The organism is Pseudomonas sp. NFACC08-1 (genome assembly GCF_900106735.1).
GTDB lineage: Bacteria > Pseudomonadota > Gammaproteobacteria > Pseudomonadales > Pseudomonadaceae > Aquipseudomonas > Aquipseudomonas fluorescens_Q.
In genome coordinates this window covers 1-41,090 of record NZ_FNNL01000010.1, presented here as the reverse complement: position 1 = coordinate 41,090, position 41,090 = coordinate 1, and the positions used below count along the sequence as shown (strand labels likewise).

The window sequence follows — 41,090 nt, the reverse complement described above, 5'->3', positions numbered from 1 at the left end:
GGCCCTAAAACCTCAATCCCGGTTATGCCAGATTCAATGATGTCGCCTGCCTTGGGCCTGCTGCGCAGTCCAACGGGAGCAAGCTCCCTCGCCACAAAAAGCCGCCCTGGCGCCTCATTTATCTGCATGAAGCAACCCGGATACAAACACTTGGTAGCAGGCTGGGAAAAATCAGTTGCAGCGCCACAGCCATGTCCCCAGCCCAGACAAAACCTACGACAACATCGACTGCATGATGCGCTGCAGCTCATCCAGGTCGAACGGCTTGTCCAGGACCGGCGCCTTGCGGGTAATGGGGCTGTCAGTGTCGCGCACTTCCTGCGCGTAGCCACTGATGAAAATGACCTTCAGCTCAGGACGCAACTTTACCGCAGGCTCGGCGATCTGCACGCCGGAAATACCACCCGGCAGGCGGAAATCGGTAATCATCATGTCCAGATGAGGCTTGCTCGCCAGGATCTCGAACGCCTGGGCACCGTTTTCGGCCTGTAGCACCCGGTATCCCTCGCCCGACAGGTAGGCCGACAACACCATCAGGATCGACGGGTCATCCTCGACGATCAATACAACATCTTGCGCATCTTCACTCATGAGAAGCCTTTGTTCGATCAATAGCTGCTGATACGACCTTGGGGTCTCGCAGAGGTTGCGTCTGTTCGGCGGTTTTGTCCAAGACAGTTTTCTGCAAAGGCAGGCAAACACGAAACAAGGCCCCTTCATGGAGGCGACTGTTGACCGTGATTGTCCCGCCATGGGCCGTGACAATCTGCTCGGAAATGAACAGCCCCAGCCCAAGGCCGGCAGCAGCCGCCTTGGACGATACGCGTTCGAACTGCTGAAAAATACGTTTCTGGTTTTCCTCGCTGATACCGATGCCATGGTCCTGGACCTCGATACAGGCGTGGTCGGGCGTCTTGTAGACGCGCACCTCGATCGGGCCCTTGCCGCCGTAGCGCAACGCATTGGTCAACAAGTTCGAGATCACCTGCTCGATACGAAACTCATCCCAAAGCCCCTCCACCGACGGTTCAGCCAGGCAGGTCAACGAGCATTCGGCAACGGCGATCTGCGGCTGAAAATTGCGCAGCAGGTTTTCCACCAATGCTGTCAAGTTGAAGCGGGTCGGACGAATCGACAGCTTGCCAGTGCGAATCCGCGAGACATCCAGCATGTCCTCGATCAGCCGGATCAGGCTCTTGATCTGCCGCTCATCGCGTTCAACCATCGCCCGCACCTTGTCCAGGCTGAAGGCCGCGGCGTTGTCCCGGGCCAGGTGCATCTTGCGCAGTTGTGTCTCGAGGATGAGGCCATTGAGGGGCGTGCGCACCTCGTGGGCGACGATGGACATGAAGTCGTCACGCATGCGCACCGCTTGCTCCAGCTCGCCCCGGGTAGCCTCCAGTTGCTGCAACAGAACCTCCTGCTCGCGGCGACTTTGCTCAAGGGCTACGACCTGCTCCTTCATGGCCTTTCGCTGACGGTACAACTCGACGAACACATTGACCTTGCTTTTGACCGCCTGGGTGTCCAACGGCTTGTGCAGGAAGTCCACCGCTCCGTTTTCATAACCGGTAAAGGCATAGTTGCGTTCACGACCAGCGGCACTGACGAAAATGATAGGGATGCTGCGGGTCTTCTCCGTGCCGCGCATCAGCTCGGCCAGTTGGAAACCGTTCATGTCCGGCATCTGCACATCGATGATGGCCAGGGCAAAGTCGTGTTGCAGCAGCAGGGACAGTGCTTCGTCCGCCGACAGGGCCTTGAAGACCTCGCGGTCGCCCCCCTTGATCAACGCTTCCAGGGCCAACAGATTCTCAGGCAGATCATCGACGATCAGCAGTTTGGCTTGAATATCTCTTGGCATGTGGTTCATTCCAGCCCGGCCAGCAATTGGCCGATGCCTTGCAAAGTAAGGATATGGTCGGGTTCGTGCAGGGCCAGCGCCGCTTCGGGCATGGTCGAGACCTGGGCTTCATTGGGGTCCTGGACCACCGTGATCCCGCCCAGCGCCCTGACCTTCGCCAAGCCACAGGCGCCATCGTTGTTGGCGCCGGTCAGCACCACGGCCAGCAATTTCTGGCCGTAGACATCGGCGGCCGATTCAAACAACACATCGATGGACGGCCGCGAATGATGCAGCGGCTCCTCCAGGCTCAACGACAGGCTACGGTCAGCCTCGACCGACAAGTGATAGCCGGGCGTGGCGACATACAAGGTTCCCGGCACGATGTCTTGCTTGTCCCGGGCTTCCTCCACCGGCACCGCCAGACGATGTCCGAAGACACGGGCCAGTTGGCTTTCGCGCTCGTCCGGCAAATGCAATACCACCAAAATGGGCACGCCAAAGCCTTTGCGCAGGTGTCCGAAGACCTTGAGCAGCGCGTCGACGCCACCGGCCGATGCACCGACGACAACGGCCTCGATGGGCGGGTTGGATCTGTCCTTCGTCTGGTTCATAACTTGCGATAGATCCGTTCCTGTTTGACCAACGGCTCGAATCGATGGCCGTAAGCCGAGAAATCCAACGTCTCCTTACTGCCCAATACCAGGAAACCACGGTGACAAAGGGACTCATGAAACAATCCGAACGCCCGATCCTGTAGTTTTTTATTGAAATATATCAATACATTGCGACATGAAATCAACTGAGTTTCTGAAAAGACACTGTCGGTCGCCAGGCTGTGATCGGCAAAGGTCACGTTCTCGCACAGGGTCTTGTCGAACATCGCATAATCGTAGGCCGCGGTATAGTAATCGGCAAACGAGCGCCGGCCTCCGGCCGCCTGGTAGTTCTGGGTGTAGGTACGCACGTTCTCCAGGGAGAAAATCCCCTGCTTGGCTTTTTCCAACGAGCGCGGGTTGATATCGGTGGCATAGATGAGCGTGCGGTCCAGCAGGCCTTCTTCGCGCAGCAGGATCGCCATGGAGTAGACCTCCTCCCCCGTGCTGCAACCAGCGATCCAGATCTTGAGCGAAGGATACGTCCTGAGCAGCGGCACGATTTCCTCGCGAATGGCCAGGAAATGCGTGGGGTCGCGAAACATCTCGCTGACCGGGATCGTCAGCAGTTGCAGCAGTTGCATGAACGCCCCCGGGTCATGCAGCACGCGCTCCTGCAAGGCCGAAATGGTCTTGCACTCGAACTGGCTCAGCGCATGGTGGACCCGGCGCTTGATGGACGCACCGGAATAGTCGCGAAAATCGTAGCTGTACTTGAGGTAGATCGCTTCGATCAACAAACGAAGTTCAATGTCAGTGTCACGTTCCACTAAATTCTTTCCATATTCGGCAACCACACGCGAATCAGCGAGAACAGACGATCCAGATCGATCGGTTTGGCCAGGTAGTCGTTGGAACCCGCCGCCAGGCAGCGCTCCTGATCATCCTTCATGGCCTTGGCCGTCACGGCAATAATGGGCAGCTTGCGCCAGCGCGGGTCCTTGCGGATCAGCGCGGTGGCTTCGAAACCGTCCATCTCCGGCATCATTACATCCATCAGCACCAGGTCGATGTCGTCGAATTCGTTCAGGCGATCGATCGCCTCCAGGCCGTTACGGCCAATGACAACAATCGCCCCCTTCGCCTCCAAGGCGCTGGTCAGGGCAAAGATGTTGCGCACATCGTCGTCCACCAGCAGCACCTTGCGACCTTCAAACACCTTGTCGCGGCTGCGGGCGGTCTTGAGCATCCGCTGCCGTTCATGGGACAACCGGGATTCGACTTTGTGCAGAAAGAGTGTCACCTCGTCCAGCAAGCGCTCTGGCGAACGGGCACCCTTGATGATGATCGAGCGCGAATACTTGCGCAGTTCGGCCTCTTCGTCGCGGGTCAGGTTCCGCCCGGTGTAGACGATCACCGGCGGGAAGGAACAGATGTCTTCGCTGGACATGCGCTTGAGCAGGTCATTGCCGAGCATGTCCGGCAACTTGAGGTCGATGATCATGCAGTCGTAGACGTTGGTCCGCAGCAGGTCCAGGGCTTGCTGGGCCAGGCCAACAGCGGTGATCTCGATATCATCGTCGCCGATCAGGCGGGTAATACTCTCGCGTTGCAGGTCATCGTCCTCCACCAGCAGCACCCGCTTGACCTTCTGGGTCAGCTTGGCTTCCAGGCGGGCGAAGACATCCTTGAGTTCTTCGCGGGTGGTCGGCTTGACGGCATAACCGATGGCGCCCATGTGCATGGCGGCTTCGACGCGGTCTTCGACGGAAATCACGTGCACCGGAATGTGCCGGGTTTCGGCCCGCTCCTTGAGCCGCTGCAACACCGTCAGCCCGGAATGATCCGGCAGGCGCATGTCCAAAAGGATCGCGTCGGGAGCCAGTTGCAAGGCCAGGTCGAAGCCTTCATCGGCACCGTGGGCCACGAGGCACTGGTAACCGAGCTCATGGGCCAGGTCGAACAGGATGCGGGCGAACTTGGGCTCGTCCTCGATCACCAGAATGCATCGGGTATCGAACGGCGCCTTGTCGCGGTCGTCGGCAAATCGGGCAATCGGCGTATCCACTTCAGCGATCAGCGGTGCCGGTGCGGTTTTTGGTGCAGCCGGCGCTGGCGCGGTGGCCGTCGGGGTGAATGTCAACGGTTCTATCGGCGACTCCCCGGGCTCGACATAACGTTCAGGCATTACCAGCGTAAACACGCTGCCCTGCCCCGGCTCGCTGGAAACGCTGATCGAGCCGCCCAACAACGTGGCCAGGTCCCGGGAAATCGACAACCCCAGGCCGGTGCCACCGTAACGACGATTAGTCGTGCCATCGGCCTGGCGGAACGCTTCGAAAATGCTTTGCTGCTGATCGGCGGCGATGCCGATCCCGGAGTCGCGCACGATGAACGCGATGCCCGAGCCCGGCTGCCCGGCCACCGACAGGCTGACGGTGCCTTGCTCGGTAAATTTCACGGCATTGGACAGCAGGTTCTTGATCACCTGTTCCAGGCGCTGGCGGTCGGTGTAGAGCATCGCTGGCGCATCGGGCAATACCTGGACCTCGAACTCCAGGCCCTTGTCGACTGCCAACGGCTCGAACATGTCCCGCAGGCCCTCCACCAGACGCTGCACGCTGGTGTTCTCCGGGCGCACTTCCAGCTTTCCAGCCTCGACCTTGGAGATGTCGAGAATATCGTTGATCAGGTTCAACAGGTCGTTGCCGGCGGAGTAGATCGACTCGGCAAACTTGACCTGTTCCTCGCTGAGGTTCTGCTGCGGGTTTTCCGACAGCAGTTTGGACAGGATCAACGAACTGTTGAGCGGCGTGCGCAGCTCGTGGGACATGTTGGCCAGGAACTCGGATTTGTACTTGCTCGAACGCTGCAACTCTTCGGCGCGCTCCTGCAACTGGATCTGGGCCAGGTTCAGCTCGCTGTTCTTCTGGTCCATGGCGTCGCGCTGTTCGGCCAATTGCTCGTTGGTCTGCTCCAGTTCCTGCTGCTGGGCTTCCAGGTGGGCCTGGGACTCCTTGAGAATGCGCGACTGCTCTTCCAGTTCCTCGTTGGCAGTCTTGAGCTCTTCCTGCTGCACTTGCAGTTCTTCGTTCAACTGCTGGGTTTCGGCCAGCACTTCCTGCAAGCGCTGGCGATAACGAGCGGCCTCGATGGAGGTGCCGATATTGCCGGAAATCAGCTCCAGCATCTCAATGTCGCGCTCGGTCAATGGCCGCAGGAAGCCCAATTCGATGACACCGTTGATCCGGTCATCGTCACTGGTGGGCGCCACCAACACGCTGTTGGGCAGCCCTTGCCCCAATCCGGAGCTGACTTTCAGGTAATCGTCCGGTACGTCATCCAACCGAATGAGACGCCCCTGTCGGACGGCTTGGCCAGCAATACCTTCACCGTCGACGATCACCTGCTGCTGCGCGTCATCCTCCCGGGACAAGCCATAGCTGGCGACGCGCTTGAGCAGGCCATTTTCTTCCCGTACATAGAGCGCAGCGACCGCCACCCCCAGGTACTTCGCACAGAACTGCAAGATATTGCGGCCCAACAGGTCCAGGGACAACTGTCCCAGGACCTGCTCGGCCAGCTGCGTCTGGCCATTGCGCAACCAAGCCTGCTTCTCCAGGTGCAGGGCGCTGCGTTGCTGGACTTTCAGGCTGGCGCTGTAGCTCTCGGACAAGCTCAACAGATCCCGGCGACCGACGTAGGCCAGCAATCCACTGACTGCGGCGACGAACAGCAGATACAGGGCGATACTCCAGACCGTGGTGGCGCGCACCTCCGCATTGCGCGCCGCACGCAGTTGCTGCTCGGTCTCGACAATTTCTTCGAAGGACTGGCGAATCTCGTCGGTCAGGCGCTTGCCGCGCCCGGCCTTCACCGCCCCCCGGTAATCGCCACTGGTACGTTGCAGGTCGATCATGCTCTGGGCGTAATTGGCCCACTCGGTCTGGAGCGCTTGTATCTTGTGCAGGCGGTCGGTCTGGACAGGGTTGTCGGCTGTCAATTCCAGCAGAGTGTCCAGCGCAACGGTGATCCGGGGCTTGGCGATTTCATAGGGGTCGAGGAAATGCTCGTCACCGCTCAAGAGATAGCCACGCATGCCAGTTTCCAGGTCCACGCTCAGCTTGAACGCCTCGTTGGCGTTATTGATCACCCGGTCGGTGTGGCCGACCCATTGGATCACTGAGAGCAGGTACGTGATAAGGATGATGAAAAACACCGCGCTGAGGGCGCCCATGCCCAGCGGCAGGCTGATATTGCGGCTCAGGAGCTTGCGAAAACTTTGCTCGTCGACCGAAGACGAAGGAGTCATGGAAAGGGCCTTGGTGGACAGTTGAAAACCGTGGAGTTTGCCCGAAAAACGGCGCTTGGATCCACATTATCTGACGAGTCAAAGGCGCAAGTCCCGCGACGATCTACCTTGTAGCAAGGAAGCGACTATCCTTGTCAGCTCTTGTACTATAGATCCTTTCTTGTACAACCTTGGGAACTTGTGCCGCCTCGGAGCTTACTCATAAAAGAGGCTTATGAAAGAGACCGATTTCTTCGAGCCCCTTCCCGACCCCAACCTTCGAGAATGTCAACTATGTCCACCCCCCCTCCTGCCACCCCGCCCACCATCCTGGTCGTCGAAGACGACGACATTGTGCGGATGCTGATCGTCGACGTGCTGGAGGAATTGGAATACCAGGTGCTGGAGGCGGATGGTTGTGAGCAGGCGCTGGCATTTTTAAAAAACGACGCGCAACCCATCGCACTGATGATGACCGACGTCGGCCTGCCGGTCATGGACGGGCGCGAATTGGCGAAACAGGCCCGAGCCGTGCGGCCACAACTGCCTGTGCTGTTTGCCAGCGGTTATGCCGAAAGCATCGATGTGCCAGAAGGCATGTCGGTGATCGGCAAGCCTTTCTCCATCGATCAGTTGCGAGACAAGGTCAAACGCATTCTTTCTTGAGCCGGATCGTATTCTTGGTCACTATCGGCGCCCCGCGCGCCGACAGCGCCTGATCCGCTTCGAGGAACCCCCTGCTCATGCATCACCCCACCGCCACCAAGGTCCTGGTTATCGGCTATGTCTGGCCCGAGCCGCGCTCATCGGCTGCCAGCGGGCATGTCATGCAGATCCTCGACACCTTCCTCGGGCAAGGCTGGGACATCACCTTCAGCAGCCCGGCGGGCCCCGGCGAACAGCGCGCCGACCTGGTCGCGCTGGGTATCCGCGAAGTACCGATCGAACTCAATAGCAGCAGCTTCGACGCCTTCATCAGTGAGCTGGCGCCGGACATCGTGCTGTTCGACCAATTCATGATGGAAGAACAGTTCGGCTGGCGGGTCGAGAAGCACTGCCCCGGTGCCCTGCGGGTGCTGGAGACGTCAGACTTGCAGAGCCTGCGCCACGCTCGGCACCAGCGCTTGAAAGGCCGCCTGAAGCAGGATGAGGCTGGCGAGGATTTCAGCGACCTCTTCGCCCCAGCCCTGGACGAGGAGTTCCAGCGGATGGCCGACACCGACCTGGCCAAACGGGAAATCGCCGCATTGTACCGCTGCGACCTCAACCTGATGGTGTCCGAGGTTGAAATCGAACTGTTGGTGGAGCACTTCGGGTTGCCCCGCAACCTGCTGCACTGGTGCCCGTTGATGCTGGACCTGCCCGGCGAGCCGTCGGCGCCGTTCGAGGACCGGGCGCATTTCCTGAGCATCGGCAACTTTCGCCACGCACCGAACTGGGACGCCGTGCTCTGGATGAAAAACGCCATCTGGCCACTGATCCGCCAACAATTACCCGGCGCGCAGCTGCACCTGTACGGCGCCTACACCCCGCCCAAGGCCGCCGCGCTGCATAACCCGGCCCAGGGCTTTCACATCATGAACTGGGCGGAGGACGCCTTGCAGGTGATGTCGGCGGCACGCATCTGCCTGGCGCCGCTGCGTTTCGGCGCCGGCATCAAGGGCAAGCTGATCGATGCCATGCTCTGCGGCACCCCCAACGTCACCACGCCCGTGGGGGCCGAAGCCATGCACGGCGATATGCCCTGGCCCGGCGCAATTGCCCAGAGCGCCGAAGGCATCGCCAATGCGGCGGTGCAGTTGTATCGCGATCAGGCGCGCTGGACCCAGGCCCAGGATGCTGGCCTCGCCCTGCTGGAAAATCGCTACCGGCAACAGGTGCACGGCCCGGCACTGATCGACAGCATCAACGCTTGCCGGGCGGACCTGGCACAACGACGTCGGGACAATTTCACCGGCAGCATGCTGCGTCACCACCAGCACAAAAGCACCCAATACATGTCCCAGTGGATCGAAGAAAAAAACCGCAACGGTTAGACGTCAGAGTGGCAGCCGCCTGGCGAAGGGGGCATTATCCAATGGCGATAACAATAAAAGCGCCAGGCCCATGACCCGTACAGCCAGAATCACCGACCCCTCCTACGAGTTGATGGACGACCATAATGGGTTGTCCATCATCTACCGTCAGCACGGTTTTCCCTGCCCGCTGGTGCGCTGGCATTTCCACAAGGAATACGAGCTGCACTTGATCGTCGCCAGTTCCGGCAAAGTGTTCATTGGCGATTACATCGGCAACTTCTATCCCCAGTCGCTGTTCCTCACCGGCCCCAACCTGCCCCATAACTGGATCAGCCAGGTGGCCGAAGACGAAGTGGTGCACAAGCGCGACATGCTGGTGAACTTCACTGACGAGTTGTTCGAAAGTGGCCACCAGGTGTTCGCTGAACTCAAGACTGTCGCACCGCTGCTCGAACGTGCCCAGTACGGCATCGAGTTCCGCTGCAAGCGCACCATCCGCCAGGCCATGACCCTGATGCAGCGCATCGCCGATTCCCAAGGCATGAGCCGCCTGGGGCATTTTTTCATCCTGATGGAGCTGCTGGCCGCCACGGATGACTACCAACTGCTGTCCGGCGCGACCTCTGCGCAAACGGCGGACGAACACAGCATCGACCGCACCAACCGCGCGGTGGACTACATCTTTGCCCATTACGCCCGGGAACTGTCCCTGGAAGAAGTGGCCGAGCACCTGGGCATGAAACCCACCTATTTCAGCCGGGTGTTCAAACAGGCCACCGGTCGCTGCTTCATCGAATTCGTCAATCGCCTGCGCATCAGCAAATCCTGCGAGTTGCTGGCCGACGGTGATAAACCGGTGACGGACGTGTGCTTTGAATCGGGTTTCAACAACATTTCCAATTTCAACCGGCGTTTCCAGCAGCTCAAGGGCATGACCCCATCCCACTACCGGCGGCTGGCGGTGCAGCGGTTGACCGAGCAGAACCAGGGCTGACATTTTTCTCACCCAATCCCCTGTGGCGAGGGCGCTTGCTCCCGCTGGGCTGCGAAGCAGCCCTCTATATCAGCCTTTCGCACCGAGTTGTCAGGAGAATTGTTGAGGGCCGCTGCGCGCCCCAGCGGGAGCAAGCTCCCTCGCCACAGGTTCTTTGTCCGGCCTGAAGTGGCAAGCATCAATCCCTCCAGTGCAAAAAAGTATCAGTGAAAGTGCGACGGATGATTTGTCACGCCGTCCATTGAGGGCTGTAATCAGCGCACATTCTTCCCTTCATCCGGAAGACACAAAAACAATAACTGTCCTTCTGCCGCCTTCGGGCGCGGAAAAGGAGTGCGCGATGAAACCTTCGGTAAAAGCTCTGCTTGTCTCCACCTGCATGACCCTCAGCAGCGTCAGTTTCGGCGCACAGACCCTCACCATTGCCACCGTCAACAACAGCGACATGATCCGCATGCAAAAGCTCTCGAAAACCTTCGAGGCCGAGCACCCGGACATCAAGCTCAACTGGGTGGTGCTCGAAGAAAACGTGCTTCGCCAGCGCCTGACCACCGACATCGCCACCCAGGGCGGACAGTTCGACGTGCTGACCATTGGCATGTACGAAGCTGCACTCTGGGGCGCCAAGGGCTGGCTGGAGCCGATGAAGGACCTGCCGGCCTCCTATGACCTGGACGACGTTTTCCCTTCCGTGCGCGATGGCTTGTCGGTCAAAGGCTCGCTGTACGCCCTGCCGTTCTATGCCGAAAGCTCGATCACCTATTACCGCACGGACCTGTTCAAGAACGCCGGGCTGACCATGCCCGAACACCCGACCTGGAGCCAGATCGGTGAGTTCGCGGAGAAACTCACCGACAAATCCAAGGAACAATATGGCCTGTGCCTGCGGGGCAAGGCCGGTTGGGGCGAGAACATGGCGCTGATCACCACCCTGGCCAACGGTTATGGCGCACGCTGGTTCGATGAGAAGTGGCAGCCACAATTCAATGGGCCCGAGTGGAAGGAAGCACTGAATTTCTACGTCGACAACATGAAGAAATCCGGCCCGCCGGGTGCGTCCAGTAACGGCTTCAACGAAAACCTGGCGCTGTTCAACAGCGGCAAATGCGCGATCTGGGTCGATGCCAGCGTCGCCGGTTCGTTCGTCACCGACAAGACCCAGAGCAAGGTGGCCGATCACGTTGGATTCACCTTCGCCCCCCACGAAAAAACCGACAAGGGCACCTCGTGGATGTACTCCTGGTCGCTGGCCATCCCGACCAGCTCCAAAGCCAAGGACGCGGCCACGGTCTTTACCACTTGGGCGACGTCCAAGGAATACAGCCAATTGGTCGCCAAGACCGACGGCATTGCCAACGTACCTCCAGGCACCCGCACCTCGACCTACAGCGACGAGTACATGAAGGCCGCGCCGTTTGCCAAGGTGACCCTCGAATCGTTGAAAGTCGCCGACCCGAAAGCGCCAACCCTCAAGCCTGTGCCTTACATCGGCATCCAGTTGGTGACCATTCCCGAGTTCCAGGCCATTGGCACCCAAGTGGGCAAGTTCTTTTCCGGTGCGCTGACCGGCCAGCAGACCGTGGATCAGGCGTTGACCGCCGCGCAGTCCACCACCGAACGCGAGATGAAACGCGCCGGGTATCCAAAATAAGGTCTGCATTTCTCCAATTGTGGCGAGGGAGCTTGCTCCCGCTGCGGGCGAAGCCCGCCCTGGCAATCCACGGATTGCCAGTCGAAATAGGCCCGCTGCGCGGTCCAGCGGGAGCAAGCTCCCTCGCCACAGGGAATGCGTCGCAGAAGAGTAAACGTTCATGAATAGCTCAACGACAACTGCCAAAGCCCCCATCGAGATTGCCCCGCCGCCGGCACGCAAGATCCGCCTGGCGAACCCCGGTTGGTTCCTGGTCAGCCCTTCGGTGGCCTTGTTGCTGCTGTGGATGATCGTGCCGCTGGGCATGACCGTCTACTTCTCGATGATCCGCTACAACCTGCTCTACCCCGGCGAAAACGAATTCGTCGGGCTGGAGAACTTCACCTACTTCCTGACCGACTCGGGTTTCATGCCCGGTGCCACCAACACCTTGTTGCTGGTGGGCAGCGTGCTGCTGATCAGTATCGTGCTGGGGGTGTTGATCAGCGCGCTGCTGGAGGCCAGTGAGTTTTTTGGTCGCGGCATCGTCCGTGTGCTGCTGATCTCGCCGTTCTTCATCATGCCCACCGTCGGCGCGCTGATCTGGAAGAACCTGATCTTCCACCCGGTCTCGGGCATCCTCGCCTCGGTGTGGAAACTGTTCGGCGCCCAGCCAGTGGACTGGCTAGCCCATTACCCGCTGCTGTCGATCATCATCATCGTGAGCTGGCAATGGCTGCCCTTCGCGATCCTGATCCTGATGACCGCCATGCAGTCGCTGGACCAGGAACAGAAAGAAGCCGCGCGCCTGGACGGTGCCGGCCCGATCGCGATTTTCTGGCACCTGACCCTGCCGCACCTGGCTCGCCCGATTGCCGTGGTACTGATGATCGAGACGATTTTCCTGCTGTCGGTGTTCGCCGAGATCTTTACCACCACCAACGGTGGCCCCGGCTACGCCTCCACCAACCTGGCCTACCTGATCTACAACCAGGCGCTGGTGCAGTTCGACGTCGGCATGGCTTCGGCCGGTGGCCTGATTGCCGTGGTCATTGCCAACATCGCCGCCATCATCCTGGTCCGGATGATCGGCAAAAACCTCACCGACAAGCACTGAGGCCGTCGCCATGACTCTTCAACAATCCCGTCGCCTGCAAAGCCTGCTGCTGGGCACGCTGGCCTGGGCCATCGCGATCCTGATCTTCTTCCCGATCTTCTGGATGGTGCTGACCAGCTTCAAGACCGAAATCGACGCGTTCGCCACGCCACCGCAGTTCATCTTCACGCCGACGCTGGAGAATTACCTGCACATCAATGAGCGCAGCAACTACTTCAGCTTCGCCTGGAACTCGGTGGTGATTTCCTTCAGCGCCACCGCCCTGTGTCTGCTGATTGCAGTGCCGGCGGCCTACTCCATGGCGTTCTATGAAACCCAGCGCACCAAAGGGACGTTGCTGTGGATGCTCTCCACCAAGATGCTGCCGCCAGTGGGCGTGCTGATGCCGATTTACCTGCTGGCCAAGCAATTTGGCCTGCTGGACACGCGTCTCGCGTTGATCGTTATCTACACGTTGATCAACCTGCCCATCGTGGTCTGGATGATTTACACCTACTTCAAGGACATTCCCCGCGACATCCTCGAGGCCGCCCGCCTGGATGGTGCCACCCTATGGCAGGAGATGGTCCGTGTGCTGCTGCCGATTGCCAAGGGCGGCCTGGCCTCCACCGTGCTGCTGTCGCTGATCCTGTGCTGGAACGAAGCCTTCTGGTCATTGAACCTGACCTCGTCCAAAGCCGCGCCCTTGACGGCACTGATCGCGTCCTACTCCAGCCCCGAAGGCTTGTTTTGGGCCAAGTTGTCCGCCGTTTCGACCCTGGCCTGCGCGCCGATCCTGATTTTCGGCTGGATCAGCCAGAAACAGCTGGTGCGCGGTTTGTCCTTCGGCGCGGTGAAATAACGCGCCCTACACAATAATCAGAAGTGGAGGCCCATCATCATGGCCAACCTGAAAATCAAGAATCTGCAAAAGGGTTTCGAAGGTTTCTCCATCATCAAGGGCATCGACCTTGAGGTGAACGACCGCGAGTTCGTGGTCTTCGTCGGCCCGTCGGGCTGTGGCAAATCCACGCTGCTGCGGCTGATCGCCGGCCTTGAAGAGGTCAGCGACGGCACCATCGAACTGGATGGCCGGGACATCACCGAAGTCAGCCCGGCCAAGCGCGACCTGGCGATGGTGTTCCAGACCTACGCCTTGTACCCGCACATGAGCGTGCGCAAGAACATGTCCTTCGCCCTGGACCTGGCCGGCGTGCCCAAGGCCGAGGTCGAGAAGAAGGTCAACGAAGCGGCGCGCATCCTCGAACTGGGGCCGATGCTCGAGCGCAAGCCCAAGCAACTGTCCGGCGGCCAGCGCCAGCGTGTAGCGATTGGCCGGGCCATCGTGCGTAACCCGAAAATCTTCCTGTTCGACGAACCGCTGTCCAACCTCGACGCCGCCCTGCGGGTTCAGATGCGCCTGGAACTGGCACGCCTGCACAAAGAGTTGCAGGCGACCATGATCTACGTGACTCACGACCAGGTCGAAGCCATGACCCTGGCCGACAAGGTGGTGGTGCTCAATGGCGGGCGTATCGAACAGGTCGGCTCGCCGCTGGAGCTGTATCACCAGCCGGCCAACCTGTTTGTCGCCGGGTTCCTCGGCACGCCGAAAATGGGCTTCCTCAAAGGCAAGGTCACCGGCCTGGACAGCCAGGGCTGTGAAGTGCTGCTGGACGCCGGTACGCGTATCAGCCTGCCGTTGAGCGGTGCCAACCTGAGCGTCGGCGGCGCGGTGACCCTGGGGATTCGCCCGGAACACCTGAACCTGGCGCAACCGGGCGACTGCACGTTGCAAGTCACCGCTGATGTGAGCGAGCGGCTGGGCAGCGACACCTTCTGTCACGTCGTCACGGCCTCCGGCGAAGCCTTGACCATGCGCGTTCGCGGCGACCTGGCGAGCCGTTTCGGCGAGCAACTGAGCCTGCACCTGGACGCTGAACACTGCCACTTATTCGACGCCGAGGGCGTTGCGGTGACCCGTGCGCTGCGCGCCGCCGCCTGATTACCGAGACCTGCGATGAAACTCAACCGACAAAACCTGCACAACCTCAACCCTGGCGTCGCCCTGCCCGCCTACCCTGTGGGCGATGTCCGCCAGGGCATCGCCCACATCGGTGTCGGCGGTTTCCACCGGGCGCACCAGGCCTACTACACCGATGCGCTGATGAATACCGGCACCGACCTGGACTGGGCCATCTGCGGCGTGGGCCTGCGGGCCGAGGATCGCCGTGCCCGGGATGACCTGGCCAGCCAGGACTACCTGTTCACCCTGTACGAACTGGGCGACACCGATGACACCGAAGTCCGGGTGATTGGCGCGATCAATGACATGTTGCTGGCTGAAGATGGCGCCCAGGCGCTGATCGACAAACTGGCCGATCCGCAGATCCGCATCGTCTCGCTGACCATCACCGAAGGCGGCTATTGCATCGACGACAGCAACGGCGAGTTCATGGCCCACTTGCCGCAGATCCAGCACGACCTGGCCCATCCTGACGCTCCGAAAACCGTCTTCGGTTTCCTCTGCGCCGCCCTGGCCAAGCGTCGCGCGGCGGGCATCCCGGCGTTCACGTTGATGTCTTGCGATAACCTGCCCCACAACGGCGCCGTGACCCGCAAGGCGTTGCTGGCCTTCGCCGCGCTGCGCGACGCGGAGCTGGGGCAGTGGATCGACCGCAATGTCAGTTTCCCCAATGCCATGGTCGATCGCATCACGCCCATGACCAGCGTGGCCCATCGCCTGCAACTGCATGACGAACATGGCATCGACGACGCTTGGCCGGTGGTCTGCGAACCGTTCGTGCAATGGGTCCTGGAAGACAAGTTCGTCAACGGTCGCCCGGCCTGGGAAAAGGTCGGCGTGCAGTTCACCGATGACGTCACACCCTATGAAGAGATGAAGATCAAGCTGCTCAACGGCAGCCACCTGGCGTTGACCTACCTGGGTTTTCTCAAGGGTTATCGCTTCGTCCACGAGACCATGAACGACCCGCTGTTCGTGCGTTACATGCGCGCCTACATGGACCTGGACGTGACGCCGCAACTGGCGCCAGTGCCAGGCATCGACCTGACCGACTACAAGAACACCCTGGTGGAGCGCTTTTCCAATCAGGCGATTGCCGACCAGTTGGAACGGGTCTGTTCGGACGGCTCGTCGAAGTTTCCAAAATTCACTGTGCCGACCATCAACCGCTTGATCGCCGACGGTGGCCAAACTCGCCGCGCGGCGCTGGTGGTGGCCGCCTGGGCCGTGTACCTGAAGGGCGTGGACGAGAATGGCGTGACGTATTCGATCCCGGACCCACGGGCAGCGTTTTGCCAGGCACTGGTGGCTGACGATGCGCTGGTGACCCAGCGGATGCTGGAGGTGGAAGAAATCTTTGGCACCGCCATTCCCCGCTCGCCGGAGTTCGTGGCAGCATTCGAATGGTGCTGCAACAGCTTGCGCGAGCATGGCGTCACGCGAACGCTTGAGCGCGTGCTGGCTGACGCGGACTAACGGTCCGCTTTTGTGGCGAGGGAGCTTGCTCCCGCTGGGCTGCGCAGCGGCCCCAAGACAGCCGACACGGAGAACCTGACAGACCGAGTGGCAGGTTTTAGGGCTGCTTCGCAGCCCAGCGGGAGCAAGCTCCCTCGCCACAGGTAGGTGTTGGCTGACCGAGCGGCTATTTCCTGCGGGTATTGATCTGACGACCAAGGATTTCCATGGCAAACCAACAACTGTTCCTGGGCATCGACTGCGGCACCCAAGGCACCAAGGCGCTGATCCTGGATGCGATCAGCGGCCAGGTACTCGGCCAGGGCGCCGCTGCCCACAGCATGATCAGCGGGGCCAACGGTCGTCGTGAACAAGACACCCAGCAATGGCTCGATGCATTCACCCAGGCAACTCATCAGGCCTTGGCCGCCGCCGGCGTCGATGGCCAGGCGGTCCTCGGCATCGGCGTCTCCGGCCAGCAACACGGCCTGGTGCTGCTTGACGAGCAGGGCCAGGTCTTGCGCCCGGCCAAGCTGTGGTGCGACACCGAGACAACGCCGGAAAATGATCGGCTCCTGGCGCACCTGGGCGGTGAAGACGGCAGCCTCGAACGCCTCGGCGTGGTGATCGCGCCGGGCTACACAGTTTCCAAACTGCTCTGGACGCGGGAGCAGCATCCCCAGGTATTCGAACGCATCGCCAGCGTCCTGCTGCCCCACGACTTCCTCAACTACTGGCTCACCGGCCGCCATTGCAGCGAATACGGCGATGCTTCGGGGACCGGCTATTTCAACGTACGCACCCGCCAATGGGACGTGCAACTGTTACAACACATCGACCCCAGCGCACGCTTGCAAGCGGCGCTGCCGGAACTGATCGAGGCCCATCAGCCCGTCGGACGCATCCTGCCGGCCATTGCCGCGCACCTGGGCATCAACCCCGAGGCGGTGGTGGCCAGTGGTGGCGGCGACAACATGATGGGCGCCATCGGCACCGGGAACATCCAGCCCGGTGTGATCACCATGAGCCTCGGGTCCTCCGGTACGGTCTACGCCTATGCCGCCGAACCCGCGGTCAGTCCACAGCCGTCCGTGGCGACGTTCTGTTCCTCCAGCGGTGGCTGGCTGCCGCTGATCTGCACCATGAACCTGACCAACGCCACTGGCGCGATACGCGAACTGCTGGACCTGGACATCGACGCCTTCAACGCCCTGGTGGCCAAGGCCCCGATTGGCGCCGAGGGGGTCTGCATGCTGCCGTTCCTCAATGGCGAGCGGGTGCCTGCCCTGCCCCATGCCACCGGCAGCCTGCTGGGCCTGACCACCACCAACCTGACCCGGGCCAACCTGTGTCGCGCCGTGGTCGAAGGCACGACCTTCGGTTTGCGCTATGGCTTGGACCTGCTGCGAGCCAACGGACTCCAGGCCCAGAGCATTCGCCTGATCGGCGGAGGTTCGAAGAGCGCGCAGTGGCGGCAGATCGTCGCCGACACCATGGACACCACGGTCATTTGCACCGAACAGAGCGAAGCCGCTGCATTGGGGGCGGCGATCCAGGCGGCATGGTGCCACTCCGGTTCACAGACGGGCTTGGCCGAGCTGTGCGAGCGCTGCGTCAAGCTCGACCCGAGCAGCGAAACCCGGCCAATCGCCGCGCATGTCGCGGCGTCGCAACAGGCATATGAACGTTATCGACAACACGTCGCAACCCTTTGAGAGCGGGAAACTATGTATTTGGTGTGTGGTGAAGCGCTGTTTGATTTTTTCAGTGAGACCGAGGCGGATGGCCCGACCTCGCAAGTGAACTACAAGGCCATTGCCGGTGGTTCACCGTTCAACGTGGCCGTGGGGCTGCGTCGCCTGGGTATTGAATCGGCGCTGTTTACCGGGCTGTCCACCGACTACCTGGGTCGACGCTTGCAGCAGGTGCTGCTCAATGAAGGTGTCAGCGCCCAATACCTGGTGGACTTCGACGCACCGACCACCCTGGCAATGGTTGCCGTAGGCGCCAATGGTTCGCCCCACTACAGTTTTCGCGGCGAAGGCTGTGCGGACCGACAATTGAGCCTGGCGCATCTACCGGACCTGGGCCCCGAGGTGCGCGGCTTGCATTTCGGCTCGTTCTCGCTGGTGGTCCAGCCCATCGCCGATACGCTCCTGGCCCTGATGCAACGCGAAAGCGGCCGCCGCCTGATCAGCCTCGACCCGAATGTGCGACTCAACCCGCAGCCGGATATCGAGCTGTGGCGCTCACGGATTGCAACGCTGGTGCAATATGCCGACCTGATCAAGGTCAGTGACGAAGACCTGGACCTGCTCTACCCCGGCAAGAAGCCCGAGGCGATCATCGAAGGTTGGCTGGGGAACCGCTGCCAATTGGTCTTCCTGACCCGTGGCGGCCAGGGCGCTACGGTCTTCAGTCGCCAATATGGCTCATGGTCGCTGCCGTCCTGTCCGGTGAAGATCGCCGACACCGTGGGTGCAGGCGACACCTTCCAGGCCGCGCTGATTGCGTGGTTGACTGAACAACAATTGGATTCGATTGAGGGGTTGCATACCCTGACCCGGGAACAGATCAGCGCAATGCTTGAATTCGCCATTCGCGCCGCCGCCCTGACTTGCGGCAAAACCGGGCCAGACCTGCCCTACAGGCACCAATTGAACTGAATGGCGCATCGCAGCTAAAAAAACAGCTGAAAAAAACTGGACGCCGGGTTCGGACATGACCGGACCCGAGCGTCAGGCTTACAAGGACAAGGCCGTTATCAGCGGCCAGTCATCCGCTGGTGTTGCTGATGAAAGTGATTGCCAGCGGCAGGGTTGTGGTCGAGCTCGGTACGCAGTTCCGCGATCAAGTCGTTGATGGCCCGACAACCGGTGAGTTTATTGGCATCGATGTCGGTTTTGAGCAATGCCACGCGATCGGTTGCATGATCGTCGTAAATCTTGACCGTCATCTTGAGCTCAGGTGACAAGGTGCATTGCGAGCGCTTGGGCAGCAAGCTGCTTTCAATGATGTTTCGCATTTCGAGGGCAGATAGAAACATGGCGACTCTCTCCTGTTGAGGCGGCCAACTTATGTTCACGCCGGCGGTATTTTCGTCCGTTTTCTTCCCTGCGGACTGGGACTACGAATACCGTGCCGTTCGTTCGTTCTTTTTAGCGTTTTCAGTCAACGAGTTCGCCAGGCGAACTCTTGAATCATCCCGCAAGAAGCATGCCTGTATCGAAGACCTTGCGGATTGATCTGAATCAAGCGCTTAGCTTCGTCCCGCGCCGGAGAGCTCGTGCAAAATGCAAGGAAACGCTACTTTTTCCATGCAAACTGCAATCGCTTTTATCCTGTTCGCAACTTAGAGTAGCCCCTAATACGAAGACGCAAGTGGGCATCCGTCGCCTGCTTCAAAAAAAGTGTGACGTAGCGTAAAAAACTCAAAATGCGCCCACCGCCGCCCGCTCGGCCACGTGGCGCAAGCTGTCGAAATTGATATTGGCACCGGAATCGATCGCCACCAGCGTCTGGCCTCGCGCCCCCGTGTCGGCTACGTACTGCTTGATGCCTGCCACCGCCAGTGCGCCCGACGGTTCAGTGATGGAGCGGGTATCGTCATAGATGTCCTTGATCGCGGCGCACAGTTGATCGTTGCTCACGGTCATCACCTCATCGACACAGAAACGGCAGATATCGAGGCCATGGGCGCCGATCTGCGCCACGGCCACGCCATCGGCGAAGGTTCCCACCTCGGGCAAGGTCACTCGCTCACCGGCTGCCAGCGCCGCCTGGAGACAGGCCGAGTGCTGCGACTCGACGCCGATGATGCGTACTTCCGGGCGCAGGTACTTGACGTAGGCTGCGATCCCGGCGATCAGCCCACCGCCACCGACCGGGACAAAAATCGCATCCAACTGGCCGGGGTGCTGGCGCAGGATTTCCATGGCGACGGTGCCCTGCCCGGCGATCACGTCCGGGTCATCGAAAGGCGAGACGAACTCCCGTCCGCTCTGCTCGGCCAGGTCCAGCGCGTGCGCCAGGGCAAACGGAAAGCTTTCCCCGTGCAGAATCGCTTCGGCGCCTCGGTTGCGCACGCCCAGCACCTTCAATTGTGGAGTGGTCACAGGCATGACGATGCTGGCCGAAATACCCAACTCCCGAGCCGCCAGCGCGACACCCTGGGCATGATTGCCGGCGGACGCGGTGATGACGCCACGGGCGCGCTGCTCCGGGGTCAGTTGCACGAGTTTGTTGTAGGCGCCGCGGATCTTGAAGGAAAAGGTCGGTTGCAGGTCTTCGCGCTTGAGCAGGATCCGGTTACCCAAGGCCTCGGACAATGCGGGAGCCGCTTGCAGCGGCGTGCGCACCGCCAGCTCATAGACCGGCGCGGCGAGAATCTTCTTAACATAGTGCTCGAGCAGGGTTTGCTCGGTGCGGGTAACGGTCATGGCGATCTCCTGGTTCAGGCGGAGCCCAGGAGACAGAAAGAAAAAACCCGCCTCCAGGGCGGGTTGGGTGCAGCCGACAGCTAACCCGCCAAATAAGGAATGGCGGTAATAATGCTTGGCTGGCTGCGCAGTACGAGTGAGTTCATGCCTGGAAATTAGCGGTGCGTTGGCGGCAAGTCAATGGGCAATATCAAGTGCCAGCCGATATTCGCTGCATTGACCTCAAGTGAACAACATTCCCTGCGGGAGCGAGCTTGCTCGCGATTGCGGAGTATCAGTCGGCATCAATGCCAGCTGACCCATAGCAATCGCGAGCGAGCTCGTTCCCACGGTTTTCTCCAACTATTTGAGGCCGACTTTGTACAACGCCCCGTCGTCCTCATCCGTCAACACATAGAGATACCCATCCGGGCCCTGGCGAACATCACGGATTCGCGCCTTGAGCTCACCCAACAGGCGCTCTTCATGGACGATCTTGTCGTCTTGCAATTGCAGGCGGATCAGTTCCCCCGGCACCAAGGCGCCGATGAACACATTGTGTTGCCAGGCCTTGAAGCGCCCATGGTCGTAGAACGCCATGCCACTGAGCCCCGGCGACACCTGCCAGACGTGGTGAGGGCCAAGGCCACCCTCGACGGTCTTGCCCTGGGCTTCGGGGATCGGAGCGCCGGAGTAGTTGATGCCATGGGTCGCCAATGGCCAGCCGTAGTTCTTGCCGCGCTCGATGATGTTCATCTCATCACCGCCCTTGGGCCCGTGTTCGTTCTCCCACAACGTACCATTCCAAGGGTTCAGGGCCGCCCCCTGGGGGTTGCGCATGCCGTAGGACCATATCTCGGGACGGACGTTTTTCTGGCCGACGAAGGGGTTGTCGTCGGGCACCTTACCGTCGGGGTAGATGCGCACGATCTTGCCTTGCAGCTTGTCCAGATCCTGGGCGGTGGGCCGCTCGTTGTTTTCCCCCAAGGTAATGAACAGATAACCGTCGCGGTCGAAGACCAGGCGCGAGCCAAAGTGGTTGCCCGTGGACAACTTGGGCTGCTGACGGAAGATCACGTCGAAATTCTTCAGGCTCTTGAGATCTTCGGACAGTTGCCCGCGCCCCACGGCGGTGCCGGCCTTGCCATCTGCGCCCGCCTCGGCATAAGACAGGTAGACGGTACGATCCTGCTTGAAATCGGGCGACAGCACCACGTCCAGCAGACCGCCCTGGCCCTTGGCCCACACTTCAGGCACGCCACTCAAGGGGGCGGACAATTGGCCATCGGCGCTGACCACGCGCAGGTTACCCGGTCGCTCCGTCACCAGCATGCCCTGCTGGCCAGGCAAGAATGCGACAGACCAAGGGTGCTCCAGCCCCTTGACCACGGTGGTCACTTCCAGCGTGCCCTCCTCGCTCTTGAATGACTGGGTTGGCGCGGCATTGGCCGGGGTGGCAAGGGCCAGGACAGCGCTGGCGCAGAATGCGGCCAGGAGTGTTTTACGCAACATGCACATTTCCTTCTGCGGTGTTGAAAGAGAACAACGGGCGCCAGCGCCTAGCGGTTGCCATTCTGGCTGTTGCGCGGTGGCGCAGGAGACTCGATGGTCGGTCGCGGCGAACCCGACGGCGGGCCGGAACGCGGGTAGCCATTGCCGATGCCGCCGTTTTCCAGGGTCGGTGGCCGTGGTACCGGCACTGTCGGGTTGTTATGTATCGTCGGCACGTTGGGCCGGGTGCCCTGCATGCTGTTGGGATTGGCCCGGCGCGTCGGGCTGTTATAGGGATTGTTGTTGCCCGGCAGGTTTTGGGCCAGGACCGTTGCGCCTGCGCTGGGCGTGGCGGCCTGAGCAGCGGCAGTCAGTAATAGCGTCATGATGACGAGCATCAGCCTGTTCATTGGGACACCTCTGGGGTTCAGGCATATCGAAAGCACGCTACGCCGCAGGTTCGCCCTTGTTAAGCGAAATATCCCGGTGAAGATGTAACGAAGCGTCTCCGAAGACAGATGGGAGCAAGCTTGCTCGCCCCACAATGGAAACTTTTCCCAAAGCGCGAAGGTCACCAGAAAGACATCCACCGGCAAGGACAACACCACCATGGCACGGGCAATCTGGAAAGGCGCAATCAGCTTCGGACTGGTCCACATTCCTGTCGCGCTGGTGTCGGCCACCTCGTCCCAGGGGGTGGATTTTGACTGGCTGGACAAACGCAGCATGGACCCGGTGGGCTACAAGCGGGTCAACAAGACCACGGGCAAGGAAGTGACCAAGGATGACATCGTCAAAGGCGTCCAGTACCAGAAAGGCCAGTACGTGCTGCTCAGCGAGGAGGAAATCCGTTCCGCTCACCCCAAGTCCACCCAGACCATCGATATCTTTGCCTTTGTCGACAGCGAGAAGATCCCGTTGCAAAACATCGACACACCCTACTTTCTCGCCCCCGACAAACGCGGTGGCAAAGTCTATGCCCTGCTGCGCGAAACCCTGGTCAAGACCCACAAGGTCGCCCTGGCCCATGTCGTGCTGCATACCCGCCAGCACCTGGCGGCGCTCATGCCCCTTGAATCGGCGCTGGTACTGGTGATGCTGCGCTGGCCTGCGGAGGTACGCGACCTCGATGTCCTCGAGTTGGGCGACGAAGTGACGAACCCAACCCTGGCCAAGGGCGAGCTGGAAATGGCCAAACGTCTCGTGGAAGACATGAGCGCCGACTGGGAACCGCAAGAATACCGGGACAGTTTCGAAGACAAAATCATGGAACTGGTGGAGAAAAAGGCCAACGAAGGCCGCCTCGAAGCGGTGGAAACCGACCCGGGCGAAGAACAACGCAAGACCGCCGATGTCATCGACCTTACCGAGTTGCTCAAGCGCAGCCTGGGCAGCAAGGGCAAGGCCACCGAAAAATCCGCCGGGAAGGCCCCTGCAAAACCTGCGAAAGCCCGCAAATCCGCTCCTGCCAAAAAAGCCACCAAGGCCTCCCGGGGGTAAACCCTGGCGTGCGCAATACAAGGGAATCTGTCATGGCCAACGCCGAGAGTGAATCTGCTCGTTTGTCCAACGCCAAGCCGGAGGTTACGACAGCCCGAAAGGCGCCTCAAAACCGCCTGCCCGAGCGCCTGTCGCCGCAATTGGCCACGCCCGTGGAAGAACCGCCCATCGGCGAATGGCGCTATGAAGTCCAATTCCACGGTTATCGACTGCTGACGCGCATCGAACAGGGCGAAGTCCGCTTGTTCAATCGCAATCACCAGGACTGGACCGAGCGGCTAAAGCTGCATGCCGACGCCCTGGCCGGGTTGAACCTGGGGGACAGTTGGCTCGACGGCGAACTGGTTCTGCTCGATGAGACCGGTCGCTCCGATTTCGCGGCCCTGCGCCAGGCCTTCGACATCAGCCGCACCGTCGACACGCTGTATTTCCTGTTCGATGCGCCGTTCCTCAATGGCGTCGACCTGCGCCAGGCTCCGGTGGAGGAACGCCGTGCGGCCCTGAAAAAAGCCCTTGGCAACAACACCAGCAAGCGCCTGCGCTTTTCCGAGTCGTTTTCGGCCAGCCCGCACGACATGTTCGAAAGCGCTATCGCGCTCGCATTGGACAGCGTGGTCGGCAAGCGCGTGGGCAGCCCATATAGGTCCCAGCGAAGCGCCGATTGGGTAAAACTCAAGTGCCGGTTGCGCCAAGCCTTCGTCATCGTCGGGTTCACTCGCCCCCAAGGCAGGCGCAGCGGTTTCGGCGCGCTGTTGCTGGCGGTCAACGGGCCGTCGGGGCTGGTGTACGCCGGTCGGGTCGGCACGGGATTCAGCCAGACGCAAATCCAACAATTACATGCGCAACTGTGCGCGCAGCAACGCGAGACTTCGCCACTGGCGTTGCCACTCAACGGTGTGCAGGGACGCGGCGTGCAATGGGTCGAGCCTGGCTTGACCTGCGAGGTAGAGTTCATTGAATGGACTGGCGACAACCAAGTGCGGCAGGCCATTTTCCTGGGTTTTTCGACCGAGACACCGGCCAACAAGGTTGTTCGTGAGCAGCCGCTGCCGATAAAATCCACGACAGCAAAAACCCAGCGTCGCAGCAAAACCCGCGCGGCCAAAGTCGACGGTGTGACGATCACCCACCCCGATCGGGTCATCGACAGTGTCAGCGGTGTGCAAAAGGCCGAGCTGGCGCAGTATTACCTGGACATCGCCCCGTGGATCCTGCCGCACCTCAAGCAGCGGCCGGTCGCGCTGTTGCGGGCACCGGACGGTATCGGCGAAGAGCAGTTCTTCCAAAAACACGCCGATCGCCTGGACATTCCCCATATCAAACAGCTGGATCCGCGACTGGACCCAGGCCATGCAGCGCTGATGGAAATCGATGACATCCACGCCCTGGTCAGCGCGGCGCAGATGGGCACGGTGGAATTGCACACCTGGACCGCGACCCACGATCGGATCGAGACACCCGACCTGTTTGTCCTGGACCTGGATCCGGACCCTTCGCTGCCCTGGAGCGCCATGATCGAGGCGACCCACATGACCTTGGCGGTGCTCGACGAGTTGGGTTTGCAAGCTTTTCTCAAGACCAGCGGTGGCAAAGGCATGCACGTGATCGTGCCCTTGGCGAGAAGTGAAGGCTGGGACACAACCAAGGCGTTCGCCAAGGCTATCTCGCAGTTCCTGACCCGGCAAATGCCAGAGCGCATCACGGCCACCATGGGACCGAAGAACCGCGTCGGAAAAATATTCGTCGACTACCTGCGCAACGCCCGCGGCGCCAGCACGGTGGCCGCCTACTCAGTGCGCGCCAGGCCAGGCCTGCCGGTCTCGGTGCCAATCGCCCGGGCCGAACTGCCGACCCTGCGCAACGCACAGCAATGGGACATCTATACCGCTCTGGAACGGGCCAAGGGCTTGGGCGCCGATCCTTGGGAAGGCTACCACCATCGTCAGCGGATCACCGCCAGGATGTGGGAACAGCTGGATGCGCAAAAGCCCGAGGCATGAAGGTAAATCCAGCGTTCAAATCCAGATAAAGATCACCAGCAGGCCGCCAAAGAACGCCCACTTCTGCAGGTAATACAGCGTGCGGTTACGTTTTTTCAGAGCCTTGCCCTGTAACCGTATCTTGTAGAGCCTGGAAAACGACCGGTTCAAGGCGCCCGTCCTGTCGCCCGCGTCGTTGGGCGCACCGGCTGCTGCCATCACGGTGCGGCTGAACCAGCGGTTGAACGCGCTAGCCCAGCGAAACTTCATGGGCCGCTCCACGTCGCAGAACAAGATGATGCGATTATGGTCGGTGGTGTTCTGGGCGTAATGAATGAACGTTTCGTCGAAGATCACCGCCTCGCCATCGCGCCAATGATAGGGCTCGCCATCGACATTGATGTAGCAGCCAGCATCGTTGGGCGTTTCCAGGCCCAGGTGATACCGATAGGAGCCGGCATAGGGGTCGCGGTGCCGGACCAGCTTCGAGCCCGGAGGCAACTCGGCGAACATTGCCGCCTTGATCGAACCGATGCTCTGTACCAGCTCGGTAGTACGGGGGCATAGCTTCATGGCCGAAGGATGGCTGTCGCCGTACCACTTCAGGTAGAAACGCTTCCAACCGGTCTTGAAGAACGAGTTGAAGCCCACATCGTCGTATTGATCGGAACGCTTGATCTCCCCCGCGTGCAGCAGGCCCAGGCCTTCGGCCCGGATCTCTTGCCAATGGGCCTGCAACGGGCTCAGGTCCGGGAACTGCGCCGGACTCAGGAACGGCCTGTTGGGCAGTTTCGAGCACAAGTAAAGCAGGCAATTGATCGGCGCGAGAAACGACGAATGATCGCTCAGTTGGCGTCCGAACTTATGCCGCACCCGACCGCGCAGATGAACGTAGCCAATGGAGAAGATGTAGAGTGCGACAATGATGAGCTTCACGAAAAACCGTCACAATGCTGGAGTGAACAGATCGTTTCCCCGGGGCCAGCCAAACGGCAAGGCAGTGGCACAGGGTGAAATGGCATTCTAGCCACAGTTTGTAAGCAAAAGTTATCCTTCAATTGTGAAAAACTGTCTTGCCCGGGCAATACCCTATCGTTTATGCGGCCAGACCAGTACAATCGCCGCCAACTATTACGCGCCCCCTTTGGTCGATACCGCAAACGCGGCTTCGACGCACGTCTACCGGGCCAGGCGCTCCGTATTGCTGCTGTCCTCTTATGCCGGATGGACCCTTGCGCTTGCGACCGCGACGCCTTTGCGCGGTCGGGACGTGCGCAAACAGGTACTGAACAGGTACTGCCGCACCCTTAGCTACTCTGAATGTTCCGCAGGATAAACCTTTGATCTCTACAGCTAACATCACGATGCAGTTCGGCGCCAAGCCACTGTTCGAAAACGTCTCTGTCAAATTCGGCGCGGGTAACCGCTACGGTCTGATTGGCGCCAACGGTTGCGGCAAGTCGACCTTCATGAAAATCCTCGGCGGCGACCTCGAGCCGTCCGGCGGCCAGGTCATGCTCGAGCCGAATGTGCGCCTGGGTAAACTGCGCCAGGACCAGTTCGCCTACGAAGAATTCACCGTGATCGACACCGTGATCATGGGTCACGAAGAGCTGTGGAAGGTCAAGGCCGAACGCGATCGCATTTATTCGCTGCCGGAAATGACCGAAGAAGACGGCATGGCCGTGGCCGAACTGGAAACCGAATTTGCCGAGATGGACGGCTACACCGCCGAATCCCGTGCCGGTGAACTGCTGTTGGGCCTGGGGATTGGCATCGAACAGCATTTCGGCCCGATGAGCGAAGTGTCGCCAGGCTGGAAGCTGCGTGTGTTGCTGGCCCAGGCGCTGTTCTCCGACCCGGAAGTGCTGCTGCTCGACGAACCGACCAACCACCTGGACATCAACACCATCCGCTGGCTGGAAAACGTGCTGACCCAGCGTTCGAGCCTGATGATCATCATCTCCCACGACCGTCACTTCCTGAACAGTGTCTGCACCCACATGGCGGACCTGGACTACGGCGAGCTGCGCCTGTTCCCGGGCAACTACGACGAGTACATGACCGTGGCGACCCAGTCCCGCGAGCAACTGTTATCGGACAACGCCAAGAAGAAAGCACAGATCTCCGAGCTGCAGTCGTTCGTCAGCCGTTTCTCGGCCAACGCCTCGAAAGCCAAGCAGGCCACCTCTCGCGCCAAGCAGATCGACAAGATCCAACTGGCCGAGGTCAAGCCATCGAGCCGCGTCAGCCCGTTCATTCGCTTCGAACAGACCAAGAAACTGCACCGTCAGGCGGTCATTGTCGAGCGCATGGCCAAAGGGTTTGACGGCAAGCCGCTGTTCAAGGACTTCAGTTTCACCGTCGAAGCCGGTGAACGCGTGGCGATCATTGGCCCGAACGGTATCGGCAAGACCACCTTGCTGCGCACCCTGGTCAATGAACTGGAACCCGACGCCGGTACCGTGAAATGGACCGACGCCGCGGAACTGGGCTACTACGCCCAGGACCATGCTCACGACTTCGAGGACGACGTCAACCTGTTCGACTGGATGGGCCAGTGGACCCAGGGCGGCGAACAACTGGTGCGTGGCACCCTGGGCCGCATGCTGTTTTCCAACGACGAGATCCTCAAGTCGGTCAAGGTCATTTCCGGTGGTGAGCAAGGCCGCATGCTGTTCGGCAAGCTGATCCTGCAAAAGCCCAACGTGCTGGTGATGGACGAACCGACCAACCACTTGGACATGGAATCCATCGAGGCACTGAACCTGGCGCTGGAAAACTACCCGGGCACGCTGATCTTCGTCAGCCATGACCGGGAGTTCGTATCGTCCCTGGCCACCCGCATCATCGAGCTGAGCGCCGATGGCGTGGTCGACTTCAGCGGCACCTATGACGACTACCTGCGTAGCCAGGGTGTGGTGTTCTAAGGGCAGCTGCGAGTTGCAAGCATCAAGCGGCAAGTAAAAAGCCCTGTCCACTGTGACAGGGCTTTTTGTATTTCAAGGCGCATATCCCGTGATGCCGTTCATGCAAGAAAAATGAGGAAATCCGACAAACACGTGCGCCATGAACACGCTGGGCTTTAACAGCACAGTGAAGGAATGGCGTTGCGCGGGTTAGGCTTATGGAGCTGTGCTTCTAATACCATTCATTCTTATTGTCGCCCCTCTCAGTAGCTCGTCAAAATCCAGCTCAGTATACTTAGGTAGCATGCCTGATTTTGCTGTCGCGGCAGAATAACTCGGCGGATTAGAAGGAAGGGGAGCAGTAGCAGCGTATGGATCGCCAACCCTTCCCGACGCTGAGGATGCAGAAAGCCGGGGAGCAGTAGGAGCGTATGGATCGCCAGCCGATGCAGAAAGCGGGGGAGCAGTAGCACCAGCGAATGGATCGTTAGTCGGTCTCGGCACATTGCCTGTAGGGCGAGAAGCAGTTCCAGTGCGAGACCGTGGATGCGCAACGGGCATTCTATTCGGCGCTGGGGTCATCCTAAATGCCGCCACGCCTAAACCAATCGACGCCACCCCCGCTACCGAAGCAATGGCGATAAACACAATGCGAGCCGTGTTGTCGTCGGTGAGAGCCGCACCAACACTTGTGGAGGCAGCTATAACGCCTAAAAGCAAGGCGCCCAACGCCGCGTTAACAACGAAGTGCCCCGTAGGGTCTACCTCATCGAGCGGCCTCTGGCTGTATGCATACCCATTGAGCCCCCCCTTGCCGAATGGACTCCAGCTGTCCGGGCTATTGAATCGCATGAGCACCGGGTTATACACCCGGTAACCCTTTCCCAGCATATATCCTCCGGTCTGAGCCTCCCTCAGTTCACCATTGAAACCCAGTTCGGTACTGATAGGTTGTTCGGCGCTACGATGGCCATAAGGGCTGTAAGCAAGAGAATGGGTTGAGTCGGAGCTGACTTCATTCATTACACTGTTGGTGAAATTACCGGCCAGTAACAGCGTGTTGTCGCCCTGACGCTCTGCCAATAAATGGTCATCGCCGCGCATGAAGGTACTGCTCCGCTCCCCGTCCACAAGGTTGGTGATGTGATCGCCCTTGTAAAAATGTTGCTGGGAACCGCCACCGTCATCGTTATTGGATAACCGGTCCAGTGGATCATACTGGAAGTTACCCGTTTTACCCGATCCGGACTCACTCACACTGAGCAGCCGATTAAGCGCGTCATATTCCAGGACTCGGCCTTGCTCGTCTTGAATCAGGTTACCGTTGGCATCATAGGAAAGCACCAGCTCGTCTGGATGCCCCGCATCCCCTGAGTTGGTGACTCGACTCAGTTGGGCAGGGTCTTGCGGATTTTCATAATGATATTCGGCCATGTTGTTTTTTCCATCGACCGTCTCTGTGATAACGATGATCAGATTATCCATCGCATCGAAGATAAAGGTTTGCCCCGAGAGCCTGTTGCCATACGGATCAATTGGCGGTTGGCTGCCCGCACAGGTATACGTCTCCAGGCGTCCACGAAGATCATAGGCATAGGTTTCGTCACGCAGCGTCTGGGGGCCTTCGGTCAAGGTGCGTCGCACGAGACAGTCAAACTCGTCGTATACCTGATCCAATACCTGGATAACACCATCAAGGTCGAACGTACGCTTTGTTTCACGATGAAACTCATCGTATTCAAGGCTGATACCAAGGGTTCTCGCCGGTGCGCCGTCGACGATGTCCTGCGTGGTGATGGTAGCGACACGCCCCAAGGCGTCGTAAGTGAAGGCCGACGAAGTCGTCCCCAAGGATGTACGCTCCAATCGACCTTTAGGGTCATATTCATACTGCTGTATTTGATCGAGCACATCGGTATAGCTGAGCAAACGACTGCGAAAACTATACTCGTAGGCCATCGCGAAAGTTTGCCCATCCGCTTCAACGGTTTCGCTCTTGGGCTCGCCAAAACTGAAATAAGTACGTGCCAGTGTCCGCCCGCCCACGCTGGCCTTCATCAATCGCGCGTTGGCCGGGTCATACTCGTAGTTACAGATGTCCCCACCTGAAAGTTGGCGACGCAGAGGTTCGTCACTCAACTGTGGCATGTACTGGTATTCGACCGTTTGACCACTGGCGGGGGTCACGGTCTTAGGTCGGGTCTGCTGCGGATCGTATTCATAGCGTTGCAAACGCCCTCCGGTGACCGACTCGGTCATGCGGCCCAGCCCGTCGAACGTTTGCGTTCCCAGTTCCTGTCCATCCACGCTGATGCGTGTAGGCCAATCTTCAGCGCTGTGCTCGGCATATTCGCGCACAATCCTGGCACCTTGAGGCAAGATGGTTTGCGTCATACGGTCGAAAGCATCATAGCTGTACTCGGTAACGCGCAACGGAGTCCTGAGGCCCAACTCTTCCTTCACCGACCGTCCCAACCCGTCATAACTATACTTTTGCCGACTGATTACGCTTTCATCCAAGGCCAGACGCTCTGTCTGGACAGGCTTTTCAAACAGGTTGAGACGCGTTTCAGTGATCCCGCTGAAGTGGACCTTCGTCAAATCCTGCTCCCAGCTTCGTTCAATCGGGCCTGACCAGTTTCGATCGCCAATCGGGTTGACTTGCTTATAGCGCTCCACGCCGTCCGGGCCGATCTCGCAGAAGGGCTGATTCCAGTCGTCGAACAGAAACCGTGTCTTGAAGGCTTTCTCCTGCGCTCCCCACCAATCGTATTCGGTCTGCTCGATCAGGTTCCCGAAAACATCGTACTGGGCGGCATAGGTCTGGCGCATTGCCGGTTGGCTGCTGTCGGCATCGTTGCGCTCTTCGTAAACCGCCCTGTTAAGCCCATCGAATGCCGTCACGGTCTTCACGCCCTTGACGTCGAACAACCATTGCTCGGCCCGTTGCCCAATGCTGGCGGAGAGATAATATTCATAATTGCGCGTTGCCTTGTAGCGTGGGTCGTTCGGTGCCACGGTTTCACTGGTGACCCGATTCAGCACATCGTAAGTGCGGCGTATCTCTACGTCATTGTCGTCGCGCTCAAGCAGCGACTCGCCGTTGAGTAGCGAGCTTTCCAATGTAATGATTTTGTGCACCTGATCGAAGTCTGTCGTCAGCGTTTCCACTGTTTGCAGAACCGTCTCGTCGGCCAGGGTGCCCATCGTCACCCCGTACGTGTAGGCGGTTTTCGTTGCTTTTTCATTCAAGGCAACCGACTGGTGCTTCAGGCGTCCATGCACCACATGCGCCTGCGCGTCGTCCTTGTCGTGGTAGTACTCATAGGCCGTGCTACGTAATTCCATGACGGCGCCGGGAGCCGTTCGCGTGAGCGTTTCACGTTCGAGCGCCAGCCACGACGAACGTCCGCTGCCGTCCAGCGATGGATACAGCTCGTAGCGATAATCGGTCCGCAGGGTCGGCGCACCGGCCACATAGCCAGGAGCGGGCGTCTGGGTTTGACTTTTGAGATTGCGCACGAAGCCATCGGGGTCTTTCGGGCAGCCATCTTCTCCGTCCTTATCGTAGTAAAAACTGGTTTCGACAACACCTGTGGGATGGGTCTGGACCAACAGATTGCCGTAGCTGTCATAGGTGCTGCTGGACTTTTCGCTACGTAATTGGCTACCCAACCGCCAGCGGTTGGTGACTTCGTGAGGGAGTTGAAACCAGTCTGGTTGGCCATCGAACCCACCGGGGATCTGACCATACACAGTCTCGACCTCCTGCTGTGCCGTGTTGCGCGTCGTGGTCTCCAGGGTGAGCAAGTGAAACTGGTTGAAGGTACGTTTGATACGCTGGACCTCCACCCCGCCATCCATCAGATGCTCGGTGCAACCGTAGGCGTAATGGCTGCCAGTGAACTGATAGAGGTTATCCAACCCGTCATCGTTCCAACTCAGCACCAGATTGCGACCCAGGAAATTATTGGTCTCCAGGTAGGTCGAACCGTCGGTGAAACTGTAATGCGTTTCTACCATGGGCTGTCCGCTGCCAGGGAACACCCGGTGTTCTTTCACCCGGGGTATGGGCTGACGACCACTGCCGGTGGGAAACTCATGGCCCTGCGCGTCATAGACCACTTCTTCCCGCCCGCCCAGTGGCGTTTCCACCGACACGATGCAGGTGTATTCGCCCACTGGCCTGTAATTCAGACGCCAGGCAACGTTGCGACCCGCTTCGCTCGGCAAAGTAATGACTTTGACGTACTTCTCGGTGCCGGAATCCAGCGTCATCGAATAGCGCGCCAACGGCGTGCCATTGGCGCCGGCAGTGGGGTGCAGGTCCAGGATGACGCTGCCCTCCTGACGGTCTACCTTCAGCAAATCGCCGCGCTCATCACTGATGCTCGCAAGCCGGAAATCATGGGCACCGAAGGGCAAGTGCCCCAGCGTCACCGCATGACCTTCCGGCGCGATCATCCGGACAGGCAAGGCAACCGCATCGTCTCCCCGGCCATGGACCCTGAGTTCTTCGACCAGACCGGACTTATGCACCAGTCGGTAGAGTTGATCGTCGTCTTTATCACGGTAAAAACGGAAGGTGTTGAGCTTTTTCTCTTTCATCAGAAGCTCGACCAGAAGCCCTTCCTCCCGTTGCGCCGTAACCTTGTAACGCTCGCCGCTGTTCAAGGTCAGGATTTGCCGCTGAACCCGATATTGCGATTGCTGCACGTTCCAGCCGGTGCCGTAACCGCTGTCATGACGGTTCATGGGATTGAAGCCCATGGCCAGGGACAGCAGCGGACCGTTCAAGAAGTTGGGTTTGAATTCGGGGAAGTTGATGGAAAAAGTGTATTGATTGGTTCGAGGATCAACCCCGCCCGCTATGTAACTCATGAAATTGAAAGCGTTGGAATGTACCGCCGTGGAGTCGGTCATGATTGCCACCTCTGGAAAGAAACAAACTCAGAAAACCACGCGCCAATATTGAGTAACCTTGAGCTTCCCAACCGCTTGCTTTTAGATTTCACCGCCAAAAGTGAGCGCTAGGCAGGCATGATTAACTTGCAGGCGTACCTGGCCATATATAAAGACAGGACAGCTTCCCTTCGACATTCTCATTATTTTTGTTTTTTCCCTCTACAAACATCACTCCCGGCTTGAGAAGTTGCCCTGGTATCGCCGATGCCACTACACCCGGAAGTGAAATCAAGGATGTATTAGTGGGATCAATATAGGTCTTCACCATATAGTACCAGTCCCCCGTATAGCCCGGCCCCGTAACTCGGCAGTTCCTTTCCGAACCGAAGGCAATCCTCACGGCAGACTCCACATTGTCGAGGGTAAAAAAGCTGTACACATCATTATCGCAACCATGATATGCCATATCATAGTCCTTATATGCAGCGGGAATAGCAATAACGCATGTTTTACCAGGATCCTCTATACTCCCTTTTTGATATAGCTTAATACTTCCCTGAGCCAGAACGACAGTCATCGCCTGAACGGCAACAATCAGCAAGCCGGCGCCTATTTTCGTAAAAACGTTCATTGTCAGTCACCTGCAAAGGTTCGACCAATCATGGACGAAGGGGAAAGATCATAAAGCCGTATTATCCAGATAATTACGATGATAATAGGTTCCCTTGGGCTTGAATGAAATTCTCTGTTTGTGAAGATTGCCGTTCTTGTCTCGCAAGGCAACCTTCAAATCTTGATCCAACCGCGGACGCGGATAGGCGCGAGGCAAAATGTACGGAATGTTATCGTTTCGACACAGTAAAACAGCAAAGGTGAAGGGGTCATACCGAGTGGATTTGGCAACATCCAGAAGCTGGGGATCTTTTACAACATCAGGCATGAAATCATCGAAAGCCACCTTGTTTTTTAAATCATTATTTCCAGTAACATCTTCAAAGTAATAGCCCAGCCAACTAAACATAGTCTCCTCCAGCTTTTCGCTTTCCCAGCGAATGGAAGACACATTAATAAATTCCGGAACACCCGGTTCTAATTGATCAGGAAGTAGCCATTCGAGCATGATAAAGTCCTGCCCCCTGCACTTGAACGTCCACCAATCCTGGCTGTTAAGAATCATATCGAAGTCAGCGTTATCATTGCCAGGTTCGCCTCCGCTGCCACCGGCTATGCGCACCCGAGTGAGATCATATACAAACTCTGCAGGCTTCACGGACCTGACGGTGATTCTTTTACCGACGCCCTCTTCCCCCTCTTTCGCTGTATCGATCCACTGACCACCGCCATCGGCGCTGTCTTTCTGAAATCTGGCATGCAGCGTTGCGGTGGTATTGACGGGCGCAACGGAATGAAGATAGAAATCCTGCTCGACCAGAGAATCATTTGCTCGCAGAGCGTCGGCATTCGGTACTTGGCCGGGGTTAGATGGAATGGCCAGGTCGAAGTAAGGACTCAGGATTTTATGCACTTGTAAACTTTGTGACGCCCCCGGATCGACTCCCAGATCCTCCACCGGTATAAAAGGCAGCTCATTGTAATTTTTGTAGAGCAGGCGCATGCTTGCCAACTCCGTCAAACTCAGTTTGTAGTACTTGAGCTCTTCGTCTATTGGATCCCACACACCATTGGTCTGGGTGCTGACTTGAACATGAAGTTGCTGGTAACCGTTGGCCAGCACATTACCTTGCGTATCCAGCTCCGGCCCACCCACCACTTTGATCGTGAACAGGGCCAGGGGGACTTCCCAAGTCGGATCCGGGTCCTGCTGTTTTTCGCCAATCACGCTGTAACCCCGGAAAAACACCACGCCGTTACGTACGACTTCGCACAACACCACGCTTGTCTGCTCCACCCCTTGCGGTGGGGCGGTGTAAAGCCCTTCGTCCACGCTGCCGACACCACTGACCACTCGCCACCGCCGCGGCACCTGCGGCATCAGAGAAATATCGTGGTTCAATTGCACCGTATTGGCGGCGTTGAGACGCTCCACCACAGCCGGCTCGACGCTTAAAAACGACTGGGCATTGTCCAGCACCAGGGTAGATTGCGTTGTTTTGACGTCAGCACCGAGCGTCTCGCACAGCACCTTCTGAATCGAGAAGCTCTTGAGTTCAGCCTCGGCGCTGGCCACGAACCGCCACTGCGTGCCGGCAATCCTGGTCAGGCTGCCTTGTAGCGGCGCAAGCAGGCTGCATCGGGCTTCCTGCCCCATCGCGGTCGCGTTCAGTGTAACTTCGCCAGGTTCCTTCTTGAGCAAGTGGGTCACCAGTTTCGGCGCGATTTCCACCTTGCTGTAGTCCACCCTGAGCAAAGTCGAGGCGGTGTAGGTTTTGCCGTTGTTTTCATAGGTAGCCGTCACCAGCACACGCAACGAGTGGTAGCCAATACGTTGCGACGACACCGCCCTATACAAGCCATTGTCTATGGTGCCGTGCCCGTCCTCGGAGTGACTTTGCAGGCTGACGGCTTTCCACGTTTTGGCCGTCAGCGTCCTGCCTTCCCAATCGAGTAGCTGGAATTGCTGTCGCCCCCCGGCCTCGATGACTGGGAACGCGGGCTCCAGGCGTATGCTGGTCTGTGCGGGGCTGATGCGACCAAACGACACCACGTCATGAGGTGTGTGTTGCGAGACTTCTTCGTAGAAATTCAGTCCGGGGAAAGATAGATGCGCCGGTAACTCCACGTTGTTATTGCTGGCATACCTCAGCATGTCCCGGGATAACACCCACAAGGCGGTGTATTTGCGATCAGCACCAGGATTGGTGTCATCGGGCATCAAGTAAGGGAAGTCGGCACCGAGTTCTTGCCCCGGGCCACTGCCGGCCAGCAGTTCGATCAATGCGAGCACCACACCATCGCCTTCATTTGCCGCACCTCTGACCTTCGCTCCGGGTGCAGCCTGGGTCCGCAGGCGGAAACGCCTTGGGGCAAGCCCGTGGTAGCCCTTGAGGCCGATTCGTCCCAGCTGAAACACCGTCTGGTCCGACGACAATTTGTCAAACTGCTCTTTAAAATAGGCACCGAGGCGCTCTGCGTGCTCCCCGCCCAAGAGATCGCAGGTAAAGGTACTGGCCCCCTTCAAATCCATCGTGATACGGCCTTGCCGGTCGACTTCAGCCACCACCAAGAACAAGTTGACCTTCATCGTCAGGGTGAAACCCTGTTGTTCGGTGATGTAACCCGTGGACAATAGAGAGTCCGAAGCGCCCACTCGAGATTGCCACGTCTTGATTTCCCCGCCCACAATATTCATCGTCACCGTAGCGCTGGAGTCCGCTAAGGTCGCACTCTCGAAAGACACCTTCGGCGCACCGAGAACGATTGATTTAACCTCGACAGACTGACTCTCAGACGCGTTAATGACAGTGCGACCATTCAAATAGGGTAAGAAAGTGAACTCTTCATAACGCGTTACATATTGCTGTTCCAGAAGATAGTTAATGCGAAGGCGGTCGCATATAAATAATGCATCCCAACCCCGGGTAGTCAGTCTACCCTGCATAAGCGCAAGAACTTCATTCAACGTAGCCATGATAAATCCTCTTCCAATAAAAGGATGGATTACAAACTCAACGCTCGAATGACCGCACCTGAATCGGCTAACGGTAATGGCACGATGGTGTAACCTTCAAATAGACCAAGCACGGGTTCAACCCATTTTGCGCCAATGACGACGCAAGGTTGTGCACTGGGTCCGCCTTCACGATACAACCCCGTATCGCTATCGATTTCCCCGGGACCGTCAAAGGGGAGGAACCACTCTGCCTCGATGGGAAAGTGGTTAATCGTGGCGCGTAACTGAAGTTCACCTTCGGCGGAAGATTCAAGATCGGGCTTTATAACCATTATCGTGTTTTTATGTTGTGCCACCACATAACTTGACCATGTATTGCCGCTGTCTTCATCGGTCACGTTGATTTCATCGAAAACAAAGGCGGCCTCACCCGTGATCTCGTCAGCGGCAATATAGTCGTATCCACCGGTGGCAGGATTGGGGACCAAATCTCCACTTTCGCCCGGTACCCGATTCTTTATTTCCCACGTCAATGGTCCGCCACCGATGGAGCCCGCCAAAAACGAAATGCGATCCTGCGGGTTGCACACTTGAATAACGGGATTGACCACAAGACTTTCCCTGATCACCGTTACTACGACCACACTTCGCTCGTCACTGGCCTCATCATGGGCAATGACCAGTACCTGAAGAGGGGCTGCGCCCAGTGTATGGGCCGGCGGTGCCCGGTACTCCCCTTCAGGCGTCATCCTTCCAGGATCCAAAGCGCCCGGCGCCTCTATCGTGAAACTGACTCCGGGGGCGGCCGGCTCCACCTCGAACAAAACAATTTCCCCAGGCAATAACAGCGTTTTCGGCGCACGGATCGTGAACGAGGCGCTGGAGGAAAGAACCCGGCCAAAGTCGACATAATCCTGTGGGAGCGCCACGACTTCCGATTGCAACCGGTGGGCACCCGCCAGGTCTACATCCGCCAAAAACACTTGGGTACCGGTGGCCGTCAGGCATTCGGCGTACTGCTCGATCAACGCGGTTTTAACCGCATGCCCGATAAACGCCACGATCCGACCGCGCAGGAGTTGCGGTGTGTTATCCGGCAGGCCGCTGATGTACGTCACGTCCGGCGTCTGCGTGCGTGGCACAAATAACTCGGCACCCACTTCGTACGGAGCGAACTCATCGACCATCATCCGAAACACCTGCTCAAGGCTGAAGGTGAACGTCACCGTAAAAGAGGTCCATCCCCCCGTGCTGCCCTGGAGCCGATAACGCAGTGGCACATCGGCCCTGGTTTGCCAGTGCTGAACGGCCCGAGTCAGTTCAAATTCGGCCGTCAGTGGCTGAGCTCCTTGCACCAGCGAGATACCAAAAGAGTCACAGCCAAAGTCGTAAAGATTGTCCTTATAATCGCGAGCCGTAATGGTCAACTCGCCCGAGGTGGCTTTCATGCCTATCACATGTCCATCGTCTTCCATCAGTTCGAAGTGATTGCTGCCAAACATGCTCAACAGTGCCCCGCCGAACGCGGCCCGATTGATCAGCCTGGACGAGAACAGCGCGGTGCTGGCGTAGTCCTTATCGGCGTCATTGGCGATCAGGTATCGGTATTCGCTCGGTTTGTAGCCGGGCCTGCCCATCGCCATGGTTTGATAAAACAGCAACGCCCCTTCGCCCGCGACCTCCCCGCTCGATTGAGTGCCCACATCAATGGACTTGATACACAGGAAAGGATTTTCCTGATCCGGGAACCTGGCCAACGGAAATACGGAACGTTCATTGGCCAAGGCTTCAAATTGCGCCTTGAAGAACTTGCCGCCAGCGACCTGTTCCTCCGGCACCGGCGAACTCGTCAGCCTGAGTTCTTCTGCCAGCGTCAGGTCCAGCACGACCTGCGCATCGCGCCCGGCTGCTGGCTCTTGGAAAGTAACCGGTTGCTCGTCTGTGACCAACTTATAAGCATTAAGTGGGCTAAAGAGAAAAACCGACTGGATAAGCTGTTGATCAATTTTTTTTTGCGTGATCACTTCTTGACCGCCGCTCACTTGCAGGGATGAACCCACGGCATTCGATACATACGACGTTGATGGAAAGGAAATCTCGGGATAACTCAATGAGCACCCGATCAAGTGATGGGTAAGCGGAGTATCCGGCACCTCGTAACTTCCGGTGATGCCATTCAGGCTTATGCCCTGGCTCAATCGGAGTGCATGGTCCTTTTGTAGCGCCTGGTTCACCGAATGACCCGACAAGGCAAACAATGCATCCCACTCGCGCATCTGGCTGGTGCCCTGCATCCAGCCTAACAGTTCGGTTACCGAATAACTGGCCATCGCTACTTTCCTCACTTAATAAATGGGTTGCAAGCAAGTCGTTATACAGATCAATAAACCAGGCCTGTCCCGCCCTCAATCGCGGCAACACTCAGCGGCACATCGGGAATATCGAGCAAGGGCAGCGCGAGCAGTAAATGACCTTCAAGAACACCTATAACCACCGAGTCCCAGGACGCTCTGATGAACACGAAAGCCTGCGGGGCCATTTCGTCAACCTTATAGACGCCTGGGGTTTCGCTGTGCCATGAGCCGGGGCCGTTGAATTCAATACTCCACTCAACGTGTTCGGTAATATCCCTGTTATTGGCTATGGCTCTTAAAGCGACTTCTGTCAAACCTTTCAAGCTGCCAGGGGCTTGAATGGTTATCCCGGGATTTGTCTGTGTAACCACCATGTAAACCGACGCCGTATACCCTTTGTAAGTCGCCACGAGTTCATCCATCACATAGGTTTTCTCTTCGACGACTTCTTTATTTGAGACATAGGTGTAAACGCCATTATTGGATTCGATAGAACCGCTCTCCCCCGGAACCGGATTGTTGATGACCACCGTAGGCGCAGGGCTGTCCTCATCGTCCTTCAGATAGCCAAGCTTTAACGGTACACGCTCGTCTTTATCGCAAATCTGAATCAGTGGATTGATCGTCAAGCGCGAGCGGACTACCGTCACCAAGGCAGAACTGCTGAACTGGGTAACAGGGTCGGTTGCGGTGACCCGTACACGGGTGAAACGCCCCTGGACCTGGTGCACTGCCGGAGGTGTATAGACCCCTGTGTCTTCATCGATCGTACCTACGCCGACAGCGAGACGCCGCAAGTGCTCAACAGCCCATTTCAGGCCGGGTCTTTCAGGAAAAACCTCAAAAGCATAGTGCGGCGCGCCGGCGGCAATACGGGGTTCCGGCGTGGTGATGGCGAACGTTGTTTGAGCGGGATTGATGCGACCGAACAGGCCGACATCATAAGGAGACTGTAAATTGAGCATCTGAATGGTTTCGCCGTAGTTAAGCTCGAGATTTTCCGCAATAAATCCCATCACAGCGTGGCCCGTAGGGAACTGCTCTTTGATTGCACCCTCAATCATCCCCGACGCATCCATCGTCAACAACCGAAGTAAAACTTCAGCAGCCTGCACCATCGCCAGCCCTAGCAAAAAATACAGTATAAGCGATATACTCGTTGTTTGACCTTCCAGAATCAACTTACGCTTAACGGCATTTTCAAATCCGGAAAAATCATCGCCTGGCTCAGGGACTACATCGCTTTCAACATCAAATTTTATTCTTTTTAACGCGCCGCCGGCGGCATCATCAACCAATTGATAGGTCGCCGTGACGGTTAAGCCGTAACGCAAAGTATTGCCCGGATACAAATCTATGAGCGATTGAAGTGGATGATAATTAGTTTCTAAGACATTAATTTTAGCGTTAATAGTCCCGCTACACGGCCACTCGACGCTAATCTCTTGCCCCCGCAGCGCAACCTTCAGACTTCCACTGGCCGCCAGAAGAAATTCAGGATGAACAACCTCAAGATCCGCCCATATTGGCCCCCCCACCACGGGATTCATATCCAAACGATGATTAAATGTCCCACGAGGAACCGTAATACCCCCGCCTTTAGCTGTCGCAGTAACGTCTCCGCTATCATTATCAAAAACAAAATCAAAATCATCGCTATCAATCATTTCCCCCAGCGATCGTACCAACTCAGCAATAACTACTCGGCCTCGCCCTACCAATACAGTGGCAGAGTAATCTCTTCCGGCGTCATTCGGGATCAAGTAACGAAAACCACTGTTCGCACCAGGAAAGGCTCCCTCATGTCTACCCTCCATGCGCACAAAGGCAAGCATCGCTCCCTCGCCCTCCTGGGCACCCCGCTGCGTGCGCAAGCCGAAAGAACGCGGTTGCATCATGGGGTTGCTGCCCCGCTTAATCGTGCCCAAGGTCCAGACACGCTGTTTCTCATCCAGTCGATTAAACAAGGCCTTGAAAACTCTGCCGGCCAGCTCTTGTTCGGTCTGGGTTTCGG

General features: G+C 58.4%; 29 protein-coding genes. 14 read left to right on the top strand and 15 right to left on the bottom strand.

Annotated elements, in window-relative coordinates; all coding sequences use genetic code 11:
• Positions 1 to 213 precede the first annotated feature (213 nt).
• Genes BLU76_RS20315 through BLU76_RS20295 form a run of 5 tightly spaced genes read right to left on the bottom strand, consistent with a single transcriptional unit; the run spans position 214 to position 6,751 of the window.
• Complete coding sequence (locus BLU76_RS20315) at positions 214 to 591, bottom strand: response regulator (protein WP_063320934.1); 378 nt, start codon at positions 589 to 591, stop codon at positions 214 to 216.
• A complete protein-coding gene (locus tag BLU76_RS20310) occupies positions 584 to 1,864 on the bottom strand; it encodes a hybrid sensor histidine kinase/response regulator (RefSeq protein WP_063320933.1) in 1,281 nt (426 codons plus the stop codon). The genes BLU76_RS20315 and BLU76_RS20310 overlap by 8 nt, the downstream gene beginning before the upstream one ends.
• A gap of 5 nt (positions 1,865 to 1,869) precedes the next feature.
• Positions 1,870 to 2,457, bottom strand: coding sequence for a chemotaxis protein CheB (locus BLU76_RS20305; RefSeq protein ID WP_063320932.1), 588 nt, complete (start codon positions 2,455 to 2,457; stop codon positions 1,870 to 1,872).
• Positions 2,454 to 3,269, bottom strand: a complete 816-nt coding sequence (locus tag BLU76_RS20300) for a CheR family methyltransferase (protein ID WP_063320931.1) — start codon at positions 3,267 to 3,269, stop codon at positions 2,454 to 2,456. The genes BLU76_RS20305 and BLU76_RS20300 overlap by 4 nt, the downstream gene beginning before the upstream one ends.
• Complete coding sequence (locus BLU76_RS20295) at positions 3,269 to 6,751, bottom strand: response regulator (protein WP_092224073.1); 3,483 nt, start codon at positions 6,749 to 6,751, stop codon at positions 3,269 to 3,271. Before BLU76_RS20295 ends, BLU76_RS20300 begins: the two co-directional genes overlap by 1 nt.
• 273 nt (positions 6,752 to 7,024) lie before the next feature.
• Between BLU76_RS20295 and BLU76_RS20290 the strand changes: the two genes are divergently transcribed.
• From BLU76_RS20290 to BLU76_RS20245, 10 genes are all read left to right on the top strand, one after another.
• Positions 7,025 to 7,396 (top strand): response regulator, encoded by a 372-nt coding sequence (locus BLU76_RS20290; protein WP_072346783.1) that lies wholly within the window; start codon positions 7,025 to 7,027, stop codon positions 7,394 to 7,396.
• Between the two features lie 77 nt (positions 7,397 to 7,473).
• Positions 7,474 to 8,766 carry a glycosyltransferase gene (locus tag BLU76_RS20285; protein ID WP_092224071.1) on the top strand — a complete coding sequence of 431 codons (1,293 nt, stop codon included), beginning with the start codon at positions 7,474 to 7,476 and terminating at the stop codon, positions 8,764 to 8,766.
• Between the two features lie 70 nt (positions 8,767 to 8,836).
• On the top strand, positions 8,837 to 9,742 hold the full coding sequence (locus tag BLU76_RS20280; protein ID WP_072346779.1) for an AraC family transcriptional regulator: 906 nt from the start codon (positions 8,837 to 8,839) through the stop codon (positions 9,740 to 9,742).
• A 340-nt stretch (positions 9,743 to 10,082) separates the two neighbouring features.
• Positions 10,083 to 11,393 carry an ABC transporter substrate-binding protein gene (locus BLU76_RS20275; RefSeq protein WP_072346777.1) on the top strand — a complete coding sequence of 437 codons (1,311 nt, stop codon included), beginning with the start codon at positions 10,083 to 10,085 and terminating at the stop codon, positions 11,391 to 11,393.
• 160 nt (positions 11,394 to 11,553) lie between these two features.
• On the top strand, positions 11,554 to 12,489 hold the full coding sequence (locus tag BLU76_RS20270; protein WP_053184628.1) for a carbohydrate ABC transporter permease: 936 nt from the start codon (positions 11,554 to 11,556) through the stop codon (positions 12,487 to 12,489).
• A 10-nt stretch (positions 12,490 to 12,499) separates the two neighbouring features.
• The gene (locus BLU76_RS20265) at positions 12,500 to 13,330 is read left to right on the top strand and encodes a carbohydrate ABC transporter permease (RefSeq protein ID WP_003202324.1); all 831 of its coding nucleotides are present in this window, start codon (positions 12,500 to 12,502) and stop codon (positions 13,328 to 13,330) included.
• A 39-nt stretch (positions 13,331 to 13,369) separates the two neighbouring features.
• Positions 13,370 to 14,473 (top strand): ABC transporter ATP-binding protein, encoded by a 1,104-nt coding sequence (locus BLU76_RS20260; protein ID WP_014338172.1) that lies wholly within the window; start codon positions 13,370 to 13,372, stop codon positions 14,471 to 14,473.
• Positions 14,474 to 14,488: 15 nt separating this feature from the next.
• Entirely contained in the window at positions 14,489 to 15,970 is a 1,482-nt protein-coding gene (locus BLU76_RS20255; protein ID WP_092224069.1) for a mannitol dehydrogenase family protein, read from the top strand.
• A 206-nt stretch (positions 15,971 to 16,176) separates the two neighbouring features.
• The gene (gene xylB / locus BLU76_RS20250) at positions 16,177 to 17,664 is read left to right on the top strand and encodes a xylulokinase (RefSeq protein WP_092224068.1); all 1,488 of its coding nucleotides are present in this window, start codon (positions 16,177 to 16,179) and stop codon (positions 17,662 to 17,664) included.
• Positions 17,665 to 17,676: 12 nt separating this feature from the next.
• Complete coding sequence (locus tag BLU76_RS20245) at positions 17,677 to 18,615, top strand: carbohydrate kinase family protein (RefSeq protein ID WP_092224066.1); 939 nt, start codon at positions 17,677 to 17,679, stop codon at positions 18,613 to 18,615.
• Between the two features lie 98 nt (positions 18,616 to 18,713).
• Here the strand turns inward: BLU76_RS20245 and BLU76_RS20240 are convergent, their stop codons facing one another.
• Positions 18,714 to 18,995: a DUF1652 domain-containing protein gene (locus tag BLU76_RS20240; protein ID WP_063320921.1), complete on the bottom strand. Its 282-nt coding sequence runs from the start codon at positions 18,993 to 18,995 to the stop codon at positions 18,714 to 18,716.
• Between the two features lie 31 nt (positions 18,996 to 19,026).
• Between BLU76_RS20240 and BLU76_RS31710 the strand changes: the two genes are divergently transcribed.
• Entirely contained in the window at positions 19,027 to 19,194 is a 168-nt protein-coding gene (locus BLU76_RS31710) for a hypothetical protein (RefSeq protein ID WP_218190248.1), read from the top strand.
• Positions 19,195 to 19,380: 186 nt separating this feature from the next.
• Here BLU76_RS31710 and ilvA read toward each other — a convergent pair whose 3' ends face one another.
• The 3 genes from ilvA to BLU76_RS20225 all read right to left on the bottom strand — a co-directional run bounded on the left by ilvA (position 19,381) and on the right by BLU76_RS20225 (position 22,268).
• Entirely contained in the window at positions 19,381 to 20,388 is a 1,008-nt protein-coding gene (ilvA, locus tag BLU76_RS20235; protein ID WP_092142893.1) for a threonine ammonia-lyase, biosynthetic, read from the bottom strand.
• A 342-nt stretch (positions 20,389 to 20,730) separates the two neighbouring features.
• Positions 20,731 to 21,879, bottom strand: coding sequence for a PQQ-dependent sugar dehydrogenase (locus BLU76_RS20230; protein ID WP_092224064.1), 1,149 nt, complete (start codon positions 21,877 to 21,879; stop codon positions 20,731 to 20,733).
• A 47-nt stretch (positions 21,880 to 21,926) separates the two neighbouring features.
• Entirely contained in the window at positions 21,927 to 22,268 is a 342-nt protein-coding gene (locus BLU76_RS20225; RefSeq protein WP_063320919.1) for a hypothetical protein, read from the bottom strand.
• Between the two features lie 199 nt (positions 22,269 to 22,467).
• Between BLU76_RS20225 and BLU76_RS20220 the strand changes: the two genes are divergently transcribed.
• Both BLU76_RS20220 and ligD read left to right on the top strand, forming a co-directional pair.
• Positions 22,468 to 23,358 (top strand): non-homologous end joining protein Ku, encoded by an 891-nt coding sequence (locus BLU76_RS20220; RefSeq protein ID WP_092224061.1) that lies wholly within the window; start codon positions 22,468 to 22,470, stop codon positions 23,356 to 23,358.
• 32 nt (positions 23,359 to 23,390) lie between these two features.
• Positions 23,391 to 25,358: a DNA ligase D gene (gene ligD / locus BLU76_RS20215; protein WP_092224059.1), complete on the top strand. Its 1,968-nt coding sequence runs from the start codon at positions 23,391 to 23,393 to the stop codon at positions 25,356 to 25,358.
• A gap of 15 nt (positions 25,359 to 25,373) precedes the next feature.
• Here ligD and lpxO read toward each other — a convergent pair whose 3' ends face one another.
• Entirely contained in the window at positions 25,374 to 26,273 is a 900-nt protein-coding gene (gene lpxO / locus BLU76_RS20210) for a lipid A hydroxylase LpxO (RefSeq protein ID WP_092224056.1), read from the bottom strand.
• Between the two features lie 404 nt (positions 26,274 to 26,677).
• On the opposite strand from lpxO, the gene BLU76_RS20205 reads away from it, so the two are divergent.
• Positions 26,678 to 28,267 carry an ABC-F family ATPase gene (locus tag BLU76_RS20205; RefSeq protein ID WP_003181279.1) on the top strand — a complete coding sequence of 530 codons (1,590 nt, stop codon included), beginning with the start codon at positions 26,678 to 26,680 and terminating at the stop codon, positions 28,265 to 28,267.
• Between the two features lie 195 nt (positions 28,268 to 28,462).
• Here the strand turns inward: BLU76_RS20205 and BLU76_RS20200 are convergent, their stop codons facing one another.
• The 5 genes from BLU76_RS20200 to BLU76_RS20180 all read right to left on the bottom strand — a co-directional run.
• On the bottom strand, positions 28,463 to 33,169 hold the full coding sequence (locus tag BLU76_RS20200) for an RHS repeat-associated core domain-containing protein (RefSeq protein WP_092224054.1): 4,707 nt from the start codon (positions 33,167 to 33,169) through the stop codon (positions 28,463 to 28,465).
• 121 nt (positions 33,170 to 33,290) lie between these two features.
• Positions 33,291 to 33,782 carry a hypothetical protein gene (locus tag BLU76_RS20195; protein WP_092224051.1) on the bottom strand — a complete coding sequence of 164 codons (492 nt, stop codon included), beginning with the start codon at positions 33,780 to 33,782 and terminating at the stop codon, positions 33,291 to 33,293.
• A 48-nt stretch (positions 33,783 to 33,830) separates the two neighbouring features.
• Complete coding sequence (locus BLU76_RS20190; RefSeq protein WP_092224049.1) at positions 33,831 to 36,740, bottom strand: hypothetical protein; 2,910 nt, start codon at positions 36,738 to 36,740, stop codon at positions 33,831 to 33,833.
• Positions 36,741 to 36,769: 29 nt separating this feature from the next.
• Positions 36,770 to 39,052 carry a hypothetical protein gene (locus BLU76_RS20185; RefSeq protein ID WP_092224047.1) on the bottom strand — a complete coding sequence of 761 codons (2,283 nt, stop codon included), beginning with the start codon at positions 39,050 to 39,052 and terminating at the stop codon, positions 36,770 to 36,772.
• Between the two features lie 50 nt (positions 39,053 to 39,102).
• On the bottom strand, positions 39,103 to 41,090 hold a 1,988-nt coding region (locus BLU76_RS20180), incomplete at its 5' end, for a hypothetical protein (RefSeq protein ID WP_092224045.1).

What these genes read in the sequence shown, in the direction of transcription:
- BLU76_RS20315 (WP_063320934.1), bottom strand. Translation starts at nt 591, where the DNA reads ATGAGTGAAGATGCGCAAGATGTTGTATTGATCGTCGAGGATGACCCG.
- BLU76_RS20220 (WP_092224061.1), top strand. Translation starts at nt 22,468, where the DNA reads ATGGCACGGGCAATCTGGAAAGGCGCAATCAGCTTCGGACTGGTCCAC.
- BLU76_RS20240 (WP_063320921.1), bottom strand. Translation starts at nt 18,995, where the DNA reads ATGTTTCTATCTGCCCTCGAAATGCGAAACATCATTGAAAGCAGCTTG.
- BLU76_RS20280 (WP_072346779.1), top strand. Translation starts at nt 8,837, where the DNA reads ATGACCCGTACAGCCAGAATCACCGACCCCTCCTACGAGTTGATGGAC.
- BLU76_RS20200 (WP_092224054.1), bottom strand. Translation starts at nt 33,169, where the DNA reads ATGACCGACTCCACGGCGGTACATTCCAACGCTTTCAATTTCATGAGT.
- BLU76_RS20275 (WP_072346777.1), top strand. Translation starts at nt 10,083, where the DNA reads ATGAAACCTTCGGTAAAAGCTCTGCTTGTCTCCACCTGCATGACCCTC.
- BLU76_RS20285 (WP_092224071.1), top strand. Translation starts at nt 7,474, where the DNA reads ATGCATCACCCCACCGCCACCAAGGTCCTGGTTATCGGCTATGTCTGG.
- BLU76_RS20270 (WP_053184628.1), top strand. Translation starts at nt 11,554, where the DNA reads ATGAATAGCTCAACGACAACTGCCAAAGCCCCCATCGAGATTGCCCCG.
- BLU76_RS20190 (WP_092224049.1), bottom strand. Translation starts at nt 36,740, where the DNA reads ATGGCTACGTTGAATGAAGTTCTTGCGCTTATGCAGGGTAGACTGACT.
- BLU76_RS20230 (WP_092224064.1), bottom strand. Translation starts at nt 21,879, where the DNA reads ATGTTGCGTAAAACACTCCTGGCCGCATTCTGCGCCAGCGCTGTCCTG.
- BLU76_RS20245 (WP_092224066.1), top strand. Translation starts at nt 17,677, where the DNA reads ATGTATTTGGTGTGTGGTGAAGCGCTGTTTGATTTTTTCAGTGAGACC.
- BLU76_RS20290 (WP_072346783.1), top strand. Translation starts at nt 7,025, where the DNA reads ATGTCCACCCCCCCTCCTGCCACCCCGCCCACCATCCTGGTCGTCGAA.
- BLU76_RS20255 (WP_092224069.1), top strand. Translation starts at nt 14,489, where the DNA reads ATGAAACTCAACCGACAAAACCTGCACAACCTCAACCCTGGCGTCGCC.
- BLU76_RS20225 (WP_063320919.1), bottom strand. Translation starts at nt 22,268, where the DNA reads ATGAACAGGCTGATGCTCGTCATCATGACGCTATTACTGACTGCCGCT.
- BLU76_RS20260 (WP_014338172.1), top strand. Translation starts at nt 13,370, where the DNA reads ATGGCCAACCTGAAAATCAAGAATCTGCAAAAGGGTTTCGAAGGTTTC.
- ilvA (WP_092142893.1), bottom strand. Translation starts at nt 20,388, where the DNA reads ATGACCGTTACCCGCACCGAGCAAACCCTGCTCGAGCACTATGTTAAG.
- BLU76_RS31710 (WP_218190248.1), top strand. Translation starts at nt 19,027, where the DNA reads ATGTTCACGCCGGCGGTATTTTCGTCCGTTTTCTTCCCTGCGGACTGG.
- ligD (WP_092224059.1), top strand. Translation starts at nt 23,391, where the DNA reads ATGGCCAACGCCGAGAGTGAATCTGCTCGTTTGTCCAACGCCAAGCCG.
- BLU76_RS20295 (WP_092224073.1), bottom strand. Translation starts at nt 6,751, where the DNA reads ATGACTCCTTCGTCTTCGGTCGACGAGCAAAGTTTTCGCAAGCTCCTG.
- BLU76_RS20265 (WP_003202324.1), top strand. Translation starts at nt 12,500, where the DNA reads ATGACTCTTCAACAATCCCGTCGCCTGCAAAGCCTGCTGCTGGGCACG.
- BLU76_RS20195 (WP_092224051.1), bottom strand. Translation starts at nt 33,782, where the DNA reads ATGAACGTTTTTACGAAAATAGGCGCCGGCTTGCTGATTGTTGCCGTT.
- BLU76_RS20305 (WP_063320932.1), bottom strand. Translation starts at nt 2,457, where the DNA reads ATGAACCAGACGAAGGACAGATCCAACCCGCCCATCGAGGCCGTTGTC.
- xylB (WP_092224068.1), top strand. Translation starts at nt 16,177, where the DNA reads ATGGCAAACCAACAACTGTTCCTGGGCATCGACTGCGGCACCCAAGGC.
- BLU76_RS20310 (WP_063320933.1), bottom strand. Translation starts at nt 1,864, where the DNA reads ATGCCAAGAGATATTCAAGCCAAACTGCTGATCGTCGATGATCTGCCT.
- BLU76_RS20185 (WP_092224047.1), bottom strand. Translation starts at nt 39,052, where the DNA reads ATGGCCAGTTATTCGGTAACCGAACTGTTAGGCTGGATGCAGGGCACC.